The sequence below is a fragment of the Pseudomonas sp. 3MAES_34.3B genome, assembly GCF_058145875.1.
On record NZ_CM176960.1, the window covers coordinates 3,590,663 to 3,648,045 of the forward strand.

General features: G+C 57.3%; 50 protein-coding genes and 2 pseudogenes (1 of these 52 cut by a window edge). 24 read left to right on the forward strand and 28 right to left on the reverse strand.

From position 1 onward, the window contains the following. The first annotated feature begins 404 nt into the window (after window positions 1-404). Entirely contained in the window at window positions 405-821 is a 417-nt protein-coding gene (locus AC3Z8Y_RS15750; protein ID WP_490086618.1) for a hypothetical protein, read from the forward strand. A 56-nt stretch (window positions 822-877) separates the two neighbouring features. Here AC3Z8Y_RS15750 and AC3Z8Y_RS15755 read toward each other — a convergent pair whose 3' ends face one another. After that, window positions 878-1,423: a hypothetical protein gene (locus tag AC3Z8Y_RS15755; RefSeq protein WP_490086619.1), complete on the reverse strand. Its 546-nt coding sequence runs from the start codon at window positions 1,421-1,423 to the stop codon at window positions 878-880. 786 nt (window positions 1,424-2,209) lie between these two features. After that, entirely contained in the window at window positions 2,210-3,685 is a 1,476-nt protein-coding gene (locus AC3Z8Y_RS15760; RefSeq protein ID WP_490086620.1) for an MFS transporter, read from the reverse strand. A gap of 400 nt (window positions 3,686-4,085) precedes the next feature. Between AC3Z8Y_RS15760 and AC3Z8Y_RS15765 the strand changes: the two are divergent. After that, window positions 4,086-4,405, forward strand: a pseudogene (locus tag AC3Z8Y_RS15765) (transposase domain-containing protein); the annotation flags it as partial. A 198-nt stretch (window positions 4,406-4,603) separates the two neighbouring features. Here the strand turns inward: AC3Z8Y_RS15765 and AC3Z8Y_RS15770 are convergent. The 4 genes from AC3Z8Y_RS15770 to prpF all read right to left on the reverse strand — a co-directional run bounded on the left by AC3Z8Y_RS15770 (window position 4,604) and on the right by prpF (window position 9,268). Continuing rightward, the gene (locus tag AC3Z8Y_RS15770) at window positions 4,604-6,247 is read right to left on the reverse strand and encodes an acetolactate synthase large subunit (RefSeq protein ID WP_490086621.1); all 1,644 of its coding nucleotides are present in this window, start codon (window positions 6,245-6,247) and stop codon (window positions 4,604-4,606) included. A gap of 77 nt (window positions 6,248-6,324) precedes the next feature. Beyond that, window positions 6,325-7,302, reverse strand: coding sequence for an amidohydrolase family protein (locus AC3Z8Y_RS15775; protein ID WP_490086622.1), 978 nt, complete (start codon window positions 7,300-7,302; stop codon window positions 6,325-6,327). A 71-nt stretch (window positions 7,303-7,373) separates the two neighbouring features. Then, complete coding sequence (locus AC3Z8Y_RS15780) at window positions 7,374-8,105, reverse strand: transporter substrate-binding domain-containing protein (RefSeq protein ID WP_490086623.1); 732 nt, start codon at window positions 8,103-8,105, stop codon at window positions 7,374-7,376. Beyond that, the gene (gene prpF / locus AC3Z8Y_RS15785) at window positions 8,102-9,268 is read right to left on the reverse strand and encodes a 2-methylaconitate cis-trans isomerase PrpF (protein WP_490086624.1); all 1,167 of its coding nucleotides are present in this window, start codon (window positions 9,266-9,268) and stop codon (window positions 8,102-8,104) included. Before prpF ends, AC3Z8Y_RS15780 begins: the two co-directional genes overlap by 4 nt. Before the next feature lie 124 nt (window positions 9,269-9,392). On the opposite strand from prpF, the gene AC3Z8Y_RS15790 reads away from it, so the two are divergent. The 4 genes from AC3Z8Y_RS15790 (at window position 9,393) to AC3Z8Y_RS15805 (ending at window position 15,555) form a co-directional block, all read left to right on the forward strand. Beyond that, on the forward strand, window positions 9,393-10,355 hold the full coding sequence (locus AC3Z8Y_RS15790) for a GntR family transcriptional regulator (RefSeq protein ID WP_490086625.1): 963 nt from the start codon (window positions 9,393-9,395) through the stop codon (window positions 10,353-10,355). 174 nt (window positions 10,356-10,529) lie between these two features. Then, window positions 10,530-11,342 carry an amidohydrolase family protein gene (locus AC3Z8Y_RS15795; protein ID WP_490086626.1) on the forward strand — a complete coding sequence of 271 codons (813 nt, stop codon included), beginning with the start codon at window positions 10,530-10,532 and terminating at the stop codon, window positions 11,340-11,342. A gap of 27 nt (window positions 11,343-11,369) precedes the next feature. Next, window positions 11,370-14,141: an aconitate hydratase AcnA gene (acnA, locus tag AC3Z8Y_RS15800; RefSeq protein WP_490090016.1), complete on the forward strand. Its 2,772-nt coding sequence runs from the start codon at window positions 11,370-11,372 to the stop codon at window positions 14,139-14,141. A gap of 103 nt (window positions 14,142-14,244) precedes the next feature. Then, window positions 14,245-15,555, forward strand: a complete 1,311-nt coding sequence (locus AC3Z8Y_RS15805; protein ID WP_490086627.1) for an MFS transporter — start codon at window positions 14,245-14,247, stop codon at window positions 15,553-15,555. A 1,371-nt stretch (window positions 15,556-16,926) separates the two neighbouring features. Here the strand turns inward: AC3Z8Y_RS15805 and AC3Z8Y_RS15810 are convergent. From AC3Z8Y_RS15810 to AC3Z8Y_RS15825, 4 genes are all read right to left on the reverse strand, one after another. Then, window positions 16,927-17,835, reverse strand: a complete 909-nt coding sequence (locus AC3Z8Y_RS15810) for a SphA family protein (protein WP_490086628.1) — start codon at window positions 17,833-17,835, stop codon at window positions 16,927-16,929. Between the two features lie 59 nt (window positions 17,836-17,894). Continuing rightward, window positions 17,895-18,248: a Rieske (2Fe-2S) protein gene (locus AC3Z8Y_RS15815; protein WP_490086629.1), complete on the reverse strand. Its 354-nt coding sequence runs from the start codon at window positions 18,246-18,248 to the stop codon at window positions 17,895-17,897. 29 nt (window positions 18,249-18,277) lie between these two features. Next, window positions 18,278-19,207 carry a VOC family protein gene (locus AC3Z8Y_RS15820; RefSeq protein WP_490086630.1) on the reverse strand — a complete coding sequence of 310 codons (930 nt, stop codon included), beginning with the start codon at window positions 19,205-19,207 and terminating at the stop codon, window positions 18,278-18,280. A gap of 76 nt (window positions 19,208-19,283) precedes the next feature. Further along, window positions 19,284-20,282 carry a fumarylacetoacetate hydrolase family protein gene (locus AC3Z8Y_RS15825; RefSeq protein WP_490086631.1) on the reverse strand — a complete coding sequence of 333 codons (999 nt, stop codon included), beginning with the start codon at window positions 20,280-20,282 and terminating at the stop codon, window positions 19,284-19,286. Window positions 20,283-20,563: 281 nt separating this feature from the next. Between AC3Z8Y_RS15825 and AC3Z8Y_RS15830 the strand changes: the two genes are divergently transcribed. Then, entirely contained in the window at window positions 20,564-21,181 is a 618-nt protein-coding gene (locus AC3Z8Y_RS15830) for a TetR/AcrR family transcriptional regulator (protein WP_490086632.1), read from the forward strand. Window positions 21,182-21,240: 59 nt separating this feature from the next. Here AC3Z8Y_RS15830 and AC3Z8Y_RS15835 read toward each other — a convergent pair whose 3' ends face one another. The 8 genes from AC3Z8Y_RS15835 to AC3Z8Y_RS15870 all read right to left on the reverse strand — a co-directional run bounded on the left by AC3Z8Y_RS15835 (window position 21,241) and on the right by AC3Z8Y_RS15870 (window position 28,841). Next, the gene (locus tag AC3Z8Y_RS15835; RefSeq protein ID WP_490086633.1) at window positions 21,241-22,350 is read right to left on the reverse strand and encodes an FAD-dependent monooxygenase; all 1,110 of its coding nucleotides are present in this window, start codon (window positions 22,348-22,350) and stop codon (window positions 21,241-21,243) included. Window positions 22,351-22,434: 84 nt separating this feature from the next. Further along, complete coding sequence (gene kce, locus AC3Z8Y_RS15840) at window positions 22,435-23,361, reverse strand: 3,5-dioxohexanoate:acetyl-CoA acetone transferase (RefSeq protein ID WP_490086634.1); 927 nt, start codon at window positions 23,359-23,361, stop codon at window positions 22,435-22,437. After that, the gene (locus tag AC3Z8Y_RS15845; protein ID WP_490086635.1) at window positions 23,358-23,897 is read right to left on the reverse strand and encodes a cupin domain-containing protein; all 540 of its coding nucleotides are present in this window, start codon (window positions 23,895-23,897) and stop codon (window positions 23,358-23,360) included. The genes kce and AC3Z8Y_RS15845 overlap by 4 nt, the downstream gene beginning before the upstream one ends. A gap of 53 nt (window positions 23,898-23,950) precedes the next feature. Next, the gene (locus AC3Z8Y_RS15850) at window positions 23,951-24,421 is read right to left on the reverse strand and encodes a PaaI family thioesterase (RefSeq protein ID WP_490086636.1); all 471 of its coding nucleotides are present in this window, start codon (window positions 24,419-24,421) and stop codon (window positions 23,951-23,953) included. A gap of 14 nt (window positions 24,422-24,435) precedes the next feature. Continuing rightward, the gene (locus AC3Z8Y_RS15855; RefSeq protein WP_490086637.1) at window positions 24,436-25,425 is read right to left on the reverse strand and encodes a fumarylacetoacetate hydrolase family protein; all 990 of its coding nucleotides are present in this window, start codon (window positions 25,423-25,425) and stop codon (window positions 24,436-24,438) included. A gap of 14 nt (window positions 25,426-25,439) precedes the next feature. Beyond that, window positions 25,440-26,285: an ABC transporter substrate-binding protein gene (locus AC3Z8Y_RS15860; protein WP_490086638.1), complete on the reverse strand. Its 846-nt coding sequence runs from the start codon at window positions 26,283-26,285 to the stop codon at window positions 25,440-25,442. A 270-nt stretch (window positions 26,286-26,555) separates the two neighbouring features. After that, window positions 26,556-27,515, reverse strand: coding sequence for a PDR/VanB family oxidoreductase (locus tag AC3Z8Y_RS15865; RefSeq protein ID WP_490086639.1), 960 nt, complete (start codon window positions 27,513-27,515; stop codon window positions 26,556-26,558). Between the two features lie 78 nt (window positions 27,516-27,593). Next, window positions 27,594-28,841: a Rieske 2Fe-2S domain-containing protein gene (locus AC3Z8Y_RS15870; RefSeq protein ID WP_490086640.1), complete on the reverse strand. Its 1,248-nt coding sequence runs from the start codon at window positions 28,839-28,841 to the stop codon at window positions 27,594-27,596. 260 nt (window positions 28,842-29,101) lie between these two features. On the opposite strand from AC3Z8Y_RS15870, the gene AC3Z8Y_RS15875 reads away from it, so the two are divergent. Next, window positions 29,102-29,671: a MarR family winged helix-turn-helix transcriptional regulator gene (locus AC3Z8Y_RS15875; protein WP_490086641.1), complete on the forward strand. Its 570-nt coding sequence runs from the start codon at window positions 29,102-29,104 to the stop codon at window positions 29,669-29,671. Window positions 29,672-29,715: 44 nt separating this feature from the next. Here AC3Z8Y_RS15875 and AC3Z8Y_RS15880 read toward each other — a convergent pair whose 3' ends face one another. The 3 genes from AC3Z8Y_RS15880 to hpaA form a co-directional block, all read right to left on the reverse strand. Beyond that, entirely contained in the window at window positions 29,716-30,642 is a 927-nt protein-coding gene (locus tag AC3Z8Y_RS15880) for a p-hydroxyphenylacetate 3-hydroxylase reductase component (protein ID WP_490086642.1), read from the reverse strand. A gap of 54 nt (window positions 30,643-30,696) precedes the next feature. Continuing rightward, entirely contained in the window at window positions 30,697-31,866 is a 1,170-nt protein-coding gene (locus tag AC3Z8Y_RS15885) for a p-hydroxyphenylacetate 3-hydroxylase oxygenase component (RefSeq protein ID WP_490086643.1), read from the reverse strand. A gap of 276 nt (window positions 31,867-32,142) precedes the next feature. Beyond that, window positions 32,143-33,051 (reverse strand): 4-hydroxyphenylacetate catabolism regulatory protein HpaA, encoded by a 909-nt coding sequence (gene hpaA, locus AC3Z8Y_RS15890; protein ID WP_490086644.1) that lies wholly within the window; start codon window positions 33,049-33,051, stop codon window positions 32,143-32,145. Between the two features lie 178 nt (window positions 33,052-33,229). Here hpaA and AC3Z8Y_RS15895 point away from each other — a divergent pair, with 178 nt between their 5' ends. From AC3Z8Y_RS15895 to AC3Z8Y_RS15940, 10 genes and pseudogenes are all read left to right on the forward strand, one after another. Continuing rightward, the gene (locus AC3Z8Y_RS15895; protein ID WP_490086645.1) at window positions 33,230-33,898 is read left to right on the forward strand and encodes a fumarylacetoacetate hydrolase family protein; all 669 of its coding nucleotides are present in this window, start codon (window positions 33,230-33,232) and stop codon (window positions 33,896-33,898) included. After that, entirely contained in the window at window positions 33,898-34,671 is a 774-nt protein-coding gene (locus AC3Z8Y_RS15900) for a fumarylacetoacetate hydrolase family protein (protein WP_490086646.1), read from the forward strand. The genes AC3Z8Y_RS15895 and AC3Z8Y_RS15900 overlap by 1 nt, the downstream gene beginning before the upstream one ends. A 5-nt stretch (window positions 34,672-34,676) precedes the next feature. After that, window positions 34,677-36,137 carry a 5-carboxymethyl-2-hydroxymuconate semialdehyde dehydrogenase gene (hpaE, locus tag AC3Z8Y_RS15905; RefSeq protein ID WP_490086647.1) on the forward strand — a complete coding sequence of 487 codons (1,461 nt, stop codon included), beginning with the start codon at window positions 34,677-34,679 and terminating at the stop codon, window positions 36,135-36,137. Between the two features lie 105 nt (window positions 36,138-36,242). Continuing rightward, window positions 36,243-37,166 (forward strand): 3,4-dihydroxyphenylacetate 2,3-dioxygenase, encoded by a 924-nt coding sequence (gene hpaD / locus AC3Z8Y_RS15910; protein WP_490086648.1) that lies wholly within the window; start codon window positions 36,243-36,245, stop codon window positions 37,164-37,166. A 48-nt stretch (window positions 37,167-37,214) separates the two neighbouring features. After that, window positions 37,215-37,625, forward strand: coding sequence for a 5-carboxymethyl-2-hydroxymuconate isomerase (locus AC3Z8Y_RS15915; protein ID WP_490086649.1), 411 nt, complete (start codon window positions 37,215-37,217; stop codon window positions 37,623-37,625). 46 nt (window positions 37,626-37,671) lie between these two features. Continuing rightward, window positions 37,672-38,979, forward strand: a complete 1,308-nt coding sequence (locus tag AC3Z8Y_RS15920) for an MFS transporter (RefSeq protein ID WP_490086650.1) — start codon at window positions 37,672-37,674, stop codon at window positions 38,977-38,979. 17 nt (window positions 38,980-38,996) lie between these two features. After that, window positions 38,997-39,800, forward strand: coding sequence for a 2-oxo-hept-4-ene-1,7-dioate hydratase (gene hpaH, locus AC3Z8Y_RS15925; protein ID WP_490086651.1), 804 nt, complete (start codon window positions 38,997-38,999; stop codon window positions 39,798-39,800). Window positions 39,801-39,833: 33 nt separating this feature from the next. Further along, window positions 39,834-40,631, forward strand: a complete 798-nt coding sequence (hpaI, locus tag AC3Z8Y_RS15930) for a 4-hydroxy-2-oxoheptanedioate aldolase (protein WP_490086652.1) — start codon at window positions 39,834-39,836, stop codon at window positions 40,629-40,631. Between the two features lie 20 nt (window positions 40,632-40,651). Then, the gene (locus AC3Z8Y_RS15935) at window positions 40,652-42,106 is read left to right on the forward strand and encodes an NAD-dependent succinate-semialdehyde dehydrogenase (RefSeq protein ID WP_490086653.1); all 1,455 of its coding nucleotides are present in this window, start codon (window positions 40,652-40,654) and stop codon (window positions 42,104-42,106) included. Between the two features lie 342 nt (window positions 42,107-42,448). Beyond that, window positions 42,449-42,744, forward strand: a pseudogene (locus tag AC3Z8Y_RS15940) (GMC oxidoreductase). Here the strand turns inward: AC3Z8Y_RS15940 and hpaR are convergent. The 6 genes from hpaR to AC3Z8Y_RS15970 form a co-directional block, all read right to left on the reverse strand. After that, window positions 42,725-43,147 (reverse strand): homoprotocatechuate degradation operon regulator HpaR, encoded by a 423-nt coding sequence (gene hpaR / locus AC3Z8Y_RS15945; RefSeq protein WP_490086654.1) that lies wholly within the window; start codon window positions 43,145-43,147, stop codon window positions 42,725-42,727. The pseudogene AC3Z8Y_RS15940 and the gene hpaR sit on opposite strands and share 20 nt — an antisense overlap. Window positions 43,148-43,786: 639 nt before the next feature. Next, complete coding sequence (locus AC3Z8Y_RS15950; RefSeq protein ID WP_490086655.1) at window positions 43,787-44,122, reverse strand: hypothetical protein; 336 nt, start codon at window positions 44,120-44,122, stop codon at window positions 43,787-43,789. A gap of 77 nt (window positions 44,123-44,199) precedes the next feature. Then, window positions 44,200-45,249, reverse strand: coding sequence for a DNA-binding protein (locus AC3Z8Y_RS15955; RefSeq protein ID WP_490086656.1), 1,050 nt, complete (start codon window positions 45,247-45,249; stop codon window positions 44,200-44,202). Window positions 45,250-46,216: 967 nt separating this feature from the next. Further along, a complete protein-coding gene (locus tag AC3Z8Y_RS15960) occupies window positions 46,217-46,666 on the reverse strand; it encodes a hypothetical protein (RefSeq protein WP_490086657.1) in 450 nt (149 codons plus the stop codon). Between the two features lie 26 nt (window positions 46,667-46,692). Then, window positions 46,693-47,262 (reverse strand): VOC family protein, encoded by a 570-nt coding sequence (locus AC3Z8Y_RS15965; RefSeq protein WP_490086658.1) that lies wholly within the window; start codon window positions 47,260-47,262, stop codon window positions 46,693-46,695. A gap of 56 nt (window positions 47,263-47,318) precedes the next feature. After that, window positions 47,319-48,071, reverse strand: a complete 753-nt coding sequence (locus tag AC3Z8Y_RS15970; RefSeq protein WP_490086659.1) for an SDR family NAD(P)-dependent oxidoreductase — start codon at window positions 48,069-48,071, stop codon at window positions 47,319-47,321. A 119-nt stretch (window positions 48,072-48,190) separates the two neighbouring features. Here AC3Z8Y_RS15970 and AC3Z8Y_RS15975 point away from each other — a divergent pair, with 119 nt between their 5' ends. From AC3Z8Y_RS15975 to AC3Z8Y_RS16000, 6 genes are all read left to right on the forward strand, one after another. After that, window positions 48,191-49,105: a LysR family transcriptional regulator gene (locus AC3Z8Y_RS15975; RefSeq protein WP_490086660.1), complete on the forward strand. Its 915-nt coding sequence runs from the start codon at window positions 48,191-48,193 to the stop codon at window positions 49,103-49,105. 135 nt (window positions 49,106-49,240) lie between these two features. After that, window positions 49,241-49,645 (forward strand): nuclear transport factor 2 family protein, encoded by a 405-nt coding sequence (locus AC3Z8Y_RS15980; protein ID WP_490086661.1) that lies wholly within the window; start codon window positions 49,241-49,243, stop codon window positions 49,643-49,645. A 270-nt stretch (window positions 49,646-49,915) separates the two neighbouring features. Beyond that, window positions 49,916-51,307 carry a sensor histidine kinase gene (locus tag AC3Z8Y_RS15985; protein WP_490086662.1) on the forward strand — a complete coding sequence of 464 codons (1,392 nt, stop codon included), beginning with the start codon at window positions 49,916-49,918 and terminating at the stop codon, window positions 51,305-51,307. Between the two features lie 4 nt (window positions 51,308-51,311). Further along, window positions 51,312-51,656, forward strand: a complete 345-nt coding sequence (locus AC3Z8Y_RS15990) for a response regulator (protein ID WP_490086663.1) — start codon at window positions 51,312-51,314, stop codon at window positions 51,654-51,656. Between the two features lie 86 nt (window positions 51,657-51,742). Further along, on the forward strand, window positions 51,743-52,963 hold the full coding sequence (locus AC3Z8Y_RS15995) for a GAF domain-containing sensor histidine kinase (RefSeq protein ID WP_490086664.1): 1,221 nt from the start codon (window positions 51,743-51,745) through the stop codon (window positions 52,961-52,963). Window positions 52,964-53,212: 249 nt separating this feature from the next. Then, window positions 53,213-55,831 carry a calcium-binding protein gene (locus AC3Z8Y_RS16000; RefSeq protein WP_490086665.1) on the forward strand — a complete coding sequence of 873 codons (2,619 nt, stop codon included), beginning with the start codon at window positions 53,213-53,215 and terminating at the stop codon, window positions 55,829-55,831. 219 nt (window positions 55,832-56,050) lie between these two features. On the opposite strand, the gene AC3Z8Y_RS16005 is transcribed toward AC3Z8Y_RS16000, so the two are convergent. Continuing rightward, a protein-coding gene (locus AC3Z8Y_RS16005; protein ID WP_490086666.1) for an amidohydrolase crosses the window boundary here: on the reverse strand, window positions 56,051-57,383 show its 3' portion. It continues 23 nt past the right edge of the window; only the last 1,333 of its 1,356 coding nucleotides appear in the window; the start codon falls outside the window, past its right edge; the stop codon is at window positions 56,051-56,053.

A 57,383-nucleotide genomic window follows, 5' to 3' on the forward strand; every position in this document is an offset into this window, starting at 1 on the left:
TGTTGGTGGCGAGCAGAAAGCCATTCGACTCTGAGGGGGCTAGTCACGCCGCCAGCGGAGAACGAGATGAAACTAGCTGCGGTGGCGACCATCCAGACGAACTTTCCAGAGGCACATTTTTGGTTGGTTCGCCGGGGCTCAGCAGAACGGTGTGGCGAGGTAAGCCGAGTGTTCAACCCTGAACACATCGGAATCCGAGTTGATCGAACCGACCTGTTGTTACCTGACTACCTGTTTCACGCCCTGGCTCATGTACATCAGACAGGCCATTGGAAACAGCTAGCCACAGGTACTTTGAGTCTGGTCAATATCCGTGTTTCAGACGTTCGAAGCATCGAGCTGTCACCACGGTGAAGAAGGGGCCGAAAGGCCCCGCTTCTTAGGTACCACCGAAGGAATCAGATATGAAGCTAGAGATACCCCTGCCTTCCATAGAGGAGCAGCAAAGGATAGTTTTCGAGGCTGCTACAGCGGCGGCTATGGAACAGCTAAAAGCAAACCTGGATGCCCCCCGGTATCAGGGCCAAACAGAGGTGGACGAGAGCACGCTGGGTCGCGCTCATCTTTTGCGTGAGCATGAAGGCTGGGAGGCACCTTCCCCGGACATAGTGGGGGCGTATTTCCGGCATTTCCAAGGACACTTTCCCGAATACGGCACAGATGGAAGGCTGGCAACGCTGCTCGGAGTGTCGTCAGATCGTCGCGTGCGTGACTATAAACAGGGCGTCAGGAAAGTCCCCTACGGGGTTTGGAGACGATTCTTGGTGCTTACAGGGCGTGTACCCCAGGACATCATTCCTGTGATGGCCTTCATGGCTTAATTAGCATCACAGCGACGTGTCATACGCCGCCACGAGGCCAGGACGCCTTTGCCTTCCTATCTTGCCTCCATATCGGCCTCGTCGGGTCTACTGGAATTGAGATAGGTTTGCAAGAGGCCATTTATGTTCCACGTCGCTTTATGGCCTTGCGCAAGGTTAGAAATGAAAACCTCACTAGACTTAGTGAATCGGTGGCGTACGCGGACAGTGTAGGAACGGAATAACCAATTGAAGAAACCTTGATAGCAGACTGCTTCGTCAACGTCTCTCCACTTCACTCCGATTGTGCCTCGGCTCCATGGGAAAATTCCACGATATAACCAAACCCCTGTAGGGTCTGTATAAAGCTTTACGCTTCTCAGATAGAAAAACTTATAGATAGCTATAGATAAAGCACCAATAAAAAAAGCGAAGCTAGCAAGCACGTATATTTCAAACGCTTGGTTAGTCTGAGCCTTATTTATAGCCGTCCCTGCAAATCCCAGTGCGACGACGAATAAGGCGACCCCTGTTAAAAAAGGCGGCACATACGCGGTCCAGGACAACCGGTACGAAGTATAGGCAGCTCGGCTGAGGCTTTCGCTACGCTCGATCTCATCCATGTCAGATAGCTCCTCTGAATCCACCAAAAAACCTAGTGTTTAAGGATCCAATGATGATCCAAACGGCTTGATTGATCAATCATGCTACCCCTAACGGGTAGGCTCAGAAGCTTTGATCCAGCCTCACAACATCACACCTCATGGGGCTTCGCCTGTGCCCCTATCACTTTTTGCCACAGCTAGGCGGGCCGGCGCGGAACTGGAGGCAGGGTCGGTTCGATTCGCAGTGGTAAGTCATTTGCTTGCGGCCAGCGCTGCCTTTTGGTCATGGGTTGCCCCTTTGCACGCACGAGGTAAATACAAGGCTCCTTACCGGAACCGGTAAAGCCTGAGCACTGAGGTGTCCCTATGGTGCAGCGTAGCCTGTCAATGCCAAGAGCCTGGCCAGTGGCCCGCTGTCGCTGCTGGGGCAGACAAAGCTCTTTCAGTTGGCTTATGGCAACGGATCGCGGACTTCGACTAACGGGTGTTATGTTGAATCCTGTCGTGGCATTTGCAGGGCGTTGGAAAGGCTGCAATTTCACCGGATGTGGCTGCAGTGTAATTTCGGGGGAGTACATGGCGCCGACTGCGTTAGGGGACAGGTGTTCTCGCCCTGGTAGACAATGTACCCGCGCCTCCGAGGTCAAGGACCAGTCAAAGGCCCTAACTCCGTACAGCAACCTTTGAAGGCCACTCTTCATTCCACGCTGGCTACGCTGGGTAATTAGGAGTGGCCGCTTTTCTACAGCATGGTCTCATCAACGAGTCACTGGACGCGTCCATAGCGGTAACAACATTGAGGGATCAATGAGTGACCGGGGCTAACCGCTCGTGCTGTTTTTGATTCCTCGCATTGTCGCGTCCAATGTAAAACACCAGGCCGATTCCGATAACGCACATGCCCGACAGCGGTAGAAGTGCCAAAGGGAAGCTGCCAGTGTGCTCGCGGATAACCCCCACGAAGAAGTTCAGTACGCCGGTGCCCAAGTGCCCTAGCGTGTTTACCGCAGCGATGCCTGCGGCTAGGACCGCTGGAGGGAGGGTCTCAGACGCCAGAGCCCAGAAAGGCCCCTTCAACGCGAAATTGCCGATCAGCACCAGAGAAAGCAGTACAAGGGTGATAGGGAGCGAATCGGTCAAAAGGGTCGCAGCGAAGCTGATTGCAGTCAGCGCCAAGGGAATCGCAGTGCTAAAAATCCGCTCGGAATTCTTGTCCGCGCGCATGCTCCACAAAATCATGAAGACCGCTCCAAGACCAAACGGAATCATGTTTAAGAACCCGGTCTGCGTGTCCGTAAGGTGGAACGACTTCAAGATTTGGGGCATCCATAGCGACAAGGTGTTGCTGGTGGCCGATATGCTCATGTAAACGACGGAAAGCAGCAGTACATATTTATTTGTCAGTGCCGCCAGGATCTTACCCATGCCATGAGCTTCACGTTTTTTATCGGCTTTTTCCTCACGCTCCTGCCGTTCGGTCGCCAGGCGATTGCTCAGCCAAGCCTTTTGTTCATGGCTTAGCCATCCGGCCTCAGACGGATTACTTGGAAGAAGGGCCAAGCTCAAAATGCCCATGATCACGGCTGGCACTGCTTCAAGCATGAGGAGCCACTGCCAGCCTTGGAAGCCTAGCGTCCCATCCAGTTTGAGAAGCAGAGCGGAAAGGGGCGAACCTAGGAAGTTCGAAAGGGGGACGGCAACCATGAATACAGCGACAATCCGGGCCATGTAGGCCTTGGGAAACCATTGGGTTAGATAAAGGATTACACCCGGAAAGAACCCTGCTTCGGCGGCACCAAGCAGGAAGCGGGACAAACCATAGGAGTACGGGCCGACAATGAAAGCAGAGCAAAAACCCACAATGCCCCAGGTGATCATGATGCGAGCGATCCAGCGACGCGCACCAAACCTTTCCATAGCCACGTTGCTCGGCATCTCGAACAAAACGTAGGCCACGAAGAACAGGGTAGCTCCGAAGCCAAACATGCTGGCCGTTAGGCCGATTTCCTTGTTCATCGTCAGGGCCGCAAACCCGATATTGACCCGGTCTACATAGGCGATGAAATAGCAGAGCATCAGGAAGGGGATCAGCCGCAGCGTGAGCTTCCTGACCGTCGCCTGCTCTATTGCGCTTTTTTCAGTTTGATCTGTCATGGCGTAACCTTCGGGCTGCTTATTATTGTTCCAAAACGCAATCAGATAATCTTTGACGTGTTTGCGTTTGTCAACGAAGAAAAGCAGCTTGGGTAGGATGTGACATGAATCTTCCCTTACATCCATTTAAATTCTGTGGATATCGTCGGTAAACTACTTCGAAATTAAGCAAAATCGCGTTAGCCGATGAGGGCTGCGTTCGGTGAGGATAAGATGAGCGGTAGCTCTACAGAGGTTGAAGTGCGTTTTATCTGAAATAGGAACACTATGGTGCGATCGTTTGGCTGCGCTCCCATAACCTGCCTCACACCCTTCCGGGTATGCCTAGGCTTCTCATCCTGCAGCTTTTATGTGATCGCCGCGAGCGCTTCCGCAGCGGTACGTGTGCACCGGCCGCCCCCGAGACTTTCCCAAAAAGCGCCTGTTTCGTATGACCGAAGGCCCCTGGTGGGGCGAAATGCTATGCCGACGGGGTGTTCGCAGATCTCACCCTTTGCTTCCCAAGGAGACAGTGCTAACCCATTCACAGATCCAGGACGATGAAGCCATCATCGAAACAGCCCACTTGCGAAATCGCCATCCTCAAACGCCACAAGTTGCCAAGCACAGCGAGCAAATCAGCCCAGCACAAGGCAGCTTGCTGGATGACCTGCTCAATACAGATTTTGAAGCTATCGAGGCAGAGCTAATGCAACTCCTCCCAGCTTCGCCTCAGGCCGAACCAAGACAATCCCCAAAAGTGCGCCATCGCCGCCGCAATTTCCACGCACCGTGATTCGTCAGGAACCAGAAAGCACTGAGCGTGCCTGTGGCTGCCAACTTCAGCGCATCGGCGAGGACGTCAGCAGAAGCTGGATCGTTCCATGCTTCCAGAATTAGAAGGAAGCGGGGAAGCGAGCGGTGAATGTACCCTCCTAGCTCCAGTATTAAGGGTGGTGGTGTCCACGAATTTTAAGTGGAGAACATCACCCTTATATCTACAATCGTGAAGATGACTTTGCCGGACGGTTACCTTGCACTACTTGAAACATGGCACTAAGTCAGTCAGATGGCCGCGCTGCGTTCGCGCAACTCCATATTCAGGATGCGATCGTTCTCCGAGTAGTCTACCGGGCAGTCGATCACGTGCACGCCCGGGGTGCTGATGCAGCGCTCCAGTAACGGCAGGAAGCCCTGCGCGCTTTCTACCCGATGGCCCTGGGCGCCGTAGCTGCGGGCATAGAGCACGAAGTCCGGGTTGCCGTAGTCCAGTCCGAAATCGGTGAAACCCATGTTGGACTGCTTCCATCGGATCATCCCGTAGCCATCGTCACGCAGGATCACCACCGTCAAGTTCATCTTCAGGCGTACAGCGGTTTCCAGCTCCTGACTGTTCATCATGAAGCCGCCGTCTCCGCACACGGCCACGATAGGGCGGTCCGGGTACACCAGGTGCGCGGCCATTGCCGAGGGCAGGCCGGCGCCCATGGTCGCCAGGGCATTGTCCAGTAGCACGGTGTTGGGCTTGTGCGCCTTGTAATTGCGGGCGAACCAGATCTTATAGATGCCGTTGTCCAGCGCGACTATGCCTTCGGAGGGCATGGCACGACGGATGTCTGCAACCAGGCGCTGGGGGTACATCGGGAAGCGGTTGTCGCCATTACCCTCGGCTATCTGTGCCTCGTTGGCCTCCCGGATTGCCATCAGGCGGTTGAAATCCCAGTGCGCGCAATCACCCAGGGCTTCGCCGATCTGCCATACAGCGTTGGCAATATCGCCGATCACCTCAATCTGGGGAAAATAGACCGGGTCCACTTCGGCGGAGCGAAAATTGATATGGATCACCTCGGTGCCGTCGCGCACCATGAAGAAGGGCGGCTTCTCGATCACATCGTGGCCGATATTCACGATCAGGTCCGCTGCTTCCACCGCACGGTGCACGAAGTCACCGGCCGACAACGCGGCGTTGCCAATGAAGCGCGGGTGGCGCTCATCCACCACACCCTTGCCCATCCGGGTGGTCACGAACGGAATGCCGGTGTCGTCGATCAGCTGCTTGAGCACCTTGGCGGTCATCTTGCGGTTGGCGCCCGCGCCTATCACCAGAATTGGGCTGCGCGCCGCCTGCAGCTTGCTCACCGCCGCGTCGATTGCACGGTGTTCGGCCAGCGGCCGGCGCGAGAGACTGGGGGCAATGGGCAGGCTTTCTGTCTGCTCAGCGGCGATGTCCTCGGGCAGTTCCAGGTGCACCGCGCCGGGTTTTTCTTCTTCGGCCAGGCGGAACGCTTCGCGCACCCGTGACGGAATATTGTCCGCGGAGGCCAGCTGATGAGTGTACTTGGTCAGCGGCTGCATCATGCCCACCACATCCAGGATCTGAAAGCGCCCTTGCTTGGACTTCTTGATCGGCTTTTGCCCAGTAATCATCAGCATGGGCATTCCGCCCAGGTAGGCGTAGGCGCCTGCGGTCACAAGGTTGGTCGCGCCAGGGCCCAAGGTAGATAGGCTGACGCCGGTCTTGCCAGTAAGGCGGCCATAGGTAGCGGCCATGAACCCTGCGGATTGTTCGTGACGCGTGAGCACCAGCTTGATGTTTGATTTGCGCAGTGATTCCAGCAGGTCGAGGTTTTCCTCGCCCGGGATGCCGAAGACGTATTCCACGCCTTCGTTTTCCAGACACTGCACGACGACATCGGCGGCCTTGGCCATGGGAATGTTAGCCTCTTGCTAGAGTGAGAGGTCGAGGCGGGCCTGTTTTTGCGGCTGCCCCAGCCAGAATGAAGTCGTCAGCTCCAGTACAAGCGCTGAGGAGTGTCGACAAGTATCTGATGCAATACAGTCGGGTTTTCTACCCACTGCGCGATCAGATTAAGAGCGTAGCCGTCATCCTCGGCGCGGAAGCGCTCTAGGAGATCTTTGCTGCGTTTGGTTCCAGGTGCGGGCATGGTATGCGGGAAATCACTAGCCCAAATCAGTCGATCCGGTCGTGTAGCCACAAGAGATTTCACAAAGCCCCGAATATCCTGATAATCCGCTTGTTCGGAGACGCGGTACAGTGCGGACAGCTTGACGTAAACGTTACCGCCCTTGATCAGCCCCAGCATTTCCGCATAGCCATCTTGCTGTAGTCCTCCCTTTGCGGCCAGGTGTCCAAAATGATCAAAAACCACCGGAACTGGTAGCGCCGCAATAACCCCCGACAGGTCCTTGATGGTCGTCAGGTTGGTGTACATCTGGATATGCCCACCATAGGGCTTGATCAGTTCTGCATATTCACGCTGGTGAACAGCGACCTCCTCCGGGCGAGCTTTTCCATACACCTCAAGGTTGAGGCGCACACCACGAACACCCAGTGCATGCATCTCGTCCAACTGGTGTTTGGAAACGGGCAAATCAAATACGGCAACGCCTCGAGCGCGTTGGCTTCCCAGCGTTTTAAGCGCATCAAGCATGCAGCTATTATCGTTACCATAAGGGCTTGGCTGGACTAGCACCACGCGGTCCATGTGCAACTGCTCGAGGTGTCTTTCCAATGCCGAAAGCGGGGACTTGTCAGGCATGTATGTGCGCGACTCGGCATAGGGGAAACGATCCGGATCGAACACATGAACGTGACAGTCACAGGCATTCGCTGGCACCGTGAACGCGGGAGCCGCGTATGACTCTCCATTGCCAAGCAGAGCCGCCAGCGAGAAGCGCGGTGCAGCAAATGAAACAGCCGTGACGGCTGGAATGACGGCCAAGAGGCCACGTCGAGTGATCATAGGGCTTCCCTTTTTGTTTTTGTGGTGAAGGACGCTGCGCCCACCTCGGGGCGCGCTCGAGGAACGGCCAATCAGGTAGGGACGGTTACACCAGTAACGCCATGACGCGAGAGCGCGGCCTGGATGAACCCTTCTGCTTTCAGCTGGGCGATGAAATCACTGAGCCATAGCGCTGCCTGGGGGCCCCGCGCATGCGGCACACCCATCGCTTGTCGGATCTGCATGAAGGGCTCCTCGATCAGTCTGAGCCCTGACCTGCGGTGCATGTCGCCCTCGAGCTGCTGCCGGACACCCGCTGCAACCTCCAGATCTTGTTCGGTGAAGGTATCGATGACTGCCGGCGAGGATGGTGCACGTACCAGAGAGGCATTCCGTATTTCCCGAGTAAGGAATAGATCGTAGGCGCTCCCCTCACCCACCGCGATGCGGTTGCCAGGCACGTCAATGTCGGCGGGTTCACGGCCAGGGAAGCCTTCGCGTACCAGATAGCAGCCTTCAATAACGATGTAGGGTGAGCTAAATGAAATCTGCGCCCCCCTGACAGGATCGATCGCAAAAAAGCCCACATCGGCGTCAGCTTTTTCAAGGGCCTTGACTGCAAAGCCTGCCGTATCGACTGTCACAAGATGCAGAGTCAGATTCAGTGCCCCAGCCAAGCGCTGGGCGATATCGACAGAGACACCCGCAGGTGCGCCACCGGGTACAGGGCGGGAAGCCAGGACAGGATTTCCGTAGTTGATCGCCACCCGCAATAGGCCCGTGGGAGCAAATGCCTGGCGCAGCTCGTCAGTGACCGCTCTCATACGTTGTCCGATGGTACAAGGACACTGCCTTCCATGAGGCGGCGTGCCGAGCGGCTCATGACCGCTTTCGAAACAACCCAAGCGCCATCGACCTGACGGGCCTCGGCACCTACTGCCAGGCTGCCGGAGGGATGCCCGAAGCGAATCTGGTGCCCGGCTGAGTCGGGTACCAGCCGATTGATCACTGTGTCAGGGATGACCGCAGCGACGGCGATTGCAACCGCACCGGTGCCTGTCATGGCATGGTGCAGCTTGCCCATCGAGAAAATACGAGCATTGATGTCCACAGTGGAGGCATCGACGAGTTTACCGTTGGACGCCGTGTAACCCTCCGGAGCCGCGACGAATGCCAGCTTCGGGGTGTGGGGGCGCAGTTGGGTCGCTTCCTCAGCCGACTGTGCCAAGCCCATCGTCACAGCTGCGTGAGCACGTATCGCCTCGGCCTTGGCCAGCATCTCGGGGTTGTTATTAACGTCTTTCTGCAACTCGTTTCCACGTAGACCTAACACATCAGCGTGAACGAAGATCGCCGGGTTGCCAGCATTGATCATGGTGAGTTCCACATCGCCCACCCCTGGGACTGACAGGATGTCGATTGCGTTACCGGTTGGGAACATGCCCCCCTTACCGTGCTCATCCCCTTCCCCGCTGGGGTCAAGGAATTCGATCTTGATTTCCGCAGCCGGGAACGTGACGCCGTCCAGCTCGAAGTCGCCTTCTTCCACAACCCGCCCGTCGCGCATGGGCACATGGGCAATGATCCTCGCGTTGATATTTGCCTGCCAGATTCTTACTACGGCAATGCCATCGGTTGGTGCATCGACAAGGCCCTGCGCGATCGCAAAAGGACCGACGGCTGACGTCAAGTTGCCGCAGTTGCCGGACCAGTCCACAACCGGGCGATCGATGGCCACCTGACCGAAGCGGTAATCCACATCGCAATCGGGTTGGCTGGATTTGCTTATCAAAACCACCTTGCTGGTACTGGAGGTTGCTCCGCCCATGCCATCGATCTGTTGGCCGTATGGGTCTGGGCTGCCAATGACGCGCAACAGTACGCGGTCACGAACAACCGGGTCGGCAGGAAGCCAGTCACTGCAGAAGAATACCCCCTTGCTGGTACCGCCACGCATGTAGACGGCTTTGAAGGACTGCTGCGCCATGGAGAACCTCTGAAGTCTGCTGGTGGTCTGTTGCGTTTATTTCACAGCAAACGCAAAAATACCGCAAGCGCAAATTTTGCTAACATTTGCGCTTTAACTCCTCTACCCGTCAGGCCGGTGTATATTGAAAGCTGCTGAAGCCTTTGAAAGCTCACAAGACATGACTCAGGATCTGACCAAAAGCCAGCGCAAGGCATTGCGCGAGATCATCAGCTATGTACGCCGGGAGCGCCTTCCCAGAGGCACTCATTTACCGGAATGGACATTGGCAAAGCTCATAGGCACCTCCCGCTCCCCGGTCAAGGTGGCTTTGGAGTACTTGGTGGATGCCGGTTTGATGCGGTTTGACAAGAACCGCGGCTATCACGTGCACGGAGATGTCGACGACCTGCCCCCCGCGTTGCAAGTTCATGTCCAAACAATGGACGATCCGCTGTACCTGCGTCTGGCGCGGGCACGCTTTGATCGTGAGGTACCTGATTCAGTCACCGAGGCGGATCTCACACGTCTGTTGGGCGTGTCGCGGAGTGAGATTGGTAAGGTCCTGGCACGCGCGCAAAGCGAGGGCTGGGTGGAGAAGGAGGTGGGCTACGGTTGGCGTTTCCTGCCAATGATCGACTCGCTCGAGGCTTATGAAGACATGTACTCGTTGCGTCTTGCCATTGAGCCCGCCGGCATCCTGAGTAGTAAGTTCAGGCCTGACATGGAGCAATTACGGACGCTTCGACAAGAACAGCAGGCCATCCTTGACGGTGGCTACCTGACCATGACCGCTATCGAGCGCTTCGAGTCTAATGCCCGGTTTCACGAAACTATCGCAGAATGGTCAGGGAATCGCTTTGCTGTTCAAACGATGCGTCGACTGGATCAGATGCGCCGACTTGCAGAGTACCGTCAGACTGCTCAGGACCTGCCTCGTCAGGCGCTCGCGCAGGAGCATCTGCAGATCCTGGAAGCCATCGAAAAAGGCGATAACCTCGGGGCCGCGAGTTACATGCGGCTGCATATCGAAGCCGCGTGGCGAAAAAAAGCAGTGTCCGCAGTGTTCCAGCACCCCCTACCTGCTGCAGCGGAAGTGTCTATCTAGAGCCACCATTTTATTTGTCAGGCCGCCTTGAGCGGTCTTTTTTTTGCTCGAGAAAATATTTGTGCGTTTTTGCGTTGACAAAAGCAAAGTAGCCGCCATAGTCTGAATGCGTTTCTGGCATAAAATAAACAATAGCCAAGGTGATTGCCTCACCGTCGGATCACAGGTAAGCCGATGAGCATCAGTAATCAAAGAATCATCGATACGCATGCCCACGTCTTTCACCGTGGCCTGCCATTCATTGAGTCCAGACGTTTCACCCCTTCCTACGATGCAACCTACGAAGCGTTCATCGCTCAGCTGGATACCCATGGAGTTGATAGGGCGGTACTGATTGCAGTCAGCATCCTGGGTAATGACAACGGTTACCTGGTTGAAAGCTTGCGCCGTTCCCATGGTCGCCTGCGTGGCGTGGTGGCCATCGATCCACTTTCAGATGTCGACCTGCTCCCAGTCTATGCAGACGCTGGTGTAGTCGGCATACGCGTCAATCTCACCGGCGGTCTGTCGGTTCCAGACTTCACAAACGCCGCTTGGCGACAGGTTCTCGATTTCTGTCGAGTACATGAATGGCATATCGAAATCAATGACCGCTGTGGGCGGTTGAGCGAATCGGTACTGCCGCTGATCGATAGCGGTGTCCGTGTTGTCATCGATCACTTTGGAATGCCTGACAAGCACCTCGGTGTCGAAGACCCCGGCTTTACCCGCCTGCTGAAATTCGCCGAGAGCGAACGCGTGTGGGTCAAGATGTCCGGTGCATATCGCACCGGCCTTGATATCACCGCTCAGGCTGCCCCTCTGCTACTGGACTCCTTTGGCGCACAACGCCTCATGTGGGCCAGCGACTGGCCCTTCACCCAATTTGAATCATCCCAGCAATACGCAATGCAACTGGTGCATCTGGAGCGCTGGCTGCCGAATGCCGCTGACCGCCAGCAAATGCTGTGGCGCACCCCAGCCGAATTATTCCAGTTCGATCGTTAACCTGATTTGTTGCCTGTGAGAACCATCATGACCGACATCCAAAAACTGACTGAGAGCACCCTCCGGTCGTTTCAGACCTCCGACGGCCGCCAGCACACGTACTACTCGCTGCCGGCGTTGCAGGCGCAAGCCTACCCACAACTGAGCCGTTTGCCGGTGGTGATTCGGATTTTGCTGGAATCGGTACTGCGCAACTGTGACGGCAGTAAAGTGCTGCCCTCTCATGTTGAAGATCTCGCCGGTTGGCAGCCCAACGGTAACCGCGAACGTGAAATTCCGTTTGTAGTCGGCCGGGTCCTGCTTCAGGACTTCACCGGCATCCCTTTGCTAACCGACCTGGCCGCCATGCGCAGCCAAGCGAAAAAACGCGGTGCCAACCCAAAGGCGATCGAGCCTCTGGTGCCTGTGCACCTGGTGGTGGATCACTCGGTGCAGACCGAGTTTTCCAACGTCCCGAATGCACTTCGCAAGAACATGGAAATCGAGTTCAAGCGCAATCGAGAGCGCTACGAATTGATGAAGTGGGGTATGCAGGCGTTCGAGACCTTCAAGGTCATTCCGCCTGGCACTGGCATCTGCCACCAGATCAACCTTGAATACCTCGCACAGGGTGTGATCGAGAAGAGCAACGTCGTCTACCCCGATACCTTGGTTGGCACGGACAGCCATACCACCATGATCAACGGTATCGGGGTACTGGGTTGGGGTGTTGGCGGCATCGAAGCCGAAGCAGGCATGCTGGGGCAGCCCATCTACATGCTGATGCCGGATGTGGTTGGGGTAGAACTCAAAGGTGCATTACGTGCGGGCGTCACTGCAACCGACGCCGTGCTCCAGGTTACCCAGACCCTACGCGCGGCCAAAGTGGTTGGCAAACTGGTGGAATTCCTCGGTGAAGGGGCCCATTCCCTGAGTGCTACTGACCGTGCGACTATCGCCAATATGGCGCCCGAATACGGTGCAACCAGTGGCTTCTTCCCGATCGATGATAAAACCCTGGACTACTACACCCAGACCGGACGCAGTGCGGAACAGGTCGAGCTGATCGGCACCTACTTCAAGGCCCAGGAGCTGTTCGGCGCGCCAACTGCCGGAAGCATCGATTATTCAACCATCATCACAATCGACCTGGATCAGATCGTACCCTGTGTATCTGGTCCCAAGCGTCCTCAGGACCGAGTCGACCTGACCGCACTGGGCGAGCGTTTCGATGAAGTGATGCAACAGAATTCCAAAAGCGGAGGATATTCCAAATCTGCATCCCAGCTTGAGGAGCGGTATCCGGTCTCTGCCAAGCCAGCTGGGGCTAGCGGGCCGGTACAGGATTACGAAGTTGGCCATGGTCATGTGCTGGTGGCCGCCATCACTTCATGTACCAACACCTCAAATCCCGAGCTGCTGATTGCCGCTGGCCTGCTGGCCAAAAAAGCGATTGAAAAAGGCTTGGTTGCCAAACCATGGGTGAAGACCCTGTTCACGCCAGGCTCGCGGGTGGTGACCGCTTACCTGCAGGATGCCAACCTGATCGAGCCGCTCAGCCAACTCGGCTTTGATATCGCTGCTTATGGCTGTGGCGCCTGCGTAGGCAACATCGGCCCGCTGGATCCTGCACTGGAAAAAGTCGTGGTTGGTCAGGACCTGGTCTGCAGCGCTGTGCTATCTGGCAACCGTAATTTCGAAGCACGCATTCACGGCAACCTGCGCGCCAATTTCCTAGCGAGCCCGCCGCTGGTGGTGGCCTTCGCGTTGGCAGGGACAACCCGCTGCGACCTGACCACCCATGTGCTGGGCCACGATGCGGCTGGCAAGCCTGTGCTACTAGCGGATATCTGGCCGAGTAATGACGAGATCAAGGCCTTGAGCGGAAAAGCTGCCAATGCCGAGCTGTACAAGCAGCTTTATGCTGACCTTACCCGCGATCACGACCTGTGGAACGCTATCAAGACAACCGAAGGGGAAGTGTACGACTGGCCAGAGTCGACGTATGCCGCCGAGCCGGATTTCTTCGACACTACACAGGCGGGCCGACCCATTATCGGTGCGCGCGCCCTGGCGCTCCTAGGTGACTCAATCACCACCGACCACATCAGCCCGGCCGGCTCGATTGCCGCCAACTCCAGCGCAGGCGAATGGCTGGCGGCGCACGGCGTGGAGCAGAAAGATTTCAACACCTATGGCGCGCGGCGCGGGCATTTCGAAGTCATGGTTCGCGGCACGTTTGCCAATGTGCGCCTGAAGAATCTGATGCTGCCAAACAAAGCCGACGGCTCTGCGGATGAGGGTCCATACACCCTGGTGCAGCCTGCTGGCGAGCGCTCCTCGTTGTTCGATGCCTCACGCCAGTATTTGGCAAGCGAAACCCCTGTCCTGATCTTTGCCGGCGAAGAATACGGCACTGGTTCGAGCCGTGACTGGGCAGCCAAGGGCACACGCTTGCTGGGTGTCAGGGCGGTCATTGCCAAGAGTTTCGAGCGCATTCACCGCAGCAACCTTGCCGGTCTGGGTGTCCTGCCGCTTCAATTCAAGGCCGGTGAAGACATACATACGCTGGGGCTGGATGGCACGGAGTCCTTCGACATTCTTGGTGTTGAACAGGGTGTACAGCCTGCGCAGGACGTAACTTTGCGTATTACCCGCCAGGACGGGCATCAGCAGGATGTGATGCTGCTGGCGCGGATCGACACTGCCATCGAAGCAGACTATTTCAGGAACGGCGGGATTCTTCCCTTCGTACTATCGAACTTGCTGGAACAGGGACAGACCACTGACTCATTCGCCGAGCTCACCGCTACCGCTTGAACGCAATGCATCAAGGTCGTGGAGGTAAGCTCCTCGAACCTCGTCACTTAATTACAAGAAAGCTCGTGTGCGGTAGCTGCCGCACGCGACGCAGGAGACGAAAATGAGCCTGACCCTTCCAGCGGACGCCGCCGCGGTGTTCTCACCCCACGAACAAGCGCTGCAGCGCAGCGCCGTCAATAAATGCGCCTGGCAGATGCTGCCGGTTCTGATCCTTGCCTTTGTCTTCAATTACATCGATCGCACCAGTGTCGGCTTTGCTGCATTGACTATGAACGCCGATCTTGGCATGACCGCTACCCAGTTCGGCTGGGGCGCGGGCATCCTGTTCGCCGGCTACTGCCTCCTTGAAGTGCCGAGCAACCTCGCGCTTTACCGTTACGGTGCCCGTCGCTGGCTGGCACGGATCATGATCACCTGGGGTATCGCAGCTGCGGCAACGGCATTTGTGGTAGGCCCTTACAGTTTCTACACGGCTCGTTTCATCCTGGGCGTCGCAGAAGCGGGCTTCTTCCCGGGGGTTGCCTTTTATCTGGCATGCTGGTTCCCGGCTCAGTACCGTACCCGGATGCTCGCGTGGTTCATGGTTGGAGTACCTGTCTCGTCGATCATCAGCGGCCCTTTTTCGGGCATCCTGCTGGCGATGGAAGGGATCGGCGGCCTGCATGGCTGGCAGTGGATGTTCATTATCCAAGGTTTGCCAGCCTCGTTGATTGGGCTGCTGGTATTGTTCAAATTGCGCGACAAGCCAAGTGAAGCTCACTGGTTAACCAAAGATGAGCGTGAAGCGCTGGAGAAGATGCTGGCCACGGAACATCGCGAGCGTGAGACCAAAGATCTGCTGGGTGCCCTGAAAGATCCACGCGTACTCATTCTGACCGTAATCCAGTTCGGCTTCGTTCTGGGCGCGTACGGGATGGGCATCTGGTTGCCAACTATCCTCAGGTCTCACGGTCTGGATGTCACCAGTACCGCCATGCTGTCCTCGGTGCCATACATCTTTGCCACCATTGGGATGCTGCTCTGGGCCAAACGCGTGGACCGCAGTGGGAAGAAAACCCTTAACTTGACGTTGTGCTGTCTGCTTGGCGCCTGCGGCATGGCTGCAGCGGCAATGTTGAGCCAATTGGTTCCAGCACTGATAGGCATCTCGATCGCGGTGCTGGGCGCCACGACAGCCCGTGCAATATTCTGGAGCATTCCAACCCGGTTCCTGACTGGGGCAGCAGCGGCAGGCGGGTTGGCGTTTATCAACTCCGTGGGTACCTTTGGCGGATTTGTCGGTCCGTTCGTAGTGGGCTGGCTGAAGGACGCAACCGGCTCGTTCTCAATGGGGATCTTCTTTATGGCCGGGATGTTGCTACTGTCGGCCGTCATGACCTTGGTATTGCGGCTGTTCGTCAAAGCCGAGTAGCCCTTGCTTCTATCTACCACCAGGAAGCCGATTCGACTTCCTGGTACTCTTCAGGTCGATCCGCCGGCGATCATTATCCGCAGAGTGTTCATACCGTAGCCCAACATCTGCCCTTCCCCCGCCAAAATTTGCTTCAGGTACCACCGCCCGAAATCTAGTTAACGGGTGTTATGTTGAATTTCGAAGCTGCTCAAACCTGTAGCCAAGCCCGCGCTCGCCAGTCACTCCTGCAGAGGGCTCGTCCCTTTACCGCTTCGATAACGTGGGACTGTCTGATGGATCGAGATAACCTATTTTATCATTTGTTATTTCTTTGCTTGAGCCGGCCTTCCTAGGCCGAGTTTTAAATTAGGAAATGAACGCAGCGACGGAAATCTGCAAGGTAATTTTGATCACGGCGCCCGCCTAGCATAAACGCCGCAGCTGATCAGGGATACTGCCGCACGGCTTTGAACCGCGCGGGATTATGTCCGACTCTACCATAGTCGATCGCCCCAAATTTCAGACCTAATAGCGAGCCGATATGGCTACGCTCGCTCTCGACCTGTTCGAACTTACCGAGCGGAACGGCCGTGGGTAAGCTTATTGAGAGCATTGGAGCCGACTTATTGCGGTAATTACCGTAGAGCTCCAGGGATACAAACACTGCCTCCCTTATGAAGTTATAAATACCCGCTGATCTTCCGCCGATTTACGATGGCGTACTAACTTAAAAGTCTTTAGGCGCACGAGCACGCCAATCAAGCGGCTGAAAGATACAAGCCAGCGCTGCGAGCTGATAACCCTCTAGCCCGCCGTAGTAGGAAAGCATCCGGCGCCCGCACCATTAGCACTTCCGGATTTCATAAGCGTTCAGATTCCATTTTTAATACGGATTCATGAAGCCAATTTCCTAAGCACAAGGAATACTCCGACAAACCCACTAGCCAAGCCGCTGAAAAACCCACTTATGCCATTTCCAATAGAGCTATTTAACAAGTCAGTCGGAAATGGGGTAATGTAGTAAGCAATCAAGAATGCCACGAGTGCGGAAATCAGACCGCCTACGAGTCCAGCGATGACCGATTCCTTAAAATCAGGTTTCATAGCGGTTCCTCTTATTATTTTGATATTTATATTAGATCTACAAAGCTGGAGATCTATCATCTACGGATTGATAGCTCCAGACCGTTACTATAATAATGCACTAACTGAATTTCTAGAGGTGGCGCTGTGAAGGCGAATTGTCGTACATATCGCCGAGAGAGCTAACACGGCTGCGATCTGGCGAACGAACGCATTCAGCTGCTCATTCCCGGCGCCAAGGTACCGGATGCATAGCACCAGAATGAGCCTCCGCCGACTCAAGTCTGGGTACGCGAATCAATACCCCTAGAATTTTAAAAAACCATTAAGCATAATAGTGTCGCCCTCCCCCGTATTTCGCGCATACACGTCTTTCTGATAAGCCGCTAAAACCCCCCAATCGAAAGTGCCATAGCCTATTTGGGGGCCTATTTTAATAGACTTTGATCTATTACCGATGTCATCATCATCGAGTTGATCGTCATTCAACTGTGTTGAAACGTAACCTCCAACCCCGACTAGCCAGTTGGGCGTTATGCGGTAATTGAGTCCGTAGTCAGCAACCAGTTGCACACCAGACCTATAGTCAGTGCTTTTATTTTCAAAACTATAGTTAGCGCTGATTTTAGAGCTTAGCTCCAACTGCGGAAGCACAAACCAAGTGAATGCATACGCGGCGTAAATGGCCTTCGCGTTGCTTCCTGGATTGACAAGGCCATTTTTTTCGTACTGCCCCCACGGCGCCACAAGGTCTATTTCGACGTTGTGAAAATAGGTTGGCGATTGCCAGCTGACCAACGCGCCGAATAATGGATCGCCCATTCCCCGTGACGAGTCTCTGCCGTAGGGGCCGAGCGCGGGGATGTCTAAGTGAGCCTGGATATAAGGAACAGCGACTTGAAGAGAAACGTTCCCACCTAGGAAGGAGGGCCCGTCTAGCGTATGCACAAGGCGCAGAGCGTGAGCCTGCACCTTACCTGTTGCTTTCGGGAAGGTTTTGTCTCCCTGGCCATTCCTAATAGAGTTTATATCGATAAGCTTATTGTAGGTGTATACGTGTGTTTCACCCGGAGCGCCTACGGCACCGCTCATAACAGTCACGATTCCCACTGGATAGCTCGAAGAGCCGTTCTCAAGGGCCAGAGCATTGCCCGCACAAAGCAAAGGCAAAGCCGCACAACAAATCGCTTGGCGATAATCTGCCACTGTCTTCATCACGTTGTTCCTTCTTGTTCTTGTTTTTGGTAACTGTAATTGACGCAAGCACTGTAGAATTATACAACCGGCTGCAGGTCTTCTAAGAGGTAGATGTCTCCTTCTTTGGTAACCTCGAGGCTTACACTTTTCAAAGCCTGTCCCATACACGGCCCCTTCACGCAAAGCCCTGTATGAATCTCGAACAAGGCACCATGCCCATGGCACACGATGTGTTTCGCGCCGTCATCGAGATATTTATTTCTGCGCACGGGCATCGTGGCGCCGGGCCAATGCGGGCATGAGTTCCTGTACCCGTGAATATGCCCTGAATCGTTGACCAAGAATATTTCATCCTGGCCTGCGCTGGTTATCCTGAAGCCTAATGACTCGCCCGACGCGAGTGCTTCGAGATTACAGAGTTTATGACGCACCAAAAGTCGCCACTCCCGCTAGTGGACGATTACTCCATCTTCCCGCCTGGCGCCCACTTCTCACGCCAATGGAACAGAAAGACTTGTGAATTATCGACGATTCCTGGTGCGAGCCGAGGTGCCCATTCGTCGTCGTGTTGATCCATATCGGCGTCATATTCAATATGGCAGCCCAGAGGGCTATTGAAATACCAAAACCAGTTCGACCCAAAGCGGTGGCGCCCAGGGCCCCAAAATGACTCGTAGCCCTTCGCCGCGAAAGCGTATCCCGCCTTTAGGACCTCAGTCGGTCCTCCCATGTGGAATGTAAAATGTTCGCAGCCTTGAAGATGGGGTGGCGTTTGAATGAAAAACAGTGTGTGGTGATCCGAGGTACCGGCTGGACGTAGGAATGGGCCCATGCCTATAAACTTATCGGTAACCCTGAAGCCCAATCGATCGGCGTAGAATCGCTCTGCTTTGTCCGCATCAGGCACAAAGTAGACGACGTGAGAAAGGGTGCGTGGCCTGGGAGGCGGCTCGGTGGTATCAATGCTTACGCCAGTATGATTTGCTGCACGATGCACATCACCAGGGGCGTTGACCCGCTCCGCTGGCAGGTGCGCCTCTTTCCTGATTGACACCTGGAAACCGAGCACAAACCCTAGGTCGTCTACCAGCTCCAGAGAACCGTCTGCCAGTTGTTTAACCTCTCGCTCACCTTCGAATTCCCGCTTGATGCTCTCGAGTACGCTCGAGTCTTTTACGCCGTAGATGGTTTTACGGAGCATGTTAGCGGTGGGCAGCGTCCAAGCAGGCAGATCTGAATCATCCTGCGATCGGATGACGATCCCTGTACCGTCAAGAGCTTCGAACCGGCCACCGCCAACCGGCTCAAGACCATAGTCCGTGAGAAACTGCTCGCATAACTTAACATCGCTAACACCAAAAATAAGGGTATCCGGGCCAAGGATGTTCATTTCTACACCTACCGATCGAGACTTTCACCAAACCCGGCCGATCGCCGGGTCGCCATTAGTATGAAGACGCTTGAAATCACATGAATGGTTTACGTTCTTCAGGCCACCACAGGTTTGCAATAGGCTGTCCCATCCTGTTTCGCAGGACGCCTACTCCTTCAACAATTAGTTCGACGACATCGCCAGGCTGCAGCTTACGATCCAGCTCAAGTGCTGAACCGCCTCCCATGGTGCCTGAACCAATCACGTCGCCTGGAACGATTGCTTCCCCTAGGCTCGCCCAAGCTAGCAGCTCTGCTACTGTCCACAATTTGTTCGAACTATCGCCCTTACCCCACGTCTCGCCGTTGACACGTACTTCCATTCCGATACGGTCGAGATCTTTGAATTCATCGATAGTGGTGATCCAGGGGCCTATACCGTATGCAAAATCCTTACATTTGGTCGGCCCCATCTGAATGGGCATCTCAATCGCTTGACGATCACGCGAGCTGAAGTCATTGAAGATCGTAATGCCGAACAGATGGTCCAAGGCATTATCAGGACGCAGGTTTGTACCTCGACGGCCGATGACGTACCCAAGCTCAAGCTCGTAGTCCATGTGCTCTATGTAGCCTGGCCATGGAACCTCAGCCTCGTGGCCGATAACGGTATGAGGGGTCCCTTTAAAATACCCCGGTACTTTGAGCAGGCTTGGGGTGGGGGCATGGCCAATCTTCTCGTGAAAACCCTTGATATGGCCCAGGAAGGTCAGCCCGTCCCTCACGACCGAGGGATCCGATGCGGCGAGCCATGTGACCTGATCGAAGCCATATGAGAACGAATCGGCGCGCTTCGCATGGACTTTTTCAGCCGCCTGAAGGAAGGGGGCGCCGAGGGATATCGCGGCAGACATGCTTCCCGGGAAGACTGCGGCTGCATAATTCAGCGCAGCTTCGTGCCCTGAACCTTCCTTGATCAATTGATCGTGCAGCGCGCTTTTCAAATCGATCACGCGCTTCTCTTCCGGGATTACCAGTACGAGACGCGCCTGTGCGCCATCTGGCCCATTTACGGAAATTCGGCCCAGCTTCATGAGAACTCCTTTTTATTAGATTAAGCGACCGCACCAGCAAATTAGCGTCTGAGCTCTGAATCTATACGGTGCGTTTCGTTTTGTAAACACCTATGCATCCGGAATGTCGATGACTGGCCGGAGGTGAGGCCAGGTGGACGGCGGGAAGTATGTTTCCACATGGATCTGTACCTATTGGAAGTAGAATTACGTGCTATGCCCCAATATACTGATCGAGTCGTTTCGATATACCCAAAGCAGCGTTCACGGCAATTTCATGCTGCGCTTGAGGAAATAGGTCTATGCAGGGGAATAAATCAGCAATGGGTGACAGAGCGGCCGTCGGACGTCCACGAAGTGAAGCAACCAGACGGCAGATCTTGGAGGCAGCGATCACCCTGTTGCAGGACAAGTCGATCCAGGCGATATCTATTGAGGCCATTGCCAAAGAGGCGGGCGTAAGCAAAGCCACCATCTATAGGTGGTGGGATTCGAAAGCCTCAGTGGTCATAGATGCATTCATTGAAAATCACCTGGTAAAAACGCCTTTCCCACGTGGCGTGCCACCACGAGAAGCGATCACTCACCATTTTCGCTCCTTGGTGGAACAATATTCAGGTTGGCCCGGCCGGCTCGTAGCCCAACTCATTGCCGAGGGGCAGTCAGACCCAGGGATCCTGCGCACATTCAGGGAACGCTTTCACTACGGCCGTCGTGCTGTAGTCAGAGAAATGATCGAAGACTGGCGCCTAAGTGGAGATATTCCTGTCGATACCAACGTCGAGATACTCATGGATCTGATTTACGGCCCCGTGTACATGCGTTTACTAATAGGACATGCGCCCTTGGACGAGGCCTTTGCTACCTCCCATATTGCCTATATTTGCCAGCTTCTAGGGTCGTTGTCATCGCGCACCTGATACGCCGCATCATGGCAAGCCGGCCCATGGACCGGCTGCACCCTGCTAAGGCTTAGGCCTCAGCAGGGTTGGGCAATGAACTGATAGCTCTCCATCAGCAGCTTTGCGCTTCGTTCACGGTTTTCGAGCGGATTCTGCTCGTATAACGACAATTGATACGATGAATCGAAGATCCGTTTCACCCGACCATACCTACGGTGGCTGAAGGCGTTCAGCGCCTCTTGCAGTGGAAGTTCAGCAAGTACCTGCGCCAAAACAACGCCATCCTCTACCGCCATGCCGCCACCGGATGTCAGCTGTGGGGTAGGCGCATGGGCTGCGTCCCCTAGCAGCACAACACGATTACGGTGCCACGGGGCTGGGACGAGCGTGATGTCAAACGGACGGAACAGCACTTCCCCCGGTGATGTGATCTGCGCAAGAGCCTCTTGGATAAGGGGTGCTGGATAGGGTCGAAGCCGGTCAATGAGGAGCTTATCCAGTTCTTCATCGGGGTAGCGTAGGTGCTCTTCGCTGTTCTCCATATGAAAGAGGTAGCAGCTGTCTGCAGAGGTTGGGAGAACACCTACGGCCGTACCGTTGGGTGCCCGAAAGATCTGAAACCCGTCGAGCGACTGCGGGCGGCGTGCGTTAAACCTCCACACACTCTGTTTTGCAAATTTAGGTCGAAATTCCTCACCAAAAAATTGATCCCGAAGTCGCGAGTACGCACCATCTGCTGCGACTATCAGGTCGTATTCGACTTCAGTGCCGTCGGTAAACCTAACCCGTACCGGCGTACCGGGCTCATCGACAATTGTTTCTACGGAGATGTTTTTCGTAAGCGTTGCGCCTCGATTTGCTGCCTGCGACTCCAGCAGATTGGCAAGTACGGGCCGCTTGATACCGCAGTTGTCTCCGATAGGCACAGCGACGACGGCGTCACCACTAGAGTTGAATTCCCGAAACGTGCTGAACGGCGCACCACGTTTGAGACATTCGTTCTTCACCCCTAGGGAGTCGAGCGCCCGGAGTGTATTTCCGAGGAGACAGATGCCAGTACCAGCTGCGGAAATCGAAGGTTTGTTATCAATAGCGTGCACTTCGATCCCACGGCCTGATAGCGCACAGGCCAGGGTTGCCCCGCCAATACCCGTTCCGACGATGAGAACTTTATTGATCTTTGACATATGATCCACCCTTGACTTATTTTTGTATTCAGGACAGACAGCTAACGTACGTAGCGGTGGGATCAGCCGCCCGTTTTCCCTTGCTTAGAAAGCGGTTTGGGCTTTTCCTTTGAGACTGAGCATTTCTCGAGCCTCATCGGGACTAGCGACTTCATGGCCTAAAGCTTCAATGATTCCTCGGATTTTTCGCACCTGCGCGGCATTTGAAACCGCCAACTCGCCCCGACCGATATACAAGCTATCCTCTAAACCTACCCGTACATTCCCCCCCATCAGTGCTGCAGTTGTGGCAAGTGGAATTTGTTCCTTTCCGGCGCCAAGCACTGACCAGTGATAGTCCGAGCCAAATAACCGGTCTGCGGTACGCTTCTGGTGCATCACGTCTTCAAAATGGGCGCCGATCGCTCCTCGCAGACCGAAGATGGTCTGAATGAAGAGCGGAGGCTTAACCAGCCCTTTATCCAGAAAGTATTTAAGCGTATAGAGGTGGCTAACGTCGTAACACTCGAACTCGAAGCGCGTTCCCTTACCCCCGATTGTTCGGAGGATCCACTCGATATCGGCGAACGTGTTCTTGAAAACTAAATCCCTCGTGGCATTAAGGTGCTGGACTTCCCAGCCGTACTGCCATTCCCGATCCTTCGCCGCCATTTCGGAAAGGTTCAGGTTGATAGAACCCATGTTCAGCGAGCACATTTCAGGCTCCAGCGCGAGTCCTGCAGCGGCACGCTCCTCGATCGCCATGCCAGGGCCGCCACCGCCGGTAGAGATGTTCACGATCGCGTTAGTCTCGGACTTGATTCGCGCTACGAATTCCCTGAAGACGTCAGGATTGCCCGTGGGCCTCCCATCCTCTGGGTTGCGCGCGTGCAAATGCACGATTGCAGCTCCGGCTTCAACAGCTTCGATAGCCTGGTCGGCTATCTCCTGCGGGGTAACCGGCAGATAGGGGGACATCGACGGCGTATGAGCTCCGCCCGTAATAGCAGCCGTAATAATGATTTTCCTCACAGCACCTCTCCTTCCTGGATGGCGAGAAGAACGAACAGCATGCGGCAGTTACGGCCGGACCTGTTGGCCCAGCTATGGTTGGTTGCGCGCTGTATCAATACATCGCCTGCACGCATAAGGGTCTCGCCCTGATCCATCAGGGCAACAATCTCACCCTCAAGCACGACCGCATAGTCCAGTGATTCTGTTTTGTGAAACCAGAAGTGCCGCGGTGTATTCGTGTCTCTGACGCCTTCGCTGTCGAGAAACGCGACCAATTTTTCTTGGTCATAAGTTTCGTCTGGCGGGAAGTCAACTATTCGAAGTAAGGATCCCCCCTCCGAATGAAATCCAAATTTATGTCCAGCTGGGGCCGGTTCAAGCCCTACTGCTCGCCCAGCGCCTGTCGCCCAAAGAACCTGAGCAACCGGCTTGCCAGAATGGGCTAGTACGTTTGGGGTCGGTCCGTCTGCGGTGAAGACCGACTGGCCGGCCTTGTTGTGCCCCGTCACTATTCGGCGGACCGGCTTGTACTGTACCTCAGCGATGTTGTTCATTTTACTGCCTCGAAAACGGTACGTTTAGTATTTTAATTTTTTAAAATTTTTCATCACGCGGTTTTGAAGCGCCCCACTTCAAGGACAGCGAACGTTGCCGACGCACTGGCAACCACGATTTCCCGATCTGGGTCGTAAAGATCGGCCCTTGCAAACGCGATCTGCCGCCCAGCTCGCTCCACCACTGCCCGCGCTGTCACGGGGGAAAGTTTAACGGCAGCCAACATGTTCACTGTAATGCTGGTCGTGGCGCAGGTTTGTCCGCATGCTAGTTTGCTCAACACTGCGAACGCCAAGGCATAATCCAGCATGGTCATTACTATTCCTCCGGAAACGACACCGTTACCCTGAATCGAAGTTTCCGGCGCCTGATAACCCAACTCTACTGAGCCACTTTTCGCTGCAAGTAGGCGAGTTTTAAGATCTTTCAATCCAGTGGTCAATTCGAAAGCAATATCAAACTGGCCCGCTTTAATCATGCGCTCCAGATAGGCACGGTCAGGATTATCGGTCAGTACATCCATCGCTATCTCCGAGGTCATACTTTAAAAGCGACGCACTTTTGCCGCTGAGCGCCTAGCCCATCAATCTCTCCAATCATGATATCTCCGTCTTGTAGGAACCGATTGTAGTGAGTCCCGTTACCCGCTGGAGAACCGGTACAAATGACGTCACCGGGGAGCAATTTGGCATATTTTGAGATGTAGGCGATCTGCTTCTCGATGCTAAACAGCATGTCCGCAGTGGTCTCATCTTGCATGGTCTGCCCTGATACCGTGAGTCGCATCGAGAGGTCGTGCGGCTTTTCGATGAAGCTCTTTGGCACCAGGTACGGCCCCAATGGAAGGAACCCTGGTTGACCTTTGGACCTCATCCAATCCGTTCCTAGCATCTTGTAGTCAGTGCGGGGTATTAGGTCCCGTGCCGAAATATCGTTGACGATTGTGTAGCCAGCGACATAATCCATCGCATCTTCGGCTGCGATGTTGTAACCCTCTTTTCCGATGACTACTGCAAGCTCCAGCTCCCAGTCTGGCTTAGCTGTCGTCGGTGGCAAAACGAGGTCATCAAAAGCGCCCGAAATCGCCGATACCGGTTTTGTAAAGACATAAGGTTCGCCGGTGGCCAACCTCGTATCCATCATTTCCTCGGCCCATTTCCTTAGCTCTTCCTTGCTTAATCCCTCCGGGCCTATGTTGGCATCGACCGTGAGATCAACGACATGCTTTCGGTAGTTAGCCCCGGTACAAAACACCTGACGTGGCAGATCGACGGCTGGCCTGAAGATGAGCTGATCAGCCGTATAGGCAAGCGAGCCTGAGATTTGACCGGTAATCGTCTCAAGCGCATTCAAGCTGGTCGTCCAATCTTCCAAAAGTGCCAATACAGTTTTGCCCTCGAGCAATGGCGCCTTAAACTCTTCGGCCAGGGCAGAGATCGGAGAAATCTTTCCGTCAATGACGATCCCTGCAAACCGCTTATGCGGGCTATCTTTGAGCGAAAACGTACCTAGCGAAAACTTATTCATGTAATCCTCCAGACCTATTGCAGGAAAGAGCCATCGACAATTTGCTCATAAGAAAAATGCGATCCGACCAGCCCAAGCGCGACACGTTGCGCGATGAGGAGCTCTACGCCCACGCGATCTGGAACAAGCGTTTTCGGATACGTATCGATGAGTGCCGCCACCGCTGCAGGCGGGAGATTCTGCTTCCGCAGCGATTCTCGCAAACGCGCCTGCTGAGCCGGCAGAAGAGATAAAGATCGGTTCAGTGAATCAATCCAAGCTTTAAGGGGCGCGCGGGAATCAGTTGATGTCCGCCTAGCCACCAGGCCTTGGCCAGGGAACGCAGGGAACGCCCCTTGTATGGTGGCAAGCAGGTGGTGGCCGCGCTCCAGCGCCATCGTGTCGAATGGAGGCCCTAACAGCGTTGCATCACCTGCCCCGTCAACCAGTGATGTGAACCGCTCCTTCACTCCTCCGACGGGATTCAGGCTGTAATCATTCAGCCCGATACAAGCGTCCTGAAGCAGGGCTCGCAAAGCGATCACAAACCCATTTTCAGGAGCGTCCACCAGGATACTTCCGCCCCTAAGCTGGCCAAGAGTAGACACATCGGTCGATCCGATCAGACTGAGGGGAGTTGTGTTTTCAACTTGAGCCACCACTACGAAATCATCAGGGCCCTGCCGCTGGTTCCAGTGCAAGACGTTGTCCATTGAAGTAACCACAGCATCAACTGTACCCTGGCAGAGCGCCAAGTATTGCTCTTCGGAGGATTGGGTTCTTGAGGACTCGAGTTGGAGTGCTTGAGAAGGCTCCCACTCAGCCGCAATGGCAATAGCAGGCGGCACAAACCACATGACACGGAGAGTGTTGTTAGACATTTCTTATTCTCGTTCTGGGTCAGGCAAATCTAATACTATACGTATCGTATTGTCAACGGCGCAGAATTCCGTTGCTTGCAGCCAATCGACGCCAACGCCAGGAGGCCTCACTTATGCAGCTGCGTTCGGGGAGGCGGCCCCGAGAACTGGGTATGAATGCCTTTCAAGCTGATCCGGGAACAAACGTCCAGCCTGCAGTCGCGGCGGTGCCCGGCCCATAGCATCAGCGAGGGGCGAGCTCCTGGCCACAGAGCACTGTGCACGCTATCTCTACAGATCCAGCACCATACGAGGTGTCTTGCATCCGGAACAGCATACGAAGATCGTTTTGCCGGCCTGTTTCTCCGCATCATTCAGGATCGAGTCACGGTGATCAGGTGTACCTTCCAGAACCCGCACCTCACAGGCTCCGCATATACCTTCGCGACACGAGTGCATGACCTCCACACCGCTCTCAAGGAGCGCATCGAGAATGCTTTTGCCAGGCTCCATCTGCAGCGTTGTGCCCGTCTTGGCTAGCACGATCTCGTAGCCTCCAGCGGTCGCAGCCTCCTGCATGGGAATGAAGCTTTCAAAGTGAATCCTGTTGTCAGCAATCGAAAATGCTTTGGCTTGTTCTGCGTATGCTCCAATCATTCCCGCAGGTCCGCAGCAGTAGTAATGCTGGGCCCCATCGTCGCGGCTGAACAGATCTCGAATATGCTGCACCGTGTCCTCCACGCTGTAGGCGAAAAGCAGGTGAACCCTTTCCCCGGTGACATGGTCCTGCATCGCATCCAAAAGCGCGGCATCGCCAGCTGTGCGGGCGAAGTAGTGGAGTTCCCAGCACGCGCCTTGGCTATGGAGGTACTGCGCCATACACCATATAGGCGTTATCCCGATTCCGCCGGCAATCAATACCGATCGATGCCCCCCTTCAGCCAGATTGAACAGATTCCGCGGCGCACTCACCTCGATGCGATGGCCAGGTCTTAGCTGTTCATGAATCCTGGTCGACCCGCCTCGGCTTTTGGGGTCCTTGGCCACGGCTATGACGTACCGGTTTTTCTGCGAAGGATCGTTGAGCAAGGAATAGCTTCGCAGCGGTATACCATCAGCGATGAGGTCAATGTGCGCGCCGGCGGTAAACGCAGGTAGCGAAACACCGGCCACCCCTTTGAGTTCGTACGCCAGCACCCCTTCCGCCTCATGCGTAATCGACTTTATGTAGACTTGATATGTGTCTGCCATTTTCGCAACCTAGCCAGAACGAGATTTTTTATTAGAAGGCTCAACCGCCACGCTCAGGCGTGTGGCGGCTGAACGGGCTCAGAGATAGGTCAGCCGTCGCTCTTGGCGCTTTTGCTCGGTGTAATCTTGAATGGCAGTACCTTGGGGAATCATGTCAGCTAGCGCACGCAAGGAGCGATAGTCGCTCTTGTCCGCCTGGACGCAATCCTCTCCAGCCTCAGATTGACGGATGCGCTCCATCAGCTCGCGGCGAAGGCGGACAATTGCCAGATCTCCGCTTCCAAGGAATTCCCGGGTGCGGTCGACAAGCGGGATGCTCTCGGCGACCGCATAGTCTTCGAAAATAACGCCTGGCACGCCTGTCCAACTCCGGCCTGCGCGCATTGCCTCTCGATCCTGACCATAATTGGGTAAGCCTTGGCGGGAGGCTGCGAAATTGTCATCAGACTCATCAGTACCAAGCAACGCGAAATCCGGGAGGTTTTCATCAATAGGTTGGCGTGAATCCCAGTAGACGTACCACTGAAGGCTGCGCGTGTTGTTCACCGGGACGACCATGATCAAGAACCCAGCCTCTTGGTCGGTGGTTCCAATGAAAGCCGTGGCCGGCGCTACAAACTCGGTTACGCGTAGGTAGTCTTTTTCCTGCCCTGTGGTACGCAGCGAATACGATCGTAGACCATACGGCTTGCTTTCCAGCGTGTACTTCGGCGTGTCGTTCCCGGTAACAAGCTGCAAGCCTGCTTGCGGGAGATCTGGATTTGCAGTGGTGTCGTGATGGAGTAGACCAATGTGAGCGGAGTCCATCAGCGTTTCGACGTTTTGTAGCCAATTGGCTTCATTATAGGAAGCACGAGGTCTCGCATGGATCCGGTCGTAATAGGTGAAGGCGTAGTTGGTAAAGGCCGGCGCTTCGCCGTCCCCTAGAAACACCCAAACGATGCCGCCACCCTCTCGTACTTTGAATCCCTGCCCCTTGACCTTCTTGCAAAAGCTCTGATCTTTCTCGGTGGGCATCCTGGTGCAATTGCCCTCTGCGTCAAAACTCCAGCCATGAAAAATGCAGGTCAGCCGGTTGCCTTCATTGCGTCCTAGTGCCAGCGAAATGCCTCTATGAGGGCAGGCTTCGTGAAGGAAGCCGACATTGCCATCGTCGCCACGAAAAGCCACGTACTTCTCGCACAGCAGTTCAACACGCTGCGGTGCGCCTCCGGCTTCGAGCGCTTCGCTGCGAAAGGCTGGAATCCAGTGACGTTTCCAATATTTATGCAGAGGGGTTCCAGGCGTGACGTCCGTCACCAAGCGATTTTGTTCAGCGGTTAGCATAGCGAGTCCCATTCTTGTTCTTGTCGGAAACGCCGCCTTGGGCGGCAGCCTTGTCTTAGTCAAAAAGAATCTTAATAGTTAAGATATAGTCAAGGCTATGCGCGCTTTCCCTGAGCGTCAAGAAGATTGTTAGCATGTTAACGCTGACTCGAGTCACGCCTGGCGGATGACTTCGACGCAGCAATCAACCGGTACGTGGGCTAGGTCCTCTTTGGCTAACGTGAGGTATTATTGCCTTACGGCTAACCGATAGGTTTTGTATGAACGAGCTCCTCTTCCCTGCAGCAAGTCCCGAGGCCGTAGCCGAAGCATGGCGCAAGGAGCGTCCAGATCTTGATCATCACGGCCTGGGGATCACATTGCGTATTCGCAGCCTGGCGATGTTGATCGACCACCACATTGAAGTGATTGCCACCGATTTGGGGTTGGGTGCTAAAGATCTTATGCTGCTGTTTGCCCTTCGCCGCAGCGGAGCGCCTTATTGCATGCGACCAACCGATGTGTTCCGCCTGCTCAAGGTGACCTCGGGAGCAGCTACCTATCGAGCAGACAAACTGGTTGAACGTGGAGTAGCCAATAGAATTCCCGACCCGCGCGACCGCCGAGGACAGCTGATTCAGCTGAGTGAGGAAGGCATGCGGCTTGTGGACGTAGCGATTTCACGCCTGGCGCAATCCAGTACCCAATGCCTTGAGGGAATAGATGGTGCGCAGAATGTCGGGCCTGGCCAGATCGGAGATCTGCTGCATTCCCTCGAGGCAGGCTGGATGGCCATAACTCCTATAGACGAGAACCCATTGGCACGGTCGCACGGCACCGATTCAGAATGAGGTCTCGCGATTTAGCGCCTGCAGTATTCCTTACAGGGCCGGGACTATCGCGCGATCACGGCGCGAAGCACGTCTTTGAACGCTTCCACCTGCTCGGGCGTGAACTCACCAAACACGCGTTCCTGCTCTTCCCGGGCAATGCTCCACAACGCCTCGGTCTGGTCGATACCTGCAACAGTCAGCCGTACCCGCCCTTCCTCCTGAGCAACCAAGCCCTTGCGTGCCAGGTTAGCGATCGCCTCCTCTACTTCTCGCTGGGGCATGGCCACTTCCCGTAGCAACTTGCCTCGATCCAAACCCGCGTCGTTTTCCAGCACCATGAGCATGCGTGCTTCGCTGGTACGTAGGCCCGTTGCCAGTTGACGCGGCTGGTAATGGCTCTGGTAACCGCGTACCGCCTGGGTCATGAGGTAATACAGGTTGTCGCGCAGGCGCCCCTGGAAATGGCTGTTAGGGCGCTCGGCCGGGTCACGCTGGGTCATGCGGGTATGGGGCAGCACCATCGAGTAGGCGCCTTGATGATAAAGCAATGGCGCTCGGCCGAAATCGTCGAAGGCTACCACCTTCCCTAGCATGATCCAGTGATCTCCTCCATCCACTTGCTGGTATTTCTCGCAATGGAAACGCGCTGCACAATCGGCAAACACTGGCGCGCCGCCCTCCCCAGACTCATAGGCGATATCGGCGAAGCGGTCTTCCTTGGTCCGGGCAAAGTGATTGGATAGGTCCACCTGGTCGGCAGCAAGGATGTTCACAGCGAAGTGACTCGCCTGTTCAAAGACCGCGTGGCTGCTGGAGCGCTTATCCAGGCTCCACAAGATCAGGGGCGGGTCCAGGGATACCGAATTAAAGCTATTGGCGGTCACCCCCACGCGCTTGCCGCATTCGGTGGCAGCGGTCACTACGGTGACGCCGGTAGCGAAATTGCCCAAGGCGCGGCGGAAAGCACGGGGATCGAATTCATTGGACATGCAGCACTCCCGGAGCCGCCTGGCGGCCCCTGATTATTATTATGAAAAAGTGAATCAGGACATGCTTGGATCAGGGTCCAGGCCCATCAGCTCGCGGCCCAGTATCTGCGCGCACACGTCATAGTCCGTGTAGGCATGAGCACCGGTCATATGGGAGTCTCGCCACAACCTTTGCAGCTCGTTGCTCTCCATCCAAGCACCGCCGCCAGCAGCCTCGAACAGTCGGTCCACGGCCTGAATGCACATCTTTACCGCGTAACCTTGGTTCGTACGCCAAAAGGCCAAGGTTTCGCGGGCCGGGTACTGGTGGCGCTCACTGTGATCAGCATGCTCCTGCCAGGTTTTCTCTAAGAATGCGCGGGCGGCCGCCACCTGATGGGTGGACTCGGCCAGGCGCATCAATGCGGGCGTGGCAGCCCCTACATTGGCGCCGGTGTAGGCGCGTACTCGGTTGCGTGTTTTTTCCTTGAAGGCCTCGAGCATGCGCTCGGCGACGCCCAAACTTACTGTAGAAAAACCGCTAGCGAAGTAAGGGCGGTAAGGGGTATAGAAGATCTTGCTATCCGGATACAAGCCAAAGCCCGCAGACTTGCCTTCCATCATGTCCTTGGCTTTTTGAATGCGATGTTCGGGCACAAACACGTTTTCAATGATCAAGGTTTTGGTGCCGCTGCCCTTCATGCCAGCCGCGTACCAGTCGTCGCGGATCTCGTAATCGCTACGCGGTAGTACAGCAAAGCAATAGTCCTGACCGCCTTCTGCATTCTGCCGGCGGCAGCCGACGATGGCCCACTCGGCGTGGTCGCTGCCACTGCTCCAGCCCATCTGACCGGTGAACATCACCCCGCCTTCCACTTCCTCGATCTTACCGAAGGGCGCAATGCTGCTACTGGCAGTGGCATCGGGGTTCGCGCCCCAGATTTCGTCCTGCAACTGCTTGGGAAACATCGCCAACTGGTGACTGTGCGTGCACAGCAGGCTCATTGCCCACGCCGTGCTGGCACAGGCGCCGGCTAACAACGCGATGCAGTCACAGAACTGCGGAAGGGATATTTCGAGCCCACCGTAAGTGCGGGGTTGAAGCGCCCGGTGCAAACCGATGCTTTTAAGCAAGGCGATGTTTTCGGACGGTACCTGGCGGTCTTTTTCGGCCTGCGCCGTATTGGCGGCGATGGTAGGCAAAACGGCCTTGAGATCTTCAAGCAGGGGGTTGGGCTGTTTCATGAGGGGCACCGCTTATTATTGGATTCCCCTCCAGTATTTCCCGCTCAGGTCGCTTGCGAAAATGGACGTTCCACGCAGCCGATTGCACTTTTCATAGGCACTGGGGTGTACAGGCTATGCCATGGAAAGTGCAATCAGCACCTTGGAAAAGCCATTGGGCATGGGCGATTTACCGAGGATCATCGACTTTCGCTCTACTGGCATTCGTTCATTTCTACACCGTGACTATCAGGGTTTTTTCTGTGTAGATGCCCAAGAAGAAAAGCCACCATGCTGCTATCCCCCGAGCCCGCCTCGCCCCAGCCGATATTCACCAGGTGTCATGTGCGCATACCGCTGAAAAAAGCGACTGAAGTAGGCCGGGTCCTTGAAACCCAGCTGGTAGCAGATTTCGTTGGCCGAGTGCCCCGTGAACAGCAGCAGCCTGCGTGCCTCCTGCATCAGCCGCTCAAGCACCAGGCGCTTGGAGGGCAGGTCAGCAATACGCCGGCAAATGTCATTAAGCCGCGCCTCGCTGACCCCCATCTTGGCGGCATAGGTTGCCAGCGGCCAATGCTCAAGGTAGTGGGCTTCAATCAGCGCGGTAAAACGGTGGAACACCTGCAGGTCTTCGTGCCGAGCCGGTTGCGCTTCCAAGGACTGCGCCGCCAGCCGAAGCAAGCTGATCATCACCAGGCGCGTCAGGGCCTCGAGGGCAGGCGCACGGCCCGCCGTCGTGCTTCCGATTTCGGCTTGCAGCTCATCGAACAGCAGAGCCAGGCGATTGGCTTCGGCGTGGTACTCCGGTGCGAGCCTGGCCAACGCGACACAGGCAGCCCCCATGGGGGGCGGCGGTGCCAGATGGGGATCTTGCTCCAGCAGGCTCCACACCAGTTGCTGGCGCACCGTCAGCACATGACCTTCGCTTTCAGGATCGGTGACAAATGCGTGAGGGACGGTAGGCGGGGTCAGGAAGAACATCGGCCCGCTTTCCACGTATTGGCGGTCATCCAGATACACCCGCACGCTGCCGCTCTTCACGTAATGCACTTGGAAGAACCGGTCGTGCCGGTGTACCGGCATGTTGCGGCCGAAGAATCCCGCCAGGTTGCTCAGCTTGTCGTAGTGGATTTCAGCGTCGCTGTAGCGCTGATCGTAGACCTGCCCAATGTTGATATTGGGGATAGGCGTGCGTTGGGTATTCATAGGCGCTGCTCATTGTTCTTGTGTGCTGCCAGGGTGGCCATGCTGCTCGTTTTTCTAGGCTCTGCAAAGTCCGCTCATGGCAAAAGTGGCTTGACCATCGTTAACATCTTAATTATAACGTTAACACATTAACAATAATCGGGCTGCCTTGCGCTGACCCCTATCCAGGAGACTTCTGATGCCCCGAAGCCTGCACGATGCGGCCTCTGGCACGCTCTTCGGCATCGCGCTGAACTACCAGGGCTTGCTTGCTCAACGCCTACCTGAGTTCAACGAGGCGCCCTATCAACAGCCGCCCCTAAAACCGGTGCTGTTCATCAAGACCCCGAACACTCGTAACACGCATGGAGGTTCCGTGGCGCGCCCCACTGGCGAGCGCCTGCAACCTGGGCCGGCACTGGGCGTAGTCATCGGCAAGCGCGCGAGCCGGGTCACGGAAGCCCAAGCACTGGACCACGTAGCGGGTTACACCATTGTCAACGAATTCAGCCTGCCGGAAGACAGCTACTACCGGCCTGCGGTCAAGGCTAAATGCAGGGACGGCTTTTGCTCGCTCGGCCCCAAGTTAGTACCTGCGGCCCATATAAGCGACCCCCAGCAGCTGACCGTTCGGCTGCTGGTCAACGGTAACGTGGTGCAGGAAAACACCACGGCCAATCAAGTGCGATCCGTGGCACGGCTGATCGCCGAGCTAAGTGAGTTCATGACCTTGGAAGCCGGTGACGTGTTGATCACCGGTACACCTGAAGGCCGAGTGGATGTGCAGCCTGGTGACCGGGTGGAGGTAGACATCACTGGCCTTGGCCGCCTTGCCAACACCATTGTCGCCGAACAGGAGTACACCTGATGAAACGCGCTCGTATCCAATTCGAAGGCCAGGTTCATGAGGCAAGCTTGGACGACAGCGGTCGGTTGGTCCTGAACGATGGCCGTGTGCTGGCCGATCACCAGGTGACCTGGCTGCCGCCAGCGACCGGCAATATGTTCGCCTTGGGGCTCAATTATGCCGATCACGCTCGCGAATTGGCATTCACCCCGCCCACCGAGCCCTTGGCGTTCATCAAGTCACCTAATACCTATACCGGCCACAACCAGGTGACCTGGCGGCCTGACGGCGTGACCTACATGCACTATGAATGTGAACTGGTCGCGGTCATTGGCAAACCGGCGCGCGACGTCAAGCGCGAGCTGGCACTGGAGTACCTGGCGGGCTACACGGTGTGCAACGACTACGCCATCCGCGACTACCTGGAAAACTACTACCGGCCCAACCTGCGGGTGAAGAACCGTGATTGCACCACGCCCGTGGGTCCTTGGATCGTGGACGTTGCAGACGTACCCGACCCGTCCAATTTAAAACTACGCACCTGGATCAACGGCGAGTTGAAGCAGGAAGGCACCACCGCGGACATGATCTTCGATATCCCCTACCTGATTGAATACTTCTCCAGCTTCATGACCTTGCAGCCCGGCGACATGATCGCCACCGGCACGCCGGAGGGCTTGGCCGATGTGGTGCCAGGCGATGAAGTCGTGGTTGAGGTGGAGGGCGTGGGCCGCCTGGTCAACCGTATCGTCAGCGAAGCCGAGTTCTTCGCTCAGCAAAAACAAGAGGCGTAGACAGCATGATCAAGCATTGGATCAACGGCCGCGAAGTTGAAAGCCGCGATACCTTCGTCAACTACAACCCGGCCACCGGCGAGGCCATCGGTGAAGTCGCCAGCGGCGGCGCGCAAGAAGTGGCGCAAGCGGTTGCCGCGGCCAAGGAGGCCTTCCCCAAGTGGGCAAATACACCGGCCAAGGAACGCGCCAGGCTGATGCGCAAGCTGGGTGAGCTGATCGACCAGAACGTGCCCAAGCTGGCCGAACTAGAAACCATGGACACCGGCCTGCCGATCCACCAGACCAAAAACGTATTGATCCCGCGCGCGTCGCATAACTTCGATTTCTTTGCCGAAGTTTGCACTCGCATGGACGGTCACACTTACCCAGTCGATGACCAGATGCTCAATTACACCCTCTACCAGCCAGTGGGCGTGTGCGGCTTGGTGTCACCGTGGAACGTGCCGTTCATGACGGCCACCTGGAAAACCGCGCCCTGCCTGGCACTGGGTAATACCGCCGTCCTCAAGATGAGCGAGCTGTCGCCACTCACGGCCAACGAGCTCGGCCGCCTGGCAGTCGAAGCCGGGATTCCCAACGGTGTGCTGAACGTGATTCAAGGATACGGCGCCACCGCAGGTGACGCGCTGGTTCGTCACCCCGACGTGCGCGCGATCTCCTTCACCGGTGGCACCGCCACCGGTCGCAAGATCATGCAGACCGCAGGCTTGAAAAAGTACTCCATGGAATTGGGTGGCAAGTCCCCGGTGGTAATCTTCGAAGATGCCCAGCTGGATCGTGCGCTGGACGCCGCGCTGTTTACCATTTTTTCCCTCAATGGCGAACGTTGCACCGCCGGCAGCCGGATCTTCATCCAGGAAAGCGTGTACGGCCAGTTCGTCGAAGAATTCGCCGCACGGGCCAAACGCTTGATCGTGGGCGACCCGACCGACCCGAAAACCCAGGTCGGCTCGATGATCACCCAACAGCACTACGACAAGGTCACCGGTTACATCCGTATTGGCCTTGAAGAAGGCGCGCGCATGGTCGCTGGGGGGCTTGAACGCCCGGCCAATCTGCCCGCTCACCTAGCCAAAGGGCAGTTCATTCAGCCCGCGGTATTCGCTGACGTGAACAACAAAATGCGCATCGCTCAAGAGGAGATCTTTGGCCCCGTGGTGTGCCTCATTCCATTCAAGGATGAAGCCGAGGCGCTGCAGCTGGCCAACGACACTGAATACGGCCTGGCCTCCTATATCTGGACTCAGGATATCGGCAAGGCCCATCGACTGGCCCGTGGCATCGAAGCCGGCATGGTGTTCATCAATAGCCAGAACGTCCGTGACCTACGCCAGCCATTCGGTGGAGTTAAAGGCTCGGGGACGGGCCGCGAAGGCAGCGAGTACAGCTTTGAAGTTTTCGCAGAGGTCAAAAACGTCTGTATTTCCATGGGTAGCCATCACATCCCTCGCTGGGGCGTGTAAAGCACCCACACGTTTCCCGACGCGCCGGGCCAAAACGGTCTGACAGCCGCTTTTCGGAAGGCCCGGCGCTGAGGGATCGAACAAAAACAAGAGGAGGCACCCTTCATGGGCAAGCTGGCACTCGCCGCCAAGATCACCCACGTTCCGTCCATGTACCTGTCCGAATTGCCCGGCCCCCGCCAAGGCTTTCGCCAGGCAGCGATCGACGGACACTACGAAATCGCCCGCCGCTGCCGTGAGCTTGGGGTGGACACTATCGTGGTGTTCGACACCCATTGGTTGGTGAACGCTAACTATCACGTGCTGTGTGGTGAGCAGTTCAAAGGGGTGTACACCAGCAACGAGCTGCCGCACTTCATCAGCAACATGGAATACGAATTCCCCGGCAACAAAGAGCTCGGGCTCATCCTGGCTGAAGAGTGCAACCGCTTCGGCGTTGAGACCATGGCTCACCATGCTACGACCTTGGGCCCTGAATACGGCACGTTGGTGCCCATGCGCTACATGAACAAAGATCAGCACTTTAAGGTGATCTCGGTCTCCGCACTGTGCACCTCGCACTTCCTAGGCGACAGCGCGCGTCTGGGCTGGGCCATGCGCAAAGCAGTCGAAGACCATTACGACGGCACCGTAGCCTTTTTCGCCAGCGGTTCGCTGTCGCATCGCTTCGCCCAGAACGGGCAGGCCCCGGATTTTGCGACCAAGGTCTGGAGCCCGTTTCTGGAAACGCTGGACCACCGTGTAGTGAAAATGTGGGAAAACGCCGAGTGGGACGCCTTCTGCGCCATGCTGCCGGAGTACGCCTCCAAGGGCCACGGCGAAGGGTTCATGCACGACACCGCCATGCTGCTCGGGGCTCTGGGGTGGTCCGACTACGATGGCAAGGCCGAGGTGCTGACGCCTTACTTCGGCTCTTCGGGCACCGGCCAGATCAATGCCGTATTTCCTGTCACGCCGCAGAACGGCGAGCGCATTCCCGCTGCCCAGGCTGGTAATCCCGCAGCGGCAGCGTCCACTAGCCGTCTATGACTTCGTACGCCATGCCCATAGGGATAGCGGTGATGACAGGAGACTCGCATGCCTCACTTGGTATTGCTGTATAGCCCAGATCTAGAAACCGACGCCGACCTGCCAGGGCTCTGCCGCGCATTAGCGGACGCCATGCTCCAGCAACATGACGACACTGGTAAACCGGTGTTCCCGATCGGGGGGACCCGGGTGCTTGCCTACCCTGCCGCCCACTCTGCGATCGCTGATGGCAAGGGTGAGTACGGCTTTTTATACGCCAACCTGCGCATGGGAGTGGGACGTAGCGCGGCGGTACACAAGGCGGTCGGCGACAGCCTGCTCGCGGTACTGAGTAGCCACTTAGGCACCCTGCTCGAGCAACGCCCGGTAGGCATCACGCTGCAGATCGACCAAAGCCCCGGCCAGGTTTACGACGGCAAGCACAGCAGCCTTCATCCGCTGTTCAATAAGGCGAACTGACGCCCGAGCCTCTACGTACCGTACTCACTCAAAAAAGTATAAAACCATGAGCACTGTCCATACCGCATCGCCTTCGCACGGCCCAATTTCCACGACCCAGGCCACTCATCGCATCATCACCTGGCGGCTGATGCCGCTGCTGCTGGTGTGCTACCTCTTCGCGCATCTGGACCGGATCAACATCGGCTTCGCGAAGATGCAAATGAGCAATGACCTGCACCTTACCGACACGGTATACGGGTTGGGTGCCGGCCTGTTTTTCGTTGCATATGCGCTTTTCGGTGTCCCCAGCAACCTTGCCCTGGACAAAGTAGGGCCGCGGCGATGGATCGCGACCCTGATGGTCGTGTGGGGCGCCCTGTCTACCAGCATGCTCTTCATCGAAAGCAGCACGGGCTTCTATGTACTGCGCTTCGCTCTGGGCGTGGCTGAAGCCGGTTTCTTCCCTGGTATCCTGGTGTACCTGAACCGCTGGTATCCGGCCCGGCGCCGGGCCCAGGTCACGGCCCTGTTCGCCATTGCGGTACCACTGGCAGGTGTGATTGGAGGTCCCGTTTCTGGCGGCATCCTGGCATTGATGCAGAACGCAGGGGGCCTGCGCGGCTGGCAGTGGATGTTCCTGCTCGAAGGTACGCCTGTGATCCTGCTGGGGCTCTTGGTGCTGGCGGTACTGCCAGAACGCATCGATGCCGTGCGCTGGCTCAGCGACGAGCAAAAGTGGGCCCTGACGCGAGAGCTAAGCCAGGAAGACCAACGAAAAGTTGTCACATCGTTCAGCGCGCTATTAAACACTCCCGCTATCTGGCTGCTGGTCGCGATTTACTTCGCGGTCATGCTCGCAGTCAATACCCTCGCCTTCTGGATGCCCAGCCTGATTCATGGCGCTGGGATCGGCAGCGACGCCAGTGTTGGCCTACTGAGCGCCGTGCCCTATGTCGCTGGCTGCCTGTTCATGCTCACCTGTGGCCGCTCTTCGGACCGCCGTCGTGAACGTCGCTGGCACCTCTGCATTCCCCTACTGATGTCGGCCGGTGGAATAGCCCTGGCCGGAGCGACGCCGGACCAGGCCGCGCCAGTACTGACGGGCCTGGTCGTGGCCGGCATGGGCGCGAGCGCCGCCCTCCCGATGTTTTGGCAGTTACCCCCCGCCTACCTCAACAACCGGACCCAGGCCGCAGGCATCGCCTTGATCAGCTCGTTCGGCAGCGTGGCCGCGTTTCTGGCCCCTTACCTGATCGGCTGGATGCGTGACACCACTCACAGCTCCAGCCTGGCGCTGTATGTACTGGCCTTCCTCATTGCATTAGGTGGCCTGCTGGTACTGCGCACCCGTGCCTTGACCGTTAACCCCTGAACCACGAGATTTCCCATATGCTCGACCACGTCTTTATTCAGCAAGCCGCCGATCGCCTGGACCAGGCCGAACGCTCCCGGGAACAGGTGCGCCAGTTCTCCCTGGATCAACCAGCGATCACTATCGAAGATGCCTATGCGATCCAGCGTGCCTGGGTGGCGAAGAAGATCGCGGGCGGGCGCAAACTTGTGGGCCACAAGATCGGCCTGACATCCCGTGCCATGCAGGTGTCTTCCAACATTACCGAGCCGGATTTTGGCGCGCTGCTCGATGACATGTTCTTCGATGAAGGCACAGACATTCCCTTCGACCGCTTCATCGTGCCGCGCGTGGAGGTGGAGCTCGCTTTCATCCTCGGCAAACCGCTCAAGGGCCCGAACGTCACGGTATTCGATGTGCTGGATGCCACTGAGTGGGTGATCCCCGCGCTGGAGATTATTGACGCGCGCATCCAGCAGGTAGACCCGAAGAGCAAAGCTACCCGTAAGGTGTTCGATACCATTTCCGATAATGCCGCCAACGCGGGTGTGGTGATGGGTGGCCGCGCCGTCCGACCCACTGAAATCGACCTGCGCAAAGTGCCTGCGGTTCTCTACCGCAACGGGGTGATAGAAGAGTCCGGCGTCAGTGCCGCAGTGCTCAACCACCCGGCCAAGGGCGTGGCCTGGTTGGCGAACAAGTTGGCGGCCTACGACGTGACGCTGCAGCCTGGCCAAGTGATTCTCGGGGGCTCCTTCACACGTCCCGTAGCTGCCAACCCTGGCGACACCTTCCATGTGGACTACGACATGCTCGGCAGCATCGCCTGCCGGTTTGTCTGAGTCACGATCCTGAAGCGCTCAGAGGATTCCGGAATGCTGACAAATACCTTCAAGGCCCGTCTCAAAGCCGGAGAGCCGCAGATCGGCCTGTGGCTGGGGCTAGCCGACGCCTATTGCGCAGAGCTCGCCGCCAACGCCGGATTCGACTGGCTGCTGATCGATGGCGAACACGCCCCCAATGACCTGCGCAGCCTGTTGGGGCAACTGCAGGCGGTGGCTCCCTACCCCGCGCAACCTGTGATTCGGCCGGTGTTGGGTGACACCGCGCTGATCAAGCAAGTGCTCGACATCGGCGCGCAGACGCTGCTGGTGCCCATGGTGGAAACGGCCGAACAGGCCCAGGAACTGGTTCGTGCCGTTACCTACCCACCGCATGGCGTACGTGGCGTGGGCAGCGCCCTGGCCCGCGCCTCTCGCTGGAACACGGTACCAAGTTATCTGGACAAGGCGGACGAGGAAGTTTGCCTGCTGGTCCAAATCGAAAACCAGCAGGGGCTGGTAAATCTGGACGCCATCTCCGCCGTTGAAGGTGTGGATGGCGTATTCATCGGCCCGGCCGACCTCTCGGCATCCATGGGGCACCGTGGTAATCCAGGGCACCCGGAGGTGCAGGCAGCGATCGAAAACGCCATTGCTCGGGTGAATAAGGCTGGCAAGGCTGCAGGCATCTTGAGCGCAGACGAGAAGCTTGCGCGTCGCTACCTGGAACTTGGGGCGTTGTTTGTTGCGGTAGGTGTGGACACCACCGTGCTAATGCGAGGCCTGCAAGCGCTGGCTTCCCGTTTCAAAGACACCGAGCCAGCACCGACCTCTGGTGGCGGTGTTTACTAATAGGTACGAGAACAACTGACATGAAACTCAACGATTTGAACCTGCTGCGCGAGCAAGCCTACGTTGATGGCGAATGGATCGAAGCGGACGACGGTGCACGCTTCACCGTAACGGACCCCGCCACTGGCGAGACGATCGCCGAAGTCAGCTCCCTAGGGGCGACCGAGACACGTCGTGCCATCGAAGCCGCTCATGCAGCCCTCCCCGCGTGGCGCACAAAGACCGCCAAGGAACGTAGCCAGCTGCTGCGAGCCTGGTACGATTTGATCATGGCCAACCAGGAAGACCTCGCCCACCTGCTCAGCTGGGAGCAAGGCAAGCCGTTGCCGGAAAGCCGCGGCGAGATCGCTTACGGTGCCAGTTTCATCGAATGGTTCGCCGAAGAAGCCAAGCGCATTTATGGCGACGTGATCCCCCACGATAAGCCGGGGCGGCGTCTGGTAGTAATCAAGCAGCCCATTGGCGTGGTCGCGGCTATTACCCCGTGGAATTTTCCCAACGCCATGATCACGCGCAAGGTTGGTCCGGCGCTGGCGGCCGGGTGCACCGTGGTGCTCAAGCCTGCGTCGGAAACGCCGCTCTCCGCTCTGGCTCTGGCCGTACTTGCCGAGCGTGCCGGCATCCCTGCCGGAGTGCTGAACATCGTGACGGGACGCCGGTCCCGCGAGATCGGTGCCGAGCTGACCGGCAGCGCCTTGGTACAGAAACTGTCTTTCACCGGTTCCACTGGCATCGGTAAGGTGCTGATGGCGCAATGCGCCGAAAGCATCAAGAAGGCGAGCTTGGAGCTGGGCGGCAACGCCCCATTCATCGTGTTCGACGACGCTGACCTCGATGCCGCGGTACAAGGCGCTATTGGCTCCAAATTCCGTAACACCGGGCAAACATGCGTTTGCACCAACCGCCTGCTGGTGCAAAGCGGAGTGTACGAGGAGTTCGCAAAACGCCTGGTGACGGCCGTCGATGCATTGAAAGTGGGCCCGGCCCATGAAGCCGGCGTGCAGCAAGGTCCGCTGATTAACGCCAGCGCGGTAGCGAAGATCGAGGAGCATATCGCTGACGCCGTTGGTCAGGGCGCCACCGTGTTAACTGGTGGCAAGCGTCACACGCTGGGCGGAAGTTTCTTTGAACCTACGGTATTGGGCGATGTTACGGGACAGATGCTGGTGGCTCGTGACGAAACTTTCGGCCCCTTGGCGCCGCTGTTCCGTTTCGAAACCGAGGACCAGGCGATCGCGATGGCCAACGATACCGAATTTGGCTTGGCCTCTTATCTGTACACGCGGGACCTGGGGCGCGCCTGGCGGGTCAGCGAAGCGCTCGAATACGGCATGGTGGGCGTGAACGAAGGGCTCATCTCAACCGAAGTTGCACCTTTCGGCGGCATCAAGCAATCCGGGCTTGGGCGTGAAGGCTCAAAGTACGGCATCGACGACTACATCGAACTCAAGTACATGTGCGTCGGCATCGGCTGACAACCTTCCGCGCCCGCGAGGGGCGGACGACCAGATGCCCAGGCGCACTCTTTGCTGGCCCTCGACACCTGGGATGACCGGACGCGTGGGCAAGGGCGTACCCATGGCTTGACCCTCAAGGTAGGACACCTGCAACCTAAATCTTGTGGCCAAGTGAGGCTGCGCAGCGTCGATCCTGCCGCGCCCCTGAAAATTATTGCCAATCTGTTGCATCACCCTCCAGACGTGGCAATCTAGGTCCGTGCGGTGCGCGCTGGTCTACGGCTGCTCCAAGCGCCGGCCTTGGCCTAATGGATAGAGGAGATATTTTCTCCTGGTTCGTTACCGAACAAGGCTACTGCCTTGGAAGAAGACCATGAGGCACTCGAAGCCTTCGTCCGGGGTACCTACAAAATGGTCTATCACTCCGTCGGCAGCTGCCGCATGGGCAGCGACAGCACCTCGGCAGTGGTGGACCTGCAACTGCGCATGCATGGCATCAATCATTACGCGTGGTCGATGCTTCGATCCTTCCACACATTACTAGGGGGAATAGCAGCGCTCCTGTAATCGCCATGGCGGAGAATGCTGCATACATGATCCTGGCACGCCCTATTGCAATGCTCGAGGCCGATCTGGCTAGCCCTGAATACGCTTGAGGTCTTCGAGCAGGCTGATCAATATGTCCAACTTTTCCTTGCCGAACTGCTCCTGGATGCGCCGGTAGTTCTCTTCCATGCTGGCGGCCATCGCAGCGAATGCCGCTTCGCCATCCGGCGCCAGGCTGATCAAAACCCGGCGCTGGTCCTCAGCAGACTTACGCCGCCGCACCAAGCCTTGGGCCTCCATCCGCATCAGCACGCCGGTCATACTGGGCTTGAGAATGCAGGCCAGCTCGGCTAGCTGGTAAACCTCGAGCTCACCCTGCTGGCTGAGGATGCGTATCACGCGCCATTGCTGCTCCGTCAGGCCGTGAGCGTTCAAGGCAGGTCGGAAAAACCGCATGGCGGATTCCCGCGCTTGCAGCAGGGTCAGGGTCAAGGATGCGCGGGGGGATAACATATATACGCCGTAATCATTAAGAGGTTAACAATGCTACATCAGGCCACCGAGGTATCGGTAGCTATCACGGCACGATAGTCGCCGTGGTGGCTGGCTAGTTCGCTGGCGAATTACTTTTCAAGTACATCCCCGACTCCCTCGGCTTATGGGTTTCGCGGAGCCACATCAGTCCCGACACATGTGCTTTACAGTGCTGTTCGGCGAATTTGAGCGCATGGGCAGGTCAGCCCATGCGGCTTCGATCATCCGTTTCGCGGCACCGATCCTTTCGTGAGGGGACTCGTTATCGTGGTGCTGGACGTATATCAGCAGACCGCCGAACTGAAATTCGCATTGGCAAACACCCGAGGAAGTGCGCCAGTGGCCAAGCATGGATTCGGTGAGTAGATTGATGCTCATATCGGCACCAGACAGATGGGAGGGTGCTTAGGTTACCCACTCAAGCACCACCTTGGGAGTGCCGAAAGCTTTTAGACTATTTCTCTGGCAGCCGTGGGATCTACCGGCCGCTTAAGTCTATTCCAGCCTATCATCATGACTTGATTCGAACCGGAAACTGACAGCCATACTGGTCAAAGGCCATGCGTACCATTGCCGATCAGCCTCTGTATGAGCTTATTCGCTGTTAGAGAGAAGGAGCTACATAGGCTTAACTGAAACCACCTCCACATACCGAAATTTCTTCCGCGCCGCCTTCACCGCCTCCTGCTCTGCCAGCAGGGTGCTCAGCGTGTCGGCCTTATGCACCAGCTCCTCGGTTTCGCCTTCAAAGACATTACCAACCCTGAGCGTAACCTTGAGCCTGGGCGTAAACGCCTTCTCAACCTTCCGTTTCTTGGCCGCGGCGGCCGGCGGCACGATGATCACGTCCGGGATGGCGTCCATAGGGTCTGGGATGTGTACATGCGTTGGCGCTGGCGCCTCCGCGGCGCCAAACAGGGCGCGGCGCATTTCTTCTTCAGTCAGGTCGTTCATGGCTGTCTCAATGTGTTAACTCTTCAGCGTGACGTAACGCCGGCGCACAGGCAGCGGCGGATCATAGACCACCTGCTTCAGGATCGGTTGAACGGTGCTTCAGCGGGCTGCTTCCCTATTTCTTCGGTATCCAGCTTCATACCCAATCCCCCTCTCTCACCCTGCCCTTCCGCTTTTGCTTGCAATAGCGCCTCATAGCGGGCCTCGAGTCGCTCGTGGGCTTTCTGCAGCGGCTGCAGCTGCGCGGCCAAGCTGTCCACCTGGGCACGCAGCCCGGCGCTTTCTTCCTTGGCGTCCGAGCGCTGCACCCGCAGACGGTCAACTAGGTCGCGACTCTGCGCCAGTTCACGGGTCAGCCGTTCGGTCTCCAGCCTGGCGGCATCGCGCACCCTGCTGGTCTCCTGCATCAGGTGATTAGCCGTGCCCTCAAAAATATCCGCCTGGCGGCTGACCTCGGCGCGCAGCGCGGCGTTTTCCTCCTGGTGCACCGCCTGCAGCCGGGCCAGCTCCGCGGCATGGATGGCCGCCAGACGCTCCTGCTCGGCCGCGTGCGCGGCGTCGATTCTGGCCAGCTCGTCGCGGTGGCGCTGGTCCTGCGATTGATGCTGCGCCGTCAGCTCGCCCAGCTCGTGCTTCAAGGCCTCGTTCTCTGACTGTGTGCGGTCCAGCTGTCCATTAAGCCGCTGGACCTGCTCGCTGAGCAGCGCGATCTGCCGTGCCTGGTCCGCAAAGCGCCCCGCGGCCTGCTCCGCTTCCACCCGCGCTTCCGCGGCCTCGCGCTGCGCCCGCTCGGCCTGTTCCTGGTGATGCGAGCGCTCGATCGCGTAGGCCTGCGTCGCTTCGTTCAGCGCTACCTCCCACACCGCATCCAGCGCCTGGCCCACCGCTTCAGGTATGCCCGGCCGCTTCAACCGCGCATTCAGCAGCGGCCCGGTGCGCGCCCAGAACTGCTTCACCTCGTCCCCCACCACGTTCGGTGAAGCGCTGACCCCGTGCTCCTCGAGAATCCGCGCGCGGATGGCGGTCACCGACACCTCGGCCCCGGCCTCGAGCAGCTGCCCGGCGTAATGCCGCACCAGATCACGGGTTTTCGGCAGGCCGCTGCGCGTGGCAGAAGGTGTATTCACGACAGTGCTCCAGGAGAACGGATGGAATGACTTTTTCAGCAGCCCGGTTTTGCAGGGCCAAACCGCTGTTTTGAGCCGCAAACGGGCCAAAACGGCACGAATAGGGGAAATTCAAGACGATTATATCTCTACTGCAAGTGATATGAAAAATATCGTATAGAGACAAAATTCGTGATTACCTCCCATTATCACGAATTTAATCTGCAGCTCCACCACTTTGGACGCTCATCAAAACTCAGCAAACTAATATACGTTGTAGGATTGAGCCGTACGCCAAACCGATTAGCTATACAGAATACCGGAAGTGCCGAAAACCCAAATCTCGCACAGAGCGTCCGCAAAAATATTGGCCTGCCGCTTATAGTGAATTCAAGGAAAATTAACTGATGCCAAGCGCATAAAAACGCAACAGAATATGGGCTATTTCCCCTCCAGCACGCTGCCGCAGTTCGGCGCCAAATAGCACGGGAACAGCGGTTTGTAATTAGGTGCGATGACTGGCGAAAACTTAATCAGCGGAGTCGTAAGTGGAGCGACGCAGATGGGATGGCCGATGGTATCAGTTCGCTTCCAACTCGAAGCAGACACCCATTAGAGTCTTTACACCGCTAATGCCGGTAGCATGCCGCGACATCTCGGTAGCACGTGGTATATCCCATCAATCGTCATTATCCGGACCGACTTGGGCAGAGCGGACTCCAAGATCGGCAGTGATATTCTTTGATATGAGGGCCGCAGCAGGTGGCAGCATTGACTGCCAAGCCGCCCTTCCAAGTGACCGCCGGACCAGCATATCCCCTATCTCAATCTTCGCCGAGAACAGTTATGGGTGGCACTCTCTTCGGCGCGCAGGGCGGTGAAGTTGAACAGGTCGCGGTTGGCCCAACTCGCAGCAAACGGCGAGCGCTCACCCACTGCACCCCTAATAAAATGCAGCTGTCACTTTAACGACCACCGCACCCTACAATTATTTTTTGTCCAGGAATATATGGAGGGTGGACAGCTTGCCGTCCCGCACTGTGAAGATGTCTTCACCGCGAATCTGGTTGGGATTTTCTTGAGGGCCAAACCCCCAACGAACCCGACCGAAGCCGTGGTTCCACTCCACAGGCTCAGGCGAGAATGTGAACCCCTCATGCTGAGCCTCAACTCGATCGATAACCTGATTTACGGCAGAGTATCCCGTTGCAATGGCAGCATAGTCTGCGACTGTGATGTCCGTTGTGTAAGTCGCGGCGAACTTGGTAACTCGATCACTCTGACGGTCGGCCCAGATTACAAAGTGTTGGTCAATCAACGCTTGTACTGCGGCGACGGATTGGGTGTCAGTGTCCATTTCTTTAATGTCCTGCGCTTGAGAGTTGGAAGCGGCAAGCCCGAAAATCAGCCACGCCGCTGCATAAATAATATTTTTCATTGGGCAGGTCCGAGCGTTGATTGGACTCAGGCGTGGCTTGAGCCAGGCAGCGACACCAGCTCAATCTGCGCGCCCCATGGTGTTTGGAAGTAGAACCAACGCACGCCGTCAGGGTTGGTAATGGGCTCATTGAGGACGGTGACATTCTTGCCTTTCAGAAGCGCAAGGCTGCGGTCGATATCATCAGTTTTCAGGGCTACGTGGCTTGCTCCTGCATCGTCCCCATGGGGCTGTACTCGGTTAATCTGAGTACCTTGGTACTGGAACAACTCCAGCTTCGCCCCACCGGCCATTTGCAGCATGACGAAGCGTTGCAGGTTGCTTGATGTGTGCCAGCGAAATTGCGCCTTCCACTGATCGGGGATGCTGCCTGGGCTCATGTCCGAGATCACCTGTGCACCCATCAGGTCAGCGAAAAAACGTATCGCTGTGTCGATGTCGGGAACGTTCATGCCGACGTGGTCGATCGTAGAAACCTGAAGTGAAGGTGCGTCGTTATTCATGGCAGGGTTGCTCTGTGCCGGGCTGGTTGCAGCCTGTGCCGATAGGGCCACTCCAACGCTTAACGCGAGTATGGCCAGCTTGATGGTGTTCATTCGCTATCTCCCTTGAACCGGTAGGTGGGCGGCTCGGGCGCCGCCCACATATGCGCTCAAACCTGCTGCTGCCCGCCGTCGACAAACAGCTCGATGCCGTTGACGAAGCTGGCGTCGTCCGAGGCCAGGAACAGTGCGGCGCTGGCAATTTCTTCGGCTTCGCCGACGCGGCCCATGGGGATGAGCGAAGCCAGGTAGTCCAGCAATCCTTGTTGCTGGGCGGCATCAGGGCCAGCCAGGTCGACCAGGCCGGGGGTGCGAGTGGCGCCGGGGCTGATGGTGTTGATCCGCACCTGGCGGTCCTTCAGGTCCAGAATCCAGTTACGAGCGAAGGAGCGCACGGCGGCTTTCGAAGCGGCGTACACGCTGAAGGCCGCGGTACCGGCACTGCCAGCGGTGGAGCCGGTGAGGATTACCGAAGCCTTCTGGGCCAGCAATGGCAGGGCTTTCTGGACGGTGAACAGCACGCCTTTGACGTTACGGTCGAAGGTGTCGTCGTAGTGCTGTTCGCTGATTTCGCCCAGCGGCACCATCGAACCGCCACCGGCGTTGGCGAAAAGCACGTCGATGCGGCCATGCGCAGCGCCGATCTGGCTATACAAGGCGTCCAGCTGATCAAGCTTGGTCGAGTCAACCCGAACCCCGGTGGCATTGCCGACCGCTTCCACGGCTGCGTCGAGTTCGGCCTGGCGGCGGCCGGTGATGTACACGTGGGCGCCTTCTGCGGCGAAGCGTTTGGCGGTAGCCAGGCCGATGCCAGTGGTGCCGCCGGTGACCAGTGCTACTTTGCCTTCGAGTTTGTTAGCCATGATGTTTCTCCCAGGTTTTGAAGTGTTGCGTATGGTTGAGTTGCGGTGTGGGAGAAGCTTATCGACCGCGAGTATTTTTCAAAATAGAATTGCCTGCAAACCATCATTGCAGAAATGAAATGAGCAGACTTCCAGATTTCGAAGGGTTGGCGATGTTTGCCAAAGTGGCAGAAGAGGGGTCATTCGCGGCGGCTTCCAGGGTGATGGGGGTCTCAGTGCCCACGGTGTCTCGGGCTGTCGCACGGCTCGAAGAACGCTTGGGCGGTCGGCTGTTCAACCGCACCTCCAGGCAACTGGCGCTGACGGAGTTTGGCGCGAGCATGGCCGCCAAGGCAGGGGAGATTTACCGGCAGGCCGAAGAAGTAGAGAGTGAAGCCCAGGAGTTGTCGGTGCAGCCCCGCGGACAGGTACGCCTGGCGGTACCGATGTCCTTCGGTTTGCGCTGGGTCGCGCCGCTGATGCCGCAGCTGATGCGCCAATACCCCGAGTTGTCGATTGACCTGCATTTGTCCGATGCCTCGGTCGACCTTATTGCAGAGGGCTTTGACGCGGCCTTGCGGATCGCAGTGTTGCCTGACTCGTCCCTGGTCGCTCGGCGCATATGTGCAGTAACTCAGTACCTGGTTGCCTCGCCTGGGTACCTAGAGGAGCACGGGCGCCTCACCCATCCCCGTGAACTGGCGGCCCGCAGGTGCCTCAGCTATGCGTATCGGTCCCGCAGCCAGGTGTGGCGCTTTACCCATGACGACGGCGCCGAGGAAGACGTAGTGCCCAACGGCCCGCTGCGGGTAACCAACTCTGACGCCCTGTTGCCTGCCCTGCTGGACGGCTTGGCCATTGCCGAACTCCCCGAGTTCATTGCCAGCGAATACCTGGCGGATGGCCGGCTGGTCGCCTTATTACCTGAATGGCACATGATGCGCGGCGGCCTGTATTTCGTGACCCCATCAGCGCGCACGAGACCGGTGAAGATCAAGGCGCTATCGGACTTCTTCGCCAAACACCTATCGGACCCCAGATGGCGCTGGCCATGACGAAATATAAGGCACCACAGAACTGAAAGGATGCATTTCCATAATTGCTGTTTTGATTGGTTACCGAATCTTTTAATTTGGGTTGGCAGTCACGGGACACCGTGCCAACCCTCATCAGCTTCGGAGCAATCCCTCATGAAAAACGCCGTAGAACTCTTTCAAATGTACCTGGACGCCATCCAGTCCCCAGGCACTGCCGCTTCGCTCTTTGCCGAGGATGGCGTGTTGGAGCTTCCTTATCTTGAATCCTTGGGCATCACCCACCGGGTTCAAGGTAACGATGCCATCGAATCCTTCATTGGCTCCCTGTTGGCTAAAGTGCCTAACTTCAAATTTCGTAGCGTGCGGTTCCTGATCGATACCCCCGACCAAGCGTTCGCCGAATACAGCGTCGAGGCGTTGGTGCCTGAGACTGGCCGTATCTATCGGCAGATGTATGCGGGTCGCCTGGTGGCGAAGGACGGCAAGATTCAGTTGCTTCGCGAGTCCCTGGACACTGTTGCCGCGGCCAAGGCCTTCGCGCCTGCTGACTCAGCCTGAGTGCACCCCGGATAACATCCGCCTGAAGGGGCCTGAGATGGCCGTGTTTGCACCCGTAGCGGCTACCCTCACACATGTCTCTCAGGCGCTAAAACGCGTTCCGTCTTCATTGCAGCCTTCGCACGGTTGACGTGTTGGAGGCAATGCTCATGCGCTTGCCCTCGCCTTCACCGTCATTGATGGGGGCCTGACAGCAGGGTAAATTGCCCACTGCTGGTCCAACGGGGCTCGCGCCGTGCTCGGGCCTAGAGCATTTTTCAGAGGCACAACATGACTGGCATCACTTCGACGCGGCCCGCGAGCCAAGCGGATAAATCGCTTTTCGAAGCCGAGGTCGCCAGCCGTTTTGGCCTGGTGCCCAACTTCTTTCAAACGGCCCAGGCCGCGCCGGGTTTGATCCAGGAGCTGTGGGCTTTCGCAAAATCCGGCTACCTGGACAACCCGCTTCCCTCGGTATTCAAGGAACGCCTGTTCGTGCACGTCTCGCGCTTTTGCGAGGTGCGTTATTGCATCGTCAGGCACTTGGGCTTTTTGATCGGCCATGGCAATCCCTCCGGTGACCCAGAGGCGGTGCCCAACACGGTTGAGCAGGCCCTGACGTTACTCAGGCAGCCAGCCGTGCTGACTGACGCAGAATTGGACGCGGTCTATGCCCGCCTTGCCACGTGGGAGGCCCAGGACATCCCGGCCATGGAAACCCAGGCAGAGCGAGACGTGTTTGCCGCCGCAAGTGTCCTCTTCGCGCAACCGGCCAAATCAGCCCGCGCGGCAGAAGCGTTGCGCAACGCCTTGGGCAACACCCAGTTCGAAATCCTCACGGCGTTCCTCGCCTTTATCCGAACGGCCCATTACTGGACTCTGACGCATCCGAACCTGGCCTTCGAAACCGACATGGTCATACTGCTCAACAACCATGAACAGCTTTCCCGGATCCTTCTCAGCACCTCGGATGCCGACCGCTGCAGCATGGGCATTCGCCTTCATGATGAGCTGTTGGCCCTTCGACAGGAGCACGACGACAGGGCGGCGCTGCGCCAGGCACTGGCCGACCGGGAGACAGCCCAGCATCATCAACAACTGCTGATCAATGAACTCAATCACCGCGTCAAGAACACGCTGGCGATCGTCCAGTCCTTGGCCTATCAGACCCTGCGCGGCGCGGACGTCCCTTCAGAGGTGCGGGAAGCGTTTACAGGCCGTCTGGTCGCCCTGGCAGAAGCCCATGACCTGCTCAATACCGAGAAATGGGAAGGCGCGTCGTTACAGGACGTTCTTCACCAGGCAATCCGAGCCCAATTTCCGGATACCAATGACCGAGTACGGCTCCGTGGTAGCGCCCTCAAGCTTGACCCCAAGCAGGCGCTTGCCATTGCCATGGCCACTCATGAGCTGACCACGAACGCCATCAAATACGGCGCCTTGTCCGTGGCCAGTGGTGTCGTGGACATCGCGTGGCGGGTCTATCCCGCCGCGCGTGAAGAGTGGATGGAACTGACCTGGAAAGAAGTGGGAGGACCGCCGGTTACCCCGCCTGAACGGATGGGCTTCGGCTCTCGTCTCATTCAGCGCGGGTTGGCGGCCGAGCTCGACGGCGAGGCCAGTCTGCGCTTTGAGAACAAAGGGCTCGAATGTACCGTTCGGGCACCGCTAAGGTCGGAATGATAGCGTGGCGCGTATTTACATTGTGGAAGACGAAATGCTACTGGCGATGCTGGTAGAGGACATGGTGAGCGATCTGGGGCACGAGGTGGTGAGCATCAGCCAGAGCCTGGCGGCCGGGCTGTTAACCGCTGAAGACATCCAATGTGATCTGGCCATCCTGGATATCAACCTCAACGGGGAATTGTCATTTCCCGTGGCAAGGGCACTCCTTGACCGATCGATTCCTATCATGTTTGCCAGCGGGTACGGCGCCGCGGCGCTAGAGCCCGGCTTTCAGCACCTGACAATCATCAAGAAGCCGTTTTCAATCGCTCAACTGGACAGTGCGATACAGCGCAGCTTAACCTGAGCTCCGCTGCGTCTACAGGCCTCCTGTCCTGACTGTTAAGGTGGCGTCCCGTCCCTTATACGCCTTTGGATAGCGATCAAAGCCCTGTGACTGACTCCTCCCCTAGCGCAAAGCCCGACGCGCCGGATTTTTCCGGCGCCATCGCTGCCGTTCAGCGGATCGATTCGGTACCCTTGATCCTGGAAATGGTCAAGCAGGCAACCGGGATGCGGTTCGCAGCCGTCGCCCGGGTGACGGACAAGCACTGGGTGACGTGTGCGGTTGATGACTCGATTGATTTCGGCTTGATACCCGGCAGCCAACTCGAGCTGGAAACTACCATCTGCCATGAGATCCGGCAGAACCGCAGGCCGGTCATCTTCACCCATGCGAGCAGTCACCCGGTCTTCTCGCAGCACCACACGCCTAGGCTGTATGGCTTGGAGAGCTACGTCTCGATCCCTATCATCACGGCCGATGGGGGTTTCTTCGGCACGCTGTGCGCGATTGACCCACTGCCCGCCAGCTTCGACGAAGCCACCGTGCAGAAGACCATGGGGCTCTATGCACAGCTGATCGCGATGAACCTTGATCTGCACAAGGGATTACTCACGTCCGAGCAGGCACTGACGGACGCGACCGAAGCCGGGGTATTACGCGAGCAATTCGTGGCCGTGCTGGGTCATGACCTGAGAACCCCGTTAAGTGCGGTACGGCTGAGTGCCGAGCTGCTGGAAACGAGGGTTGCGGAGCCCCGCAGTATAAAAATGGTCCGGGCCATCCGCCAAAGCGCTCTGCGCATGAGCAGCCTGATCGAGGATGTACTCGATTTCGCCCGTGGCAAATTGGGCGGAGGAATTCCCGTCAAACCGCTGCTGACGGACGATCTGCAGGAACAGTTCGAAGCCGTGCTCATGGAGCTGCGGGTGGTGCACCCGCACGCGCAGATTCTGGAAACGTTGGATATTCCTACCGGGCTCTATTGCGATCCCAATCGATTAGGGCAATTGCTCTCCAACCTGGTCGGGAATGCCATCACGCATGGGGCAAAAGGCACCCCAATTCAGGTGCGCGTCAACACCGTCGGCCAGAACCTCATGCTGTCAGTGCACAATACCGGCGCGGCGATTCCCGCCGATGTACTCCCCTCGCTGTTTCAGCCGTTCAAGCGTCCCGAAGTGGGCCATCGGGAAGACGGGCTGGGCCTGGGCCTCTACATCTCGAACGAGATCTGCGTGGGTCACCATGGAATGCTTGAGGTCACGTCGGACGATGCGCAAGGCACCGAGTTTGTAGCCACCATCCCCTGCCGTTTACAGTGGGCATAATCGACCGTCGGGCCCTGCGAACCAGATCCGCGGGATAGAAGATTACCTCCGGGCCAGGCGGCCCACGGTCCTCGGTCCACGGCCCCGCTTGTCCAGTATCCCTCTACCACCCCTCAACTCTTCTAGAGTTAGCCCACCGCCTTCCAGGCGAAAAACCCAGCGCCGCCAGGCGCACGCTGCTTGCAGGCAATGCCCGGCGGTCGAGGCCGGGCCTTCAATGGCCCTTTGCGGCTCTGCAGGTATACGGTCATGGCCACGATTTTCAATGTGCTCGACTATGGCGCCAAGGGCGACGCCACCACCAACGACACCCACGCTATCCAGCGCGCGATCAACGCGGCGGCCGAGGCCGGCGGCGGCGAGGTGTACCTGCCGAAGGGCACCTACATCGTCAGCGGGGCCAACGTCGACGGCGCCTGCCTGACCCTCAGGAGCCATGTGACCCTCGCCGGGGCGGGCCAGTCGTTCACCGCGCTGCGCCTGGCGAACGGCTCCGCCGACGACATCGATGGCATCGTCCGCACTTCAGCCTCTAACGACACCCTCGGCGCCAGCGTCCAGAACCTGACCATCGACGGCAACTCAAGCAGAACCAGCGGCACCGTACATGGCCTGGTGGGCGGTAACGAAGCGGACCTTGAAGCCCATACCGGTGACCTGGCCGTCAGCGGCGTGATCTTCTATCAGTGCAGCGGCGATGGCCTGTTGGTCAGCGGCCAGACCCTCGGGCTGAACGTTCAGGACAGCGTGGCGCTCGGCAACGGCGGAGACGGTTTCGCGACCCGCTTGATCAGTACGCCCTTTGATCACACCGGCGGCCCGGCGTTTAACGACAACACCGCCGCGCAAAACGGCGGGGATGGCTTCGACCTGCATATTGCGGGTGCCGACCTTTACAACAACAACGTCCTGAACAACACCGGCAACGGCATTGTGCTAGAGAAAATCCCCGATGCACTGCGTTCGGCGCAAGGCTCCCTGGAGTATGGGGTAGTGGCTGGCAATGGCGGTGCCGGGATAGTGGATCGGCTGCTTATCCCCGACTTCATCGGGGTAGCCATTCACGACAATGGCGGCGCGGGCATCCTGCTGGAGGGTACAGCGGGCGCCTATATCCAGAATAACGTACTGGCCAACAACCTCCAGGCCGGTGTTCAGGGCGCGAATGCTGGAGAAATTCAGGTAACAGACTACGTCGATGCCGCTGGCAAGCCGCATGCCGCCGATAACAGGCTGCACATCTCAGGCAACTCATTGACCGGAGGCAGCAACGCAACGGTCGGAATATCCGAAACCGGAAACGCCGCACACGAATTTCACACGATCCACGACAACACCTTCAGCGGTTTCGACAGCGCTGGGAGCGGCGTAGGAACGACCGCCTACAACTCCACCGCGCCCAACCGGCTCTATGGCACTAAAGCAGACGACACGCTTGGCGGCGCTACGGGCGCGATGGCGCTGTTCGGCCTGGGCGGCAACGACACCCTCAGCGGCGGTGCGCGCGGTGACCGCCTGGACGGCGGCGCGGGGGGCGACACCCTTACCGGGGGTGCCGGGCGAGATACGTTCGTGTTCGAAAAGGCCAGCGACAGCCACCGCAGCGGCTCCGCCCAGACGTTCGATGTAATCACCGACCTGCTGCCCCAATCAGACCGGCTCGACCTTACCGCGCTCGGCCTATACGGCATCGGGAACGGCCTCAACGGCACGGTCGCGCTAAGCTATAACGCCGACAGCAACCTGACCTACCTGCGCAGCCTGGAAACGTCCGGGCCGAGCCAGAGCTTCCAGGTGGCGTTGGCAGGCGACTACCGCGGCTTGTTGGGCAGCCACGAATTCACCGCCTCGGACCAAGGGACTGCGGGCACGGATACCTTGAACGATTCCGCCCGCACCGCAGACCTTGTGCTGCGTGGCGAGGGCGGCAATGACCGGCTCGTCGGCGGCAGTGGCGATGACCGCCTCTACGGAGGGGCGGGGGCGGACGTTTTGATTGGTAACGCCGGAGCGGACCATTTCATTTATCAGCAGGTCAGTGACAGCTTCGTCAACGACCGCACCGGGGTGTCGGAAGTGGACACCATTCGCGACTTCGGCCCCTACGATGACCCCGGCCACGACAGCATTGGCCGCATGGACCGCATCGATCTCACGGCGCTGGGCTATACCGCCCTGGGCGACGGCCATAACGGCACGCTCAAGCTCACCGCCGAGGCAAACGGCGGGTACCTGCTGCAATCCCTGCACGCCGAGGCCGACGGCAGCCGTTTCGCCCTGCGTATTGAAGGCCCGGAACTGGATTCCGCAGAACACAGCGACCTACCCAACGCCTTTTACTTCGCGCCGTCCGCCCACGTGCAAGGCGTGCCGCAACAGATCGTTGGTACCGACACGAACAACTGGCTGGTGGGGTTCAGTGAACCTGATGTGATTGTTGGCAAAGGCGGTAACGACGCCATCGAGGGCGGCGGTGGCAACGACGTACTGGACGGCGGCACGGGCCGGGACGAGCTTACGGGCGGCAGCGGGGCGGATACCTTCCGCTTCACCCACGTGGCCGATAGCTACAGAGGCGCCAATGACGTAATTACCGACTTTCTGCCTGCCAAGGATGTACTGGACCTGTCGGCACTGGGGTTCACTGGCTTCGGTGACGGCACCGACGGCACGGTAAAAATCACCTTCAGCAACGACACCGGCCGCTCCTACATCAAGTCACTGGACGTCGACGCAGATGGGCACCGCTTCGAGATTACCGCCCTTGGCGACCTCGTCGGCCTGTTGGGCTCCGGCAACTTCGTATTCGCCCACCCCGCGCAAACCCTGATCGGAGCGGTGGAAATGGAAGGTATGCACGGGGCCTGAGCGCGGCGCGACATGTCCCGCATGCGCTTTAAACTTTTGTGGGGGTTGCGCAAGCCGTGCAACGGCGCTCGCTAGCTGGCCGCGCGCCTGTAAGGCCGGCCTTTCGGTTGAAGCAAAGGTTTCAAAGAGTGGATGGTTGGCTGGGCCTTGGCCCGCCTTGGCCTGACGGTGGACGTAAGGAGGAGGTCTAACAAGGTGCAGGGTAACCGGCCGGCGAACTCACCTAACCAAGGCAGTTAGCACCATAGTCGTATCAACCTTGGCCCCGATTGGAATCGCATTTAGATCAACGAAAAAATCTGGATTATGATTGGAGTACGGAAACGCCTTTCCTGCTTTTTGTGCAGCAACGAAAGCATCCACAGGTGCCACTCCTATTAGCAGGTATGCATAGGGAGTTTGGAGCGGCTTGAATGCGTCCTGGAAATCTTCCGAACCCATGACGGTGGGGAAGTTATCGACTACTTTGTCTTCACCCAGTAGTGCCTTGAGGGATGGATTGACCCGGGCTACCAACTCCTGGTCATTCACCAAAGGGCCTGAGCCTCCTTTCATAACTCTAGTGGGCATGTGTTCCGCCCGAACACCCGCAGCGACTGCGACCCCACGACTTACCTCATCGATGCGCTTGAGCATTAGCTCTCGATCAGATTGCTTCAACCAGCGAAGGTTGAGCTTCAGGATCGCGGTTTGAGGAATGACATTGTTATCTCTGCCGGCTTCAATCGACCCAACCGTAATGACCGCTGCTGCCTGAGGATCAACATTTCTGCTGATGATTGTCTGGTAGCTCAACACTGCTTGAGCCGCCATTACGACCGGGTCAATGGTGAGTTGCGGCGTAGACCCATGACCACCTAACCCGGTGAACGTAACATCCAACTGATCAACACCAGCCATTCGAACCCCAGAAGTGCTTGATACATAGCCTACAGGGCCTGGAGCGGTATGGCTGCTAAACGCAAAGTCTGGTTTAGGAAAACCACGACTCCAAAGCCCATCCTTTACCATTGCCTGAGCCCCTAGTCCTACCTCTTCGGCAGGCTGTGCGTAAACCACCAGAGTGCCCGACCAGTCTGGCTTCAAGGCAACCATTGCTTTGGCTAAGCCTAATAGCCAAGTGACGTGCGCGTCGTGACCGCAGGCGTGCATTACGTCAATTTCGCTCCCGTCATCAAGACGCTGCTTACCGATGGCCGCATAAGGCAATCCTGTTTCCTCCTTCACGCCATTCGCATCCATATCCGCCCGGAACCAGACGGTCGGGCCAGAACCGTTTTGTAACACGCCCACGACCCCCGTTTTACCAATACCCGTTGTAACGGTAAAACCAAGAGCTTCCAGTTCCTTGGCCACGATGCCTGCCGTGCGGGTTTCCGTAAAAGCGATTTCCGGGTGCTGGTGCAAATCCTTAAAAATCGACACAAGGCGAGGTGTGTCCTCGTCAATCAAGGTATTGACCTTTTCCAGAAGAGGTTTGGGCAGTGGGTCAGCGAATGATTGGGAAATGGACAGTGAAAACGTAACGATGGCCACCCAGACGCATCGATTG

Bases quoted from the DNA above. Each gene is read 5' to 3' on its own strand.
- AC3Z8Y_RS15750 (WP_490086618.1), top strand. From the start codon at position 405: ATGAAGCTAGAGATACCCCTGCCTTCCATAGAGGAGCAGCAAAGGATA.
- AC3Z8Y_RS15755 (WP_490086619.1), bottom strand. From the start codon at position 1,423: ATGGATGAGATCGAGCGTAGCGAAAGCCTCAGCCGAGCTGCCTATACT.
- AC3Z8Y_RS15760 (WP_490086620.1), bottom strand. From the start codon at position 3,685: ATGGATGTAAGGGAAGATTCATGTCACATCCTACCCAAGCTGCTTTTC.
- AC3Z8Y_RS15770 (WP_490086621.1), bottom strand. From the start codon at position 6,247: ATGGCCAAGGCCGCCGATGTCGTCGTGCAGTGTCTGGAAAACGAAGGC.
- AC3Z8Y_RS15775 (WP_490086622.1), bottom strand. From the start codon at position 7,302: ATGATCACTCGACGTGGCCTCTTGGCCGTCATTCCAGCCGTCACGGCT.
- AC3Z8Y_RS15780 (WP_490086623.1), bottom strand. From the start codon at position 8,105: ATGAGAGCGGTCACTGACGAGCTGCGCCAGGCATTTGCTCCCACGGGC.
- prpF (WP_490086624.1), bottom strand. From the start codon at position 9,268: ATGGCGCAGCAGTCCTTCAAAGCCGTCTACATGCGTGGCGGTACCAGC.
- AC3Z8Y_RS15795 (WP_490086626.1), top strand. From the start codon at position 10,530: ATGAGCATCAGTAATCAAAGAATCATCGATACGCATGCCCACGTCTTT.
- acnA (WP_490090016.1), top strand. From the start codon at position 11,370: ATGACCGACATCCAAAAACTGACTGAGAGCACCCTCCGGTCGTTTCAG.
- AC3Z8Y_RS15805 (WP_490086627.1), top strand. From the start codon at position 14,245: ATGAGCCTGACCCTTCCAGCGGACGCCGCCGCGGTGTTCTCACCCCAC.
- AC3Z8Y_RS15810 (WP_490086628.1), bottom strand. From the start codon at position 17,835: ATGAAGACAGTGGCAGATTATCGCCAAGCGATTTGTTGTGCGGCTTTG.
- AC3Z8Y_RS15820 (WP_490086630.1), bottom strand. From the start codon at position 19,207: ATGAACATCCTTGGCCCGGATACCCTTATTTTTGGTGTTAGCGATGTT.
- AC3Z8Y_RS15825 (WP_490086631.1), bottom strand. From the start codon at position 20,282: ATGAAGCTGGGCCGAATTTCCGTAAATGGGCCAGATGGCGCACAGGCG.
- AC3Z8Y_RS15830 (WP_490086632.1), top strand. From the start codon at position 20,564: ATGCAGGGGAATAAATCAGCAATGGGTGACAGAGCGGCCGTCGGACGT.
- AC3Z8Y_RS15835 (WP_490086633.1), bottom strand. From the start codon at position 22,350: ATGTCAAAGATCAATAAAGTTCTCATCGTCGGAACGGGTATTGGCGGG.
- AC3Z8Y_RS15845 (WP_490086635.1), bottom strand. From the start codon at position 23,897: ATGAACAACATCGCTGAGGTACAGTACAAGCCGGTCCGCCGAATAGTG.
- AC3Z8Y_RS15850 (WP_490086636.1), bottom strand. From the start codon at position 24,421: ATGGATGTACTGACCGATAATCCTGACCGTGCCTATCTGGAGCGCATG.
- AC3Z8Y_RS15855 (WP_490086637.1), bottom strand. From the start codon at position 25,425: ATGAATAAGTTTTCGCTAGGTACGTTTTCGCTCAAAGATAGCCCGCAT.
- AC3Z8Y_RS15860 (WP_490086638.1), bottom strand. From the start codon at position 26,285: ATGTCTAACAACACTCTCCGTGTCATGTGGTTTGTGCCGCCTGCTATT.
- AC3Z8Y_RS15865 (WP_490086639.1), bottom strand. From the start codon at position 27,515: ATGGCAGACACATATCAAGTCTACATAAAGTCGATTACGCATGAGGCG.
- AC3Z8Y_RS15870 (WP_490086640.1), bottom strand. From the start codon at position 28,841: ATGCTAACCGCTGAACAAAATCGCTTGGTGACGGACGTCACGCCTGGA.
- AC3Z8Y_RS15875 (WP_490086641.1), top strand. From the start codon at position 29,102: ATGAACGAGCTCCTCTTCCCTGCAGCAAGTCCCGAGGCCGTAGCCGAA.
- AC3Z8Y_RS15880 (WP_490086642.1), bottom strand. From the start codon at position 30,642: ATGTCCAATGAATTCGATCCCCGTGCTTTCCGCCGCGCCTTGGGCAAT.
- AC3Z8Y_RS15885 (WP_490086643.1), bottom strand. From the start codon at position 31,866: ATGAAACAGCCCAACCCCCTGCTTGAAGATCTCAAGGCCGTTTTGCCT.
- hpaA (WP_490086644.1), bottom strand. From the start codon at position 33,051: ATGAATACCCAACGCACGCCTATCCCCAATATCAACATTGGGCAGGTC.
- AC3Z8Y_RS15895 (WP_490086645.1), top strand. From the start codon at position 33,230: ATGCCCCGAAGCCTGCACGATGCGGCCTCTGGCACGCTCTTCGGCATC.
- AC3Z8Y_RS15900 (WP_490086646.1), top strand. From the start codon at position 33,898: ATGAAACGCGCTCGTATCCAATTCGAAGGCCAGGTTCATGAGGCAAGC.
- hpaE (WP_490086647.1), top strand. From the start codon at position 34,677: ATGATCAAGCATTGGATCAACGGCCGCGAAGTTGAAAGCCGCGATACC.
- hpaD (WP_490086648.1), top strand. From the start codon at position 36,243: ATGGGCAAGCTGGCACTCGCCGCCAAGATCACCCACGTTCCGTCCATG.
- AC3Z8Y_RS15915 (WP_490086649.1), top strand. From the start codon at position 37,215: ATGCCTCACTTGGTATTGCTGTATAGCCCAGATCTAGAAACCGACGCC.
- AC3Z8Y_RS15920 (WP_490086650.1), top strand. From the start codon at position 37,672: ATGAGCACTGTCCATACCGCATCGCCTTCGCACGGCCCAATTTCCACG.
- hpaH (WP_490086651.1), top strand. From the start codon at position 38,997: ATGCTCGACCACGTCTTTATTCAGCAAGCCGCCGATCGCCTGGACCAG.
- hpaI (WP_490086652.1), top strand. From the start codon at position 39,834: ATGCTGACAAATACCTTCAAGGCCCGTCTCAAAGCCGGAGAGCCGCAG.
- AC3Z8Y_RS15935 (WP_490086653.1), top strand. From the start codon at position 40,652: ATGAAACTCAACGATTTGAACCTGCTGCGCGAGCAAGCCTACGTTGAT.
- hpaR (WP_490086654.1), bottom strand. From the start codon at position 43,147: ATGTTATCCCCCCGCGCATCCTTGACCCTGACCCTGCTGCAAGCGCGG.
- AC3Z8Y_RS15950 (WP_490086655.1), bottom strand. From the start codon at position 44,122: ATGAACGACCTGACTGAAGAAGAAATGCGCCGCGCCCTGTTTGGCGCC.
- AC3Z8Y_RS15960 (WP_490086657.1), bottom strand. From the start codon at position 46,666: ATGAAAAATATTATTTATGCAGCGGCGTGGCTGATTTTCGGGCTTGCC.
- AC3Z8Y_RS15965 (WP_490086658.1), bottom strand. From the start codon at position 47,262: ATGAACACCATCAAGCTGGCCATACTCGCGTTAAGCGTTGGAGTGGCC.
- AC3Z8Y_RS15970 (WP_490086659.1), bottom strand. From the start codon at position 48,071: ATGGCTAACAAACTCGAAGGCAAAGTAGCACTGGTCACCGGCGGCACC.
- AC3Z8Y_RS15975 (WP_490086660.1), top strand. From the start codon at position 48,191: ATGAGCAGACTTCCAGATTTCGAAGGGTTGGCGATGTTTGCCAAAGTG.
- AC3Z8Y_RS15980 (WP_490086661.1), top strand. From the start codon at position 49,241: ATGAAAAACGCCGTAGAACTCTTTCAAATGTACCTGGACGCCATCCAG.
- AC3Z8Y_RS15985 (WP_490086662.1), top strand. From the start codon at position 49,916: ATGACTGGCATCACTTCGACGCGGCCCGCGAGCCAAGCGGATAAATCG.
- AC3Z8Y_RS16000 (WP_490086665.1), top strand. From the start codon at position 53,213: ATGGCCACGATTTTCAATGTGCTCGACTATGGCGCCAAGGGCGACGCC.